At 28.8% G+C, this 55,398-nt stretch carries 55 protein-coding genes and 1 pseudogene; 49 read left to right on the top strand and 7 right to left on the bottom strand.

The genetic code is table 11. The annotated features are described in order from the left end of the window. Positions 1-298: 298 nt before the first annotated feature. The 4 genes from C7954_RS06895 (at position 299) to C7954_RS06880 (ending at position 2,779) form a co-directional block, all read left to right on the top strand. Positions 299-499 carry a HepT-like ribonuclease domain-containing protein gene (locus tag C7954_RS06895; protein ID WP_133506081.1) on the top strand — a complete coding sequence of 67 codons (201 nt, stop codon included), beginning with the start codon at positions 299-301 and terminating at the stop codon, positions 497-499. Positions 500-525: 26 nt separating this feature from the next. Next, positions 526-1,368: a type VII toxin-antitoxin system HepT family RNase toxin gene (hepT, locus tag C7954_RS06890; RefSeq protein ID WP_133506079.1), complete on the top strand. Its 843-nt coding sequence runs from the start codon at positions 526-528 to the stop codon at positions 1,366-1,368. 465 nt (positions 1,369-1,833) lie between these two features. Continuing rightward, entirely contained in the window at positions 1,834-2,133 is a 300-nt protein-coding gene (locus tag C7954_RS06885; RefSeq protein ID WP_073161058.1) for a nucleotidyltransferase family protein, read from the top strand. Between the two features lie 97 nt (positions 2,134-2,230). Then, positions 2,231-2,779: a winged helix-turn-helix transcriptional regulator gene (locus C7954_RS06880; RefSeq protein ID WP_234971284.1), complete on the top strand. Its 549-nt coding sequence runs from the start codon at positions 2,231-2,233 to the stop codon at positions 2,777-2,779. A gap of 68 nt (positions 2,780-2,847) precedes the next feature. Here C7954_RS06880 and C7954_RS06875 read toward each other — a convergent pair whose 3' ends face one another. Together C7954_RS06875 and C7954_RS06870 are read right to left on the bottom strand one after the other, a co-directional pair. Further along, the gene (locus C7954_RS06875; protein WP_089717760.1) at positions 2,848-3,894 is read right to left on the bottom strand and encodes a Fic family protein; all 1,047 of its coding nucleotides are present in this window, start codon (positions 3,892-3,894) and stop codon (positions 2,848-2,850) included. Positions 3,895-4,123: 229 nt separating this feature from the next. Continuing rightward, positions 4,124-4,855 (bottom strand): Fic family protein, encoded by a 732-nt coding sequence (locus C7954_RS06870; protein ID WP_134059251.1) that lies wholly within the window; start codon positions 4,853-4,855, stop codon positions 4,124-4,126. Between the two features lie 395 nt (positions 4,856-5,250). Here C7954_RS06870 and vapB point away from each other — a divergent pair, with 395 nt between their 5' ends. The 5 genes from vapB (at position 5,251) to C7954_RS06845 (ending at position 10,320) form a co-directional block, all read left to right on the top strand. Continuing rightward, positions 5,251-5,481 (top strand): type II toxin-antitoxin system antitoxin VapB, encoded by a 231-nt coding sequence (gene vapB, locus C7954_RS06865; protein ID WP_073161052.1) that lies wholly within the window; start codon positions 5,251-5,253, stop codon positions 5,479-5,481. Positions 5,482-5,483: 2 nt separating this feature from the next. Beyond that, complete coding sequence (vapC, locus tag C7954_RS06860; RefSeq protein WP_110301285.1) at positions 5,484-5,885, top strand: type II toxin-antitoxin system tRNA(fMet)-specific endonuclease VapC; 402 nt, start codon at positions 5,484-5,486, stop codon at positions 5,883-5,885. A gap of 563 nt (positions 5,886-6,448) precedes the next feature. After that, positions 6,449-7,072 carry a nucleotide exchange factor GrpE gene (locus tag C7954_RS06855; RefSeq protein ID WP_089720948.1) on the top strand — a complete coding sequence of 208 codons (624 nt, stop codon included), beginning with the start codon at positions 6,449-6,451 and terminating at the stop codon, positions 7,070-7,072. Further along, positions 7,069-8,937, top strand: a complete 1,869-nt coding sequence (locus C7954_RS06850; protein WP_089720946.1) for an Hsp70 family protein — start codon at positions 7,069-7,071, stop codon at positions 8,935-8,937. Before C7954_RS06855 ends, C7954_RS06850 begins: the two co-directional genes overlap by 4 nt. Before the next feature lie 6 nt (positions 8,938-8,943). After that, on the top strand, positions 8,944-10,320 hold the full coding sequence (locus C7954_RS06845; protein ID WP_089720945.1) for a J domain-containing protein: 1,377 nt from the start codon (positions 8,944-8,946) through the stop codon (positions 10,318-10,320). Positions 10,321-10,781: 461 nt separating this feature from the next. Here C7954_RS06845 and C7954_RS06840 read toward each other — a convergent pair whose 3' ends face one another. Both C7954_RS06840 and C7954_RS06835 read right to left on the bottom strand, forming a co-directional pair. Beyond that, the gene (locus C7954_RS06840; protein WP_223174509.1) at positions 10,782-11,030 is read right to left on the bottom strand and encodes a Fic family protein; all 249 of its coding nucleotides are present in this window, start codon (positions 11,028-11,030) and stop codon (positions 10,782-10,784) included. A gap of 139 nt (positions 11,031-11,169) precedes the next feature. Further along, positions 11,170-11,361: a hypothetical protein gene (locus tag C7954_RS06835; protein ID WP_073160339.1), complete on the bottom strand. Its 192-nt coding sequence runs from the start codon at positions 11,359-11,361 to the stop codon at positions 11,170-11,172. 279 nt (positions 11,362-11,640) lie between these two features. Between C7954_RS06835 and C7954_RS06830 the strand changes: the two genes are divergently transcribed. The 4 genes from C7954_RS06830 (at position 11,641) to C7954_RS06815 (ending at position 12,947) form a co-directional block, all read left to right on the top strand. Further along, the gene (locus tag C7954_RS06830) at positions 11,641-11,838 is read left to right on the top strand and encodes a hypothetical protein (protein WP_073160337.1); all 198 of its coding nucleotides are present in this window, start codon (positions 11,641-11,643) and stop codon (positions 11,836-11,838) included. A gap of 62 nt (positions 11,839-11,900) precedes the next feature. After that, positions 11,901-12,206 (top strand): DUF4258 domain-containing protein, encoded by a 306-nt coding sequence (locus tag C7954_RS06825; protein ID WP_073160335.1) that lies wholly within the window; start codon positions 11,901-11,903, stop codon positions 12,204-12,206. A 6-nt stretch (positions 12,207-12,212) separates the two neighbouring features. Continuing rightward, positions 12,213-12,446, top strand: coding sequence for a type II toxin-antitoxin system MqsA family antitoxin (locus C7954_RS06820; RefSeq protein WP_073160333.1), 234 nt, complete (start codon positions 12,213-12,215; stop codon positions 12,444-12,446). A 234-nt stretch (positions 12,447-12,680) separates the two neighbouring features. Continuing rightward, complete coding sequence (locus C7954_RS06815) at positions 12,681-12,947, top strand: hypothetical protein (RefSeq protein WP_073160331.1); 267 nt, start codon at positions 12,681-12,683, stop codon at positions 12,945-12,947. 47 nt (positions 12,948-12,994) lie between these two features. Here the strand turns inward: C7954_RS06815 and C7954_RS06810 are convergent, their stop codons facing one another. From C7954_RS06810 to C7954_RS06800, 3 genes are all read right to left on the bottom strand, one after another. Further along, positions 12,995-14,587, bottom strand: a complete 1,593-nt coding sequence (locus C7954_RS06810; protein WP_089723332.1) for an AAA family ATPase — start codon at positions 14,585-14,587, stop codon at positions 12,995-12,997. 157 nt (positions 14,588-14,744) lie between these two features. Beyond that, the gene (locus C7954_RS06805) at positions 14,745-16,331 is read right to left on the bottom strand and encodes an AAA family ATPase (protein WP_134059246.1); all 1,587 of its coding nucleotides are present in this window, start codon (positions 16,329-16,331) and stop codon (positions 14,745-14,747) included. A 154-nt stretch (positions 16,332-16,485) separates the two neighbouring features. Further along, positions 16,486-17,496 (bottom strand): Rpn family recombination-promoting nuclease/putative transposase, encoded by a 1,011-nt coding sequence (locus C7954_RS06800; protein ID WP_073160325.1) that lies wholly within the window; start codon positions 17,494-17,496, stop codon positions 16,486-16,488. Between the two features lie 585 nt (positions 17,497-18,081). Here C7954_RS06800 and C7954_RS06795 point away from each other — a divergent pair. From C7954_RS06795 to C7954_RS06630, 36 genes and pseudogenes are all read left to right on the top strand, one after another. Further along, positions 18,082-18,330 (top strand): AbrB/MazE/SpoVT family DNA-binding domain-containing protein, encoded by a 249-nt coding sequence (locus tag C7954_RS06795; protein WP_073160323.1) that lies wholly within the window; start codon positions 18,082-18,084, stop codon positions 18,328-18,330. Between the two features lie 589 nt (positions 18,331-18,919). Beyond that, positions 18,920-19,099 (top strand): hypothetical protein, encoded by a 180-nt coding sequence (locus C7954_RS06790; RefSeq protein WP_073160321.1) that lies wholly within the window; start codon positions 18,920-18,922, stop codon positions 19,097-19,099. A gap of 599 nt (positions 19,100-19,698) precedes the next feature. Continuing rightward, positions 19,699-21,072, top strand: coding sequence for an oligosaccharide flippase family protein (locus C7954_RS06785; protein ID WP_134059243.1), 1,374 nt, complete (start codon positions 19,699-19,701; stop codon positions 21,070-21,072). Between the two features lie 24 nt (positions 21,073-21,096). Next, positions 21,097-21,987, top strand: a complete 891-nt coding sequence (gene rfbA / locus C7954_RS06780; protein WP_134059240.1) for a glucose-1-phosphate thymidylyltransferase RfbA — start codon at positions 21,097-21,099, stop codon at positions 21,985-21,987. 13 nt (positions 21,988-22,000) lie between these two features. Next, positions 22,001-22,552: a dTDP-4-dehydrorhamnose 3,5-epimerase gene (gene rfbC / locus C7954_RS06775; RefSeq protein WP_134059238.1), complete on the top strand. Its 552-nt coding sequence runs from the start codon at positions 22,001-22,003 to the stop codon at positions 22,550-22,552. Positions 22,553-22,572: 20 nt separating this feature from the next. Further along, on the top strand, positions 22,573-23,604 hold the full coding sequence (rfbB, locus tag C7954_RS06770; RefSeq protein WP_134059235.1) for a dTDP-glucose 4,6-dehydratase: 1,032 nt from the start codon (positions 22,573-22,575) through the stop codon (positions 23,602-23,604). Continuing rightward, the gene (gene rfbD, locus C7954_RS06765) at positions 23,604-24,455 is read left to right on the top strand and encodes a dTDP-4-dehydrorhamnose reductase (protein WP_134059232.1); all 852 of its coding nucleotides are present in this window, start codon (positions 23,604-23,606) and stop codon (positions 24,453-24,455) included. The genes rfbB and rfbD overlap by 1 nt, the downstream gene beginning before the upstream one ends. 88 nt (positions 24,456-24,543) lie before the next feature. After that, positions 24,544-25,587 (top strand): glycosyltransferase family 2 protein, encoded by a 1,044-nt coding sequence (locus C7954_RS06760; protein ID WP_134059229.1) that lies wholly within the window; start codon positions 24,544-24,546, stop codon positions 25,585-25,587. Then, complete coding sequence (locus C7954_RS06755) at positions 25,584-26,783, top strand: O-antigen polymerase (RefSeq protein ID WP_134059226.1); 1,200 nt, start codon at positions 25,584-25,586, stop codon at positions 26,781-26,783. Before C7954_RS06760 ends, C7954_RS06755 begins: the two co-directional genes overlap by 4 nt. After that, positions 26,776-27,918, top strand: a complete 1,143-nt coding sequence (locus C7954_RS06750; RefSeq protein WP_134059223.1) for a glycosyltransferase family 4 protein — start codon at positions 26,776-26,778, stop codon at positions 27,916-27,918. The genes C7954_RS06755 and C7954_RS06750 overlap by 8 nt, the downstream gene beginning before the upstream one ends. Positions 27,919-27,948: 30 nt before the next feature. Beyond that, positions 27,949-29,025 (top strand): mannose-1-phosphate guanylyltransferase, encoded by a 1,077-nt coding sequence (locus C7954_RS06745; RefSeq protein ID WP_134059221.1) that lies wholly within the window; start codon positions 27,949-27,951, stop codon positions 29,023-29,025. A gap of 69 nt (positions 29,026-29,094) precedes the next feature. Beyond that, on the top strand, positions 29,095-30,666 hold the full coding sequence (locus tag C7954_RS06740) for a VPA1262 family N-terminal domain-containing protein (RefSeq protein ID WP_338068535.1): 1,572 nt from the start codon (positions 29,095-29,097) through the stop codon (positions 30,664-30,666). After that, positions 30,659-32,137: a hypothetical protein gene (locus tag C7954_RS06735; protein ID WP_134059215.1), complete on the top strand. Its 1,479-nt coding sequence runs from the start codon at positions 30,659-30,661 to the stop codon at positions 32,135-32,137. Before C7954_RS06740 ends, C7954_RS06735 begins: the two co-directional genes overlap by 8 nt. Positions 32,138-32,195: 58 nt before the next feature. After that, positions 32,196-32,900, top strand: coding sequence for a hypothetical protein (locus tag C7954_RS06730; RefSeq protein WP_134059212.1), 705 nt, complete (start codon positions 32,196-32,198; stop codon positions 32,898-32,900). A 68-nt stretch (positions 32,901-32,968) separates the two neighbouring features. Beyond that, positions 32,969-34,210: a glycosyltransferase family 4 protein gene (locus C7954_RS06725; protein WP_338068534.1), complete on the top strand. Its 1,242-nt coding sequence runs from the start codon at positions 32,969-32,971 to the stop codon at positions 34,208-34,210. A gap of 14 nt (positions 34,211-34,224) precedes the next feature. Beyond that, positions 34,225-35,541, top strand: a complete 1,317-nt coding sequence (locus tag C7954_RS06720) for a nucleotide sugar dehydrogenase (protein WP_134059206.1) — start codon at positions 34,225-34,227, stop codon at positions 35,539-35,541. A 28-nt stretch (positions 35,542-35,569) separates the two neighbouring features. Beyond that, entirely contained in the window at positions 35,570-36,682 is a 1,113-nt protein-coding gene (gene wecB, locus C7954_RS06715; RefSeq protein ID WP_134059203.1) for a non-hydrolyzing UDP-N-acetylglucosamine 2-epimerase, read from the top strand. A 140-nt stretch (positions 36,683-36,822) separates the two neighbouring features. Further along, complete coding sequence (locus C7954_RS06710) at positions 36,823-38,547, top strand: alginate lyase family protein (RefSeq protein WP_166667692.1); 1,725 nt, start codon at positions 36,823-36,825, stop codon at positions 38,545-38,547. A 16-nt stretch (positions 38,548-38,563) separates the two neighbouring features. Beyond that, the gene (locus C7954_RS06705) at positions 38,564-39,775 is read left to right on the top strand and encodes a glycosyltransferase family 4 protein (protein WP_166667691.1); all 1,212 of its coding nucleotides are present in this window, start codon (positions 38,564-38,566) and stop codon (positions 39,773-39,775) included. A 30-nt stretch (positions 39,776-39,805) separates the two neighbouring features. Then, on the top strand, positions 39,806-40,114 hold the full coding sequence (locus C7954_RS06700) for a TIGR04076 family protein (protein ID WP_208320676.1): 309 nt from the start codon (positions 39,806-39,808) through the stop codon (positions 40,112-40,114). A 591-nt stretch (positions 40,115-40,705) separates the two neighbouring features. Further along, a complete protein-coding gene (locus tag C7954_RS06695; protein ID WP_166667690.1) occupies positions 40,706-41,734 on the top strand; it encodes a nucleoid-associated protein in 1,029 nt (342 codons plus the stop codon). Positions 41,735-41,746: 12 nt separating this feature from the next. Further along, positions 41,747-43,288: a hypothetical protein gene (locus C7954_RS06690; protein WP_134059188.1), complete on the top strand. Its 1,542-nt coding sequence runs from the start codon at positions 41,747-41,749 to the stop codon at positions 43,286-43,288. Positions 43,289-43,360: 72 nt separating this feature from the next. Further along, positions 43,361-44,407, top strand: coding sequence for an N-acetyltransferase (locus C7954_RS06685; protein WP_134059185.1), 1,047 nt, complete (start codon positions 43,361-43,363; stop codon positions 44,405-44,407). Continuing rightward, positions 44,385-44,786: an ASCH domain-containing protein gene (locus tag C7954_RS06680; protein ID WP_134059182.1), complete on the top strand. Its 402-nt coding sequence runs from the start codon at positions 44,385-44,387 to the stop codon at positions 44,784-44,786. Before C7954_RS06685 ends, C7954_RS06680 begins: the two co-directional genes overlap by 23 nt. A gap of 94 nt (positions 44,787-44,880) precedes the next feature. Further along, on the top strand, positions 44,881-45,141 hold the full coding sequence (locus C7954_RS06675) for a DUF1883 domain-containing protein (RefSeq protein ID WP_134059179.1): 261 nt from the start codon (positions 44,881-44,883) through the stop codon (positions 45,139-45,141). 24 nt (positions 45,142-45,165) lie between these two features. After that, entirely contained in the window at positions 45,166-45,291 is a 126-nt protein-coding gene (locus C7954_RS14060) for a hypothetical protein (RefSeq protein ID WP_276330801.1), read from the top strand. A 210-nt stretch (positions 45,292-45,501) separates the two neighbouring features. After that, positions 45,502-45,660: a hypothetical protein gene (locus tag C7954_RS13645; protein WP_166667689.1), complete on the top strand. Its 159-nt coding sequence runs from the start codon at positions 45,502-45,504 to the stop codon at positions 45,658-45,660. 29 nt (positions 45,661-45,689) lie between these two features. Beyond that, positions 45,690-46,247, top strand: coding sequence for a GNAT family N-acetyltransferase (locus C7954_RS06670; RefSeq protein WP_134059176.1), 558 nt, complete (start codon positions 45,690-45,692; stop codon positions 46,245-46,247). A gap of 250 nt (positions 46,248-46,497) precedes the next feature. Beyond that, positions 46,498-47,454, top strand: coding sequence for an AAA family ATPase (locus C7954_RS06665; protein WP_134059173.1), 957 nt, complete (start codon positions 46,498-46,500; stop codon positions 47,452-47,454). 14 nt (positions 47,455-47,468) lie between these two features. Continuing rightward, positions 47,469-48,386 carry a hypothetical protein gene (locus C7954_RS06660; protein ID WP_134059170.1) on the top strand — a complete coding sequence of 306 codons (918 nt, stop codon included), beginning with the start codon at positions 47,469-47,471 and terminating at the stop codon, positions 48,384-48,386. Between the two features lie 18 nt (positions 48,387-48,404). Beyond that, positions 48,405-49,205, top strand: a pseudogene (locus tag C7954_RS06655) (S8 family serine peptidase); the annotation flags it as partial. A gap of 100 nt (positions 49,206-49,305) precedes the next feature. Then, positions 49,306-51,183 carry a hypothetical protein gene (locus tag C7954_RS06650; protein ID WP_208320675.1) on the top strand — a complete coding sequence of 626 codons (1,878 nt, stop codon included), beginning with the start codon at positions 49,306-49,308 and terminating at the stop codon, positions 51,181-51,183. A gap of 150 nt (positions 51,184-51,333) precedes the next feature. Next, positions 51,334-52,344: a radical SAM/SPASM domain-containing protein gene (locus tag C7954_RS06645; protein ID WP_166667688.1), complete on the top strand. Its 1,011-nt coding sequence runs from the start codon at positions 51,334-51,336 to the stop codon at positions 52,342-52,344. 151 nt (positions 52,345-52,495) lie between these two features. Then, on the top strand, positions 52,496-53,317 hold the full coding sequence (locus tag C7954_RS06640; protein WP_134059158.1) for a dCTP deaminase domain-containing protein: 822 nt from the start codon (positions 52,496-52,498) through the stop codon (positions 53,315-53,317). A gap of 30 nt (positions 53,318-53,347) precedes the next feature. Then, complete coding sequence (locus tag C7954_RS06635; protein WP_089719748.1) at positions 53,348-54,019, top strand: DUF2284 domain-containing protein; 672 nt, start codon at positions 53,348-53,350, stop codon at positions 54,017-54,019. Positions 54,020-54,044: 25 nt separating this feature from the next. Beyond that, complete coding sequence (locus C7954_RS06630) at positions 54,045-55,202, top strand: DUF6765 family protein (RefSeq protein ID WP_134059155.1); 1,158 nt, start codon at positions 54,045-54,047, stop codon at positions 55,200-55,202. Positions 55,203-55,398 lie beyond the last annotated feature (196 nt).

Raw genomic sequence — 55,398 nt, 5'->3', positions numbered from 1 at the left:
ACTGTTGGGCTAACAGGATTTTAAGCCTGTGGAGATGGTGGGTTACCACTTCTAAGAAGCAGGAATCCTCGAGGGCTTGCCCCGAGGAGGGTCAATTATTCTGAAAGGTTAGATAAATTTAAGAAATTTGATTTAAAATTAGAACTAATGGCTGAGCTGGAGAAATTAATTGATCTAAAAGTTGATATTGTTGATTTTGAAAATGTTGATTTAAAATTTAAACAGCAGATTCTGGGAAAGGGGTTTTAGCTGTGGTAGATGCAGAAGTAGTCAGAAATAAGCTTGAACACCTGGAAGAATATGTCAATTTATAGAGATCCTGGCTGAAAATAATATTATTAAAGAAAATGTTGAGAGTTATATAAAAATGGCTAAATTCAGGAATATAATTGTTCATGATTATGCAGAGATTGATCCAGAAATTTTACTGGTGATCATTAAAGAAAATTTAAGTGACTTAAAAGCCATTTTCAAGTGGTTTAAGGAATATATTGATTAAAGCCTTCAATCCAGGACGGTGAGATTATGGAAAAGTTAAAAAGAAAACTTGAGCCTGAGCTTAAAGAAAATGTAGCTGATTTTTTAAAAAAAGAAGAAAATGTTAAGCTGGCATATATTTTTGGCTCTTATGGCACGAAGTATCAAAAGACCGATAGTGATCTGGATTTAGCCGTGCTTTTTGATAACCCACCAGGGATGCTCGAGCAGATGGAGCTGGCAGCACGACTGGAATTGGAATTAGGAAAATATGATATTGATTTAATCAATTTAAATAATGTTAAACTGGCTTTTAAGTATGAAGTAGTTACAGGTGGAGAGTTAATTTACAGCAGAGATGAAATTGAGACTGCTGAGTTTAAAGAAGGGGTTTTAAGACTTGGTCCTGATGCTGAAGGATTTAAATATAAATTTCAGCAGGAGTATATTACAGGAATAAAGGAGAAAACAGCAGGAATAAATCATAAACGGATAGCAGAAAAGCTAAAATTCATCAGAGCTAATCTGAAAAAATTAAAAGAACTATCTGAACTTGAAAAACATAAATTTTTAAGCGATTATAGAAATTATGACACTGCTAAATATAATTTGCAGGCAGCAGTAGAAGCTATGCTGGATATAGCAGCCCATATTATTTCTCGAGAAGGATATACAAGTCCTGATACAAGTGCAGATTCTTTTAGAATACTTGCTGATGAAGGGATTATCACGGAAGATATGCTGTTAAAGTTTGTTAAAATGACTAAATTTAGAAATAGAATTGTTCATCTCTATGATCAAATTGATGAGGAATATATATATCAAATCATAAATAATAATCTGTCAGATATAGAAAGTTTTGTTGATTTAATTGTCAATCGATATTTCTAATTTGTTTCTAATATTTTTTTAAAGTATTTTTAATCCAGAGCTGCTATTATATAATTAAGCTAAAAGAAATACAGTTTATCCCCTTTTTAAAGCTGCTGCAGATAGCAGCTATAACATAAATTAAAGTACTAGATACTTTTCTCCTTGTTTTTACCGTCCTTTTCCCGGGGCGGTTTTTTATTTATATTTATAATTTTTGTATTAGGTGATTTTTGAAATCTGCTGCATTTTTCATAATTGAATTGATAGCTGTAAGAATCGATCAGACTTGCAAATACGGGCTTATCATATTCATCAATTAGAATCACAACTTTTTAGGGTATTAACAAGTAGCTTTAAATAAGTTAAGATGTCTATTAATGATCTTTGAAACTGGTTTAAATTCAATTTTTATATTTATAATTTTCACAGTAGGTGATATAATATAATTAGAGTTAAGTTTTCACTTTAGGAGGGAGATCAATTATGAATCTTTCACAGGAGCAGAGAAAAAAAATTAAAGACATATTAAATAAACACAATATTAAGAGAGCTGGAATATTTGGCTCCTATGCTCGCGGTGAAGCTGTTAATGGTAAAAGTGATCTTGATTTAATCGTAGAACTTTCTCAAAATGATTTATTTGAATTAACCGCTGTAAAATTAGATATTGAAGAAGCTCTGGGTTTATCAGTTGATATTGTTACTTATAGTGGATTGAAAAAATTTGCAAAAAAAGAAGATTTCAAAAAAGAAGTAATTCGAGATCAGGTGTCACTGATATGATAGTATTCTATTAGAAATAGTATGGGAAACATTTAAAAAGAAAATACCAGAACTTGAAATTGAAATAAAAAATATTTTAGATTAGTTTTGTTTTGTATTGAAAGCAATAATAATTGACCATCTTGAAGGAGTTAATATGGAGCAAAAAATAACAGATATTTTAAATATACTAAACAGTAAAGATAGTCCTTCCCAGCGGGAAATAGCAAAAGAGGCCGGTATTTCTTTAGGTCTGGTTAATACCCTGCTTAAAAAGTGTGCTAAAAAGGGTCTGATTAAAATCGAAAGGCTTAATTCCCGGAATATTAAATATATCTTAACCCCGGCTGGTATTAAGGAAAAAACTAAAAAGACTATTAGATATGTAAAAAAGTCTTATCAGGCAATTAAAGAAATCGAAGCCGAGGTACTTAAATTAGCAGCCCGGGCTGAAAAAGAGGATAAAGATCTTTATCTTTACAGTGATGAAGAGGAAGATGAGATCCTGGATCTGGTTTCTTTAGTCTTAAGGGAAAATAATTTGGAGTTTGAAATATTTACTGCAGAGGAAGAGCTGGCAAATATAAATAAAGAGGAGAGTCTGCTTCTGCACTGGGATCCAGATTTAAAAGTAGAGCACCTGGAGCCGGTTAATATCTTTATTTAAATTTTATATTTTTTTGGAATTCAAAGCTGCTCTTAGTTGGGCAGCTTTTTTGGTCTGGACTAAATATATTATTTTAATCTTTTCCATTTGGCATTTCTGCCTTTACCAAGAACTTCAATTACATTATCCTTTTTTAACTGTCTCAAGACTCTATCTATAGTTGAATCTGAAACATCAGGACAGGCATTTCTAATATCATCTTTGGAAAAAGTACCGATAATATTTTTTACAGCTTGTTCAACCCTATAGCTTTTATTACCTTTTTTTGATTTCACCATACCTACACGTTCTTCAAATTCTTTATAGGCTGCTAAAAGTGTTCCGAGAAAGTATTCTAACCAAAAAAATAAGTTGTGTTTTCCTTCATGCCAGCCTATGGAGGATTTATTTAATGTCTTATAATAACTCGATTTACTGTCTTCTATTATTTTTTCTAAACTTATATATCTTCCTACTTTATGATCATATTTATATAATAATAGCAATGTTAATAACCTTGATATTCTTCCGTTTCCATCATTAAAAGGGTGAATACAAAGAAAATCTAAGATAAAACTTCCAATTAGGATTAATGGTTCTATGTTCTCTTCCTGCATTTCGTTATTCAAAAAGTTACAAAGAGAATCCATAGCGGCAGCAGTATTTGACGCAGCAACCGGTTTAAACCTAACAAATTTTTCACCATTAGGTAGGATTTCACCAATAATATTATCCTGACTTTTCCAACTTCCACCTTTTTCAGATATATATTTATACATATCTCGATGTAACTGTAAAATTATATTTGAAGTTACGGGTATTGCATCATAAGAGCTATGAATAGTATTTAGAACATCTCTATAACCTGCTATTTCTCCTTCTGATCTTTCTCTAAGATTAGTATCATCTTTCATTATTTCTTTTAGTCTTTTATCAGTGATTACAATTCCTTCAATACTGTTTGAAGCTTTTGTACTCTTTATAACAGCAACTTCTTGAAGCTTTTCTAAAATTTGTGGAGATTGTTCTATATATAAATCCTGTTTCCCTTTATATTCGTTTATTTTTCCAATTAATTTAACAATATTCATTGGTATATCTAATTTTTTTAATCGATCATTTTTAAATGACATCATAATATACTCATCCTTTCTTAAAGATATTCATTAAACAACAAATGACCATGTTTATTATAACATAAACATGTTCATAAGTACATAAACATACTCAATTAATACTTAAATGAGTATGTTTATGGGATTGATGACTATATTAAATTTAAACTTCATGCTGCTTTTTAATTCAGCTAAATATTCTTCTACAATATTATAAGATTAACCACCTGGAGCCGGTAAATATCTTTATTTAACTAATTATATCTAAATAGATGTCTAAACTTTTATTTAAAGATGCAGATACTAAGTCAATAAAGTCACTATAGTCACCAGTAGTATGTGCTTTATCTAAGCTTTCATAATATTTAACTCTATCTTCATTTCTGATAATAATAATTGGATAACCAGCTTTTATTAACTCAAAATTCAATAATATCCTGGCTGTTCTACCGTTTCCATCAATAAATGGATGTATTTTAACAAAGTCAGTGTGTAATCTGGCAGCTCTTTCTATGGTAGGAAGAGTTGAGCCTTTATCATAATACCAATTAATTAGTTCTTCCATTTGATCGTGAATAAAAACTGGGGCAGGAGGAACATGCTCAGCGCCACTTATTACTACTTTCTCACTTCTATATTTACCTGCATTTTCATCATCTATTCCTTTGAGTATTAGATAGTGTATATTTTTAATTTGTCTTTCTGAAAGTTTCTCATCTTTATTAATGATATCCTCCATATAATTAATAGCTTCTTTATGATTTACAACTTCTAAATGTTCCTTTAATGTTTTTCCACCGATTGTTATACCATCTTCCAGCACTACTTTTGTTTCTGATAAACTTAATGTGTTACCTTCAATTGCATTTGAATTATATGTCCACTCCAAAAGGAGTTTTTTTCTTAAGCTTTTTAAAGTGTTTTTGGGTAGTGGTCTCTTTTCTTCAATTTTTTTCTTTTTTTGATCAATATTATCAAACATAATTAAGGTCCTCCTTAGATATCTGAAATTCCAGAATCTTATTTGCACTGCATAATTCAATTATTGAGCAGCCTGTTGATGTTATTTCTTTTGTTTAAAAAACCAGTAGAATATTAATATCACTTCTTCACGTATATAATTATATCACGGCATGTGGTGCTAAACAACGGCAGTATTTAATCTTTTTTACCTGGCTTTCGAATAATATAAGTACTATAATATAGTTGAGGTGATCGACTATGAAAACTGTAAAATTGAGAAAAGTAGAAGGTATGATCTATTATCATGTTATAAAATTTAGAAACTCTAAAGGGGGACTATAATTGTCTCCTTGACAAATAATTTCACAATGATATAGACTTAAATATATACCAAACTGGAAGGAGATGGTTATCATGGATGTTGCAAAAATATTTAAAAATGGTAGAAGCCAGGCGGTTCGACTTCCTAAAAAATATCGTTTTAATGATGAATCTGAAGTTTTTGTTAATAAAATTGGTGATTTTGTTATGTTGATTCCAAAAGACAGCAAATGGGAAACTCTTACTAAGAGTTTAGATAGTTTTTCTGATGATTTTTTAGAAAATAGAAATCAACCCGAACTACAAAATCGAGAGGAACTATAATTATGAAATATATGCTTGACACTAATATATGTATTTATATAATTAAAGAAAAACCCAAAAAAGTTCTTGATAAATTTCAAACTTGTAATATTGGTGATATTTGTATTTCTATGGTTACATTTGCTGAATTACAATATGGTGTTGAAAAAAGTCAATATAAAGACAAAAACCAAACAGCTTTAGCAAGTTTTCTTGGTCCAATTGAAATATTACCTTTTGAACAGAATGCAGCTATAAAATATGGAAGTATTAGAGCAGATCTAGAAAATCAAGGCAGGATTAGAGGAGCCTATGATTTAATGATAGCTGCTCATGCTATAGCAGAAAACTTGATTTTAGTTACAAATAATACAAAAGAATTTAAAAGAATTACAGATCTTTCTCTTGAAAATTGGGCTAAATAAATAGAATTACTATTTCCTATAATGGATCTGAAATTTACACTTATTCCTGTTTTCGAGTGATGGAATCATTGATATAGTCGAATTAAAGATATATAATTATTATATAAGGTAGTTTCCCGAGAGCAGCGGAAAACTTTAAAACAGAGAATACTACTCAATTGTATTCCTCCATTAAGGAGGATTTTTTTAGGAGCTCTACATTTGGAGCACCCTCTACATCTACAGTTAGAGGCTTACAACGATTAACAGCTTTAATCGGTTCACCGTTTTCTTTAGCTTCAAAGTCCACGTGAAAGAGTCTGGAGAAAAAAAGATAGATCAAAAGGACAAAATTTATAAGAGGTTTAAGCAGGAAATTAGGAAAATTTCGAGAATTCATAACTTAGGATCCCTTCCTTTCTGGGTGTAGTAGGTTGTGATCTCTCAATTAATATTTAAGAGCTCAGGGGAAGGGATTCCTGCATTTTATGGAGATTTCCAACCTGAAAATTATGATAACTGTTAATATTTTTGAAAAAACTATTAGATTTGACGTAACGAATAATTAAGTTGGAGGCTGAGATATGAATTGGAAATTCTGGCAGAATGATGACCAGCAAAAACTTTTAGAGAAAATAGAGAATTTAACTGAAAAAGTAAATTCCATGGAAGAAAAAATTAATGATTTAGATAAGTCAGAGAAAAAAATGAACCGCCTACAGTATAAACAGAATCAGGATCTTTTCAAAAAAATTGATGAGCTTTCACAATTGGTTAATCAACAGAGCCTTGATCAGGAATTAATCTCTAAATTAAAAAGCAGAGTTGATAGTTACAGCTTAAATGTCGAAAACAGCAGTAAAAAAATAATTGAGCTAATTGATGAGTTTGACCTGCTTAAAAGAGGACTGGACAGTGATGAAAACAGCTGGAGCAGTTTACTGGAAAATTGGAGTCAGAGACTGCTTAAACTCCTGGAGCAAAATGATATCTATCAGCTGAATTTAAAAGAAAAAGAATTTGATCCCCGCCGGGCGGAAGCCTTAACCACTGTAAATTCGGAAGCTCTAACAGAATATCCGCAGCAGCCGGTTTTAAATTATAATAACAATCAGATTGTTGAAGTTATCAAACGGGGTTATCAGGATCAGGAAGATAATATATTACGCAAATCACAGGTAGTTGTCTATAAGGAGGCCAAACAATGAGTAAAGATCGTTTTAGACCGGTTGTGGGGATTGATCTGGGTACCACAAATTCTTCCCTGGCAGCTGTTATTGAAGGTAAAGCAGAGGTTGTAACTCTCATGGAAGAAAACAGCCCCTTATTACCTTCAGTAGTTCACATTGATCAGAAGGGTGAGGTTATTGTCGGTAGTGATGCTAAATCAGCTCTGGTGGCGGTGCCTGAGAGAACAATAGCAGAGGTTAAAAGAAAAATGGGCGAAAATGAAATGCTTAAAATTGCTGATCAGAAGCTGCTGCCGGAGGAGATATCAGCCTTAATATTAAAAGAACTAAAAAAATATGTTGATCAGATTTATGGTGATGAAGTTGAAAAAGAAGCGGTGATTACAGTTCCCGCCTATTTTACCGATCAGCAGAGACAGGCTACTAAAAAAGCTGGTGAACTGGCAGGTTTTGTAGTTGAAAGAATAATCAATGAACCAACAGCAGCTGCTATGGCCTATGGTCTCGATAAACTTGATGATGACCACCAGTTTCTGGTCTATGATCTGGGGGGAGGTACCTTTGATGTCTCTGTTCTGGAATTAATGGGCGGAATCCTGGAAGTAAAAGCTTCGGCAGGTAATAAAGAACTGGGTGGATCCGATTTCGACAGGATACTTTTAGATTATTTTGCTGAAAAAATTATAGAAGAAAGTGGTCTGGATCCAAGAGAAGACTTAAGCGCCTGTGCCCGCCTAAAAGAAGAAGCAGAAAAAACAAAAATAAAATTATCAGATCAAAAACAGGTTCAGGTTTCTATACCGGCTCTGATGGTAAAAAATAACCAGCCGGTGGCCTTTGAGATGGAAATAAGCAGAAAAGAATTTATTGACTTAATTGATAATTTGCTGAAGGAGACTTTAAATAGTGTTAAGAATGTACTGGAAGATGCGGAACTGCTTCCAGACGAGATTGAGCAGGTGATTTTAGTTGGTGGTTCAACCAGAATCCCGAGGGTCAGAGAACTTCTGCGTGATTTTTTTGATCAGGAACCCCAGAATGAGATAGACCCCGATCAGGCGGTAGCAAAAGGAGCAGCTGTTCAGGCAGGTATAAAAGCAGGTCTGCTTTCCGATAGTGGGATGATAGTTACAGATGTTGCTCCCTATTCACTGGGGATAGAGGTGCTTAAAGACCAGGGAGTTTTGGGCTTTAAACCGGGCGGTTTTGAAAGTATTATTGACAGAAATACAACGATTCCAACCAGTAAAACAAAAGTATTTACTACAACTTTTGACAATCAGGAGCAGGTTAAAATTAAAATTTACCAGGGTGAAGGTGACTGGATAGAAGAAAATCATTATCTGGGAGAATTTATTCTGGACGGAATTCCAGCTAAAAGAGCCGGCGAAGAAAAAATTGCAGTTAGCTTAAATTATAATATTAACGGGATTCTTGATGTAACTGCCAGATCACTTTCTACAGATAAAGAAATGCAGCTTACTGTCCAGGATGCAGTTGACCGAAAATCAGAAGAATCATATCAGGAAAGCCTGGAGAGGCTGGAAAACTTTCACAAAGAGCTTGCAGGGATGGCAGAGAATGCCGAAAATAACCTGCAAAAAATTGAATATAACCCGGATCTATCTGAAGATATTGAGGAGTCAGAACTTGATGATTTTGCAGCAGAGTTTGCGGATTTTAAAGGACTGGCTTTAGAAGCAGAAAATTTAAAAGAGCGAGCCGGAGAATTATTTGTAGAAAATGAAAATATCAGCCGCTCAGAATTTAAGTCCATGGTTAAGAGACTTGATCAGGCTCTTGAGAGCGGGGATAAAGATAAATTGCGGCAGGCCCTGGAAGAAGTTTTCGAAGAAATTCTGGATCTGGAAATGGAGGAATAATCTTTTATGAAATTAAAAAATAGTGTTTTTAAGAGTTCAAATCTCTACCGTATTCTGGGTACAAATTCCAATGCGGGGGAGGAATTAATTAAGCAGAGATACCTGGAAAAGGTTCGAGAATTTCCACCGGAAGAAAACCCGGAAGAGTTTAAAGTAATTAGAGAGGCCTATGATACTCTAAAAGATCCTTTTAAAAGAAGTGGCTATGATTTAAAAACTAAATATCAGGGTCAGGCGTCAAAATTTTTGCAGGAAGCATTAGATTATATGGATTGGGGGAAGATTGAAGAGGCAGAATTTCTTTTAAACAAAGCAGCCGAACTTGCCGCTGATAATTTATATATTTTAAGGCTTAAGGCAGAAGTGGCTGTAATGAAAGGAGATATAAATCTTTTTAATGATATTTTTGAACAGCTGGAAGAACTTTTTCCTAAAAAGCAGGAGTATTTACTGCTGTTGAATAAAATTGTTCTGCTTCTGGAATCAGAACAATACACCAAATATGCTAATAGAGTTCTAAAAGAAATGGAAAAGAAATTTCCAGATAAAAAATCAGAAATGACAGATGTCTATATTGGTGTTTATGATCAGCAGGGAAAGTTTAATAAAATCTGGAATGTTTTATCAAATGAATTAAAAACTTTTTCGGAGCCTGATGAAGATAATATCCGACATTTTTTAATAGCAATTGCTCTGATAAATAAATACGAAAAATGGGAGAAAAAAGACAGCCTGATTGCTTTAACAGAATCTTTTATAGCAAAGATAAATGAAGATCAGGAATTAAGAGATTATATTATTTATGTTCTTGATGAAAATTACTTTGAAGCAGAAGAACATGGTGATATTAAGGCTCAATTATATATTACAGAACTGCTTATGTTATTTGAAGATGATCCCGATCTTGAGCTTGAATATAAAAAATTACAGCTGACAGAAAAGATTTTAAATGAAGTTGACAGAATGTCTGCAGATCCTAAGTTATCCCCCTATATTTTCTATACGGGCAGCAGATTATTTTTTAACTGGGCCTATGAAGAGCTGGATCCGGAAACTTTTGTAGATTTTCCAGACAAATATGCTATGCAGAACTTTAAAGAAGAATACTCAGCAAATTTACAGGCAGTAAAAAGGTTGAAAAAGAAGTATCCAAGAATGTATGATACTTTTAGAAATGAATGGGATAAAATTGCTGCTAACTGCCGGGAACAGCTTAATAATAGGCAGCTTTCTCTATTTGAAAAGCCGAGAAAAGTAGATCAGGATTCTGATTACAAAGAGCTGGCATCAGGGCAGATTGTTAGTAAAAATAAAGTAGGCCGCAATGATCCCTGTCCCTGCGGCAGTGGTAAAAAATATAAAAAATGCTGTCTTAATAAATAACATATGACATAGTCAAATTTAAGGTATATAATTAGTATATAAGTTAGTTTCCCGAGAGCAGCGGAAAACTTTAAAAGAGAGAATACTACTCAATTGTATTCCTCCATTAAGGAGGATTTTTTTTAGGAGTTGAATTATATGTTTCTGGCATCAGTTCCGGATATCAAAATGGATATAAACATAGATTTGCCACTAATATTGATGCCCTGACATTTTCTATTGCCTCTTTAATTTCTTTGCTGCTCATTCTTTTCATTTGAGATTATCCTTTCTTTATTAATTATATTTAGAATGATATAATATCAGTTTTTAATATTGATGATCTGGATGGACTGAAAAAAGATTTGGGAAACGCGTAGGAGAGGAACTTTTGCTGAAAATTAATTCAGCTATAGAACCTGGATTGTCAATTTTTTAAAACATAAAAAAAGAGCAGAATATACTGCTCAGAAGTTTAAAAATCAAGATTTAATTGCCCCTTTAATGCATTTTATTAAAGGGTCTAAGTTTAGTACAGATTCTACTGAGGCTTTAAAAAGTGTTTTTTGATTTATAGAATTCCACTTAATTTGATAACCATTTTTTAAAGCTAAAATTCTAATAAACTCTCTTATAGTTCTACCATTACCCTCTCGGAATGGGTGAATAATATTTAATTCTGCCATATAATAGGAGGCTTTTTCAGAAAATTGATTAAATGAGGTGCCTATTAAATAATTTTCCTCTTTTAGTTCTTCAAATAGCTTTATAGCACTTGTTTCTATATATTGATATTTTGCTTATTAATCAAAACATCTGAATTTGGATAGCAATATTTAGAATTTCCTGACCCATATTTAGTAGAAAAATTCATTGTCTCAGTTGTTTGTTTCTTATATATTCAGTAATACTATCAATTGCTTCTTTGCTTGAAATTTCACCATTTAAATATTTTTTTCCAGTAATGACACTAATATTATCAACTTTAATATTTTCTACTGCTAATGATGCTTTAACATTCTCTATAATCTCGTCGATTTCTTTGCTGCTCATTTTTTTCATTAATATCATTCCTCACATTTGATTTTTCAAAATGATTAAAGAATTATCTTACTAATTATATTATATTACTATTTATACCATTAGTCAAAACTTATGTTCAACATTAACAGATTTAATTTCAGATACAGATTACAGATTTTAACTAAATACACCAAAAAATAATTTTACTAATGCGCTAAAATATAATTATAGCGCAACAGTAAAAGAGGTGTAAATATGGATTATCAAAAATAATTTTACTCTATTGGAGTTATTGAAAAAGAAACAAATTTTGGTCGTGTGATTAAGGTTTATAATAAAGAAAGAACTATTTGTGATATTTTAAAAAATAGAAATAATATGGATCCTTCACTTTTAAATACTGCCATTAGAAATTATTTAACAAGCAAAGGCAAAAACATTCCTAAACTTCTCGATTATTCAAAAAAATTACGGATTAAAACAATTCTCAGAAGATATCTGGAGATTTCTTTATAAAATTTATTGTTAATGGTATAATATATATAAGAATTAAATTCCCAAATTGGAGTTTGATAGATATGGATTTGAACAGAATAATTCAATTATTAGAATCTGAAAAGATCAACTGGAGTCAGCATATTTTAAAGAAAATGCAGAAAAGAAGAATAAAAATTAATGATATTATGTTTTCAATAAAGAATGGAGAAATTATTGAAAATTATCCTGATGATTATCCCTATCCAAGTTGTCTTGTTTTAGGCTACAATAAAGAGAAAAAACCAATTCACATAGTGTGTGCTGTAGGAAATAATAAATTATGGATGATTACCACTTATTACCCTGATGAAGAAATTTGGGAAGATGATTTTAAGAATCGGAGGTGAAGCAATATGGAAAAATGTTTGATGTGCAAAGGTGATTTAGAAAAAGGAAATGTAAATCATATTGTTGATCTTGATAATTTTATTATTATTATTAAAAATGTTCCTGCTAATGTTTGTAAACAATGTGGCGAATATTATTTAGAGCATAAAGTTGCTTTAGAAATTGAAAAGATTATTGATAGTTATAGAGAAAATGCTGCGGAAGTAATAATTATTAATTATTTTGATTTAGTGGCTTAGTAATTTAATATGACATATGACTGAGAGCGGTTATTATAAGAAATATACTGCTCTCTTTTTGTTTTAATCTATAGAAATACCAAAAGATTATTGAGTATGAATATAAAATTATAGATTATAATGAATTTAATAATATTTCATCGTGATAGAGTGAAAGTCTGCTTGCAAACCTCGTGGGCTTGCCCCGAGAAGGGTCAAATCCAGGAAAAATTCAACAATATACTAGATGAGTAGGTGGATGAAATAATTATTTTAGATAAAACAATTAAGATTGAATTATTAACTGAAAAAGAAACAAGAGATTGGCTTGATATTGCTGCTCATAATCCAGAAAAAGGAATTCTATATCAAATAAAGAAACACAAAATTGGAGAGAGATGGCAGAAAAGAACAAAGCATGTTAAATTAAGTAATTTAAAAGCTCTAATAATTGATAATGATGAAATGGAGCTTTTACCAGAAGAAAAAATCAATAAGGATCTGTCTTTTTTGGCTGGGTAGATGTCGATGCGGAATAATTAAAAAAGAGCAGAAAAGTCTGCTCTAATTTAATCTATTTCTTCAATTTTAATATCTTTTATATTTCTTTTTTCAGTGTCAAAATTGGTGCCTATTAAAATTATTCCTTTGTCTTTAATTTTAAATCTCTCAGCATAATTTTTATCTTTTATTTGCTGTAAAGCTATCTCAGCATCTTGATTTGCCTTAAATTCTATAATATAAATATTAGTGTCAGTTTCAATTATGCTATCAATTCTTCCTTCAGATGTTAGGACTTCTGAGTAAACATTTAAATTGTTATCTGTTAATAAAGTAGTTATCAGATAAAAGAGGCTGTTGTAATAAGCTTCTTGTTCTTGAAGAGATTTTGGAATATTAATATTAACCAGGCCTGCAAATATTGATTTCATCTGTTCTATAAATTTTTCTAGATTTTTATTTATAAGTGATTTTTTAATATAGTAGATAAGGGGTAATTCAATTTTTTCATTAGTAAATTCATCTAAAATATTTTGAGTTAAACTTTTTTCAACTTCTAGATTAGGATAACCAAGTTTATAAATTTCTTTGTTTTTAATTTTTTTAATTGTTAAATATCCAGTTTGGAATAATAAGGGAATAAGTTTAAGTTTTTTAATATCAGTCGCATCTAACTTATTTTTATTAACTTCCAGATTGTTTAAATTAGTAATCTGAAAATTTTCTTTCTTAATTAATTCTATTAGGAAAGTAGGGGTCCCACTTTTAAACCAGTAATTATCAAATCTAGTATTTTTTAAAGCGGAGCCGACTGAAAAAGGATTATAAACTCTACTATCTTTTTCTGTAAATCGAAAACCATTATACATTTGCTTGAATTTTTTTCTGCATTCTGAGATAGTTAAACCATTTTTTTCTGCGAGTTTAGCAAAATGTGGTTTAAAATATTTATTTAATTCTGCTTCAGTATAACCCATTATTTCAGCAAATTTACTTTCTTGATCAATTTCAAATAAATTATTTAAAGTTGAAAATATAGATAACTTACTGAACTTAGATACACCTGTAATAAAAACCTTTTCTAAGTAGCCTTCAAGTGGTTTTAAATAGTCATAAAGCATTTTAAGATAATCCTGATTTTCGTCTATAACTTTAAAATTAGCGTTGTTTTCTTTTAAAGGAGACTTAAGATTAGAAATTATAGGTTTATCATATTCATCGATTAAAATGACAACATCCTGATCAAATTTATTATAAAGCTTTTCTATTAACTCTGGAAACATATAGTATGCTTCTTCAACTATTAGGTCGATATTATATCTGGCAGCAATTTTACTAAAAATCTTTTGTAAACTTTTATTTAAAACTTCTCTGTTTTCTGAAGGTATCATATTAAAATCCAGTCTAATAATCGGATGTTCTTCCCAATTCCAATCTTGATTAAAGATATAAAGCCCTTCAAAAAGTTCTTTTTTACCCTGATAGAATTTTTCTAGAGTATCTACAAAAAGAGTTTTGCCAAAGCGTCGCGGTCGAGAGAGAAAAAAATATGGTTCTCTACTACTTATAATTTTATATAAAAACTCGGTTTTATCTACATAAATAAAATCATCTTTTATTATTTCTTCAAAATTGGCTTTTGAAACAGTAATATCCTTCATCTTTGACACCTCCAGCTTAAATTAATTATACTTTAAAATTCAATGATTATCAATTAAACTGCAGAAGAAAAAATCAATAAGGATCTATCTTTTTTAGCAGAGGTAGATGTCGATGAAGAATAATAAAAAAAGAAAGAGCAGAAAAGTCTGCTCTAATTTAATCTATTTCTTCAATTTTAGTATCTTTTATATTTCTTTTTTCAGTGTCGAAATTGATACCAATTAAAACTAATTTTTTGTCTTTAATTTTAAATCTCTCAGCATAATTTTTATCTTTTATTTGCTTTAAAGCTATCTCAGCATCTTGATTTGCCTTAAATTCTATAATGTAAATATCAGTTTCAGTTTCAACTGTGCTATCTATTCTTCCTTCAGAGGTTAGTACTTCCGAATAAACATTTAAATTGTTATCTGTTAATAAAGTAGTTATCAGATAAAAGAGGCTGTTGTAATAAGCTTCTCTATCCTGAAGCGATTTTGGAATATTGATATTAACCAGACTGAAAAATATTGATTTAATCTGTTGGATGAATTTTTCTAATTCTTTGTTAATTAATAATTTTTTAAGCCGATGTACAACTGGAACTGTAATTTTGTTTTGAGAAAAAGATTTCGCCAGATTTAGATTGAAACTATTTTCTACCTCATAGTTAGGATAATCAAGTTTATATATTACCTGATCTTCAATTTCTTTGATTGTTAAATAACCTGTTTGAAAAAGAAGAGGTATTATTTGTATATTACCTATATCATAAGCTTTTATTTCATTTTTTCCAACTTCTATATTTTCTAAATTACTGAGATCAAAGTTTTTATTCTTAATTAATTCAACCAAAAAGGTAGGTGTTCCACTTTCAAACCAGTAGTTATCAAATCGAGAATTTTTTAATGCATTGCCTACAGAAAAAGGATTATAGACTCGACTGTCTTTTTCTGTAAAACGGAAGCCATTATACATTTGTTTAAATTTATTTCTGAATTCAGGGATAGTTAAATTATTTTTTTCTGCAAGTTTAGAAAAATAGGGACTAAAATATTCATCTAATTCTTTTTCTGTATAACCCATTATTTCAGCAAATTTTTCATTTTGATCAAGTTCAATTAGATTATTTAAGGTCGAAAATATCGATAACTTACTAAATTTTGTGACTCCTGTTATAAAAACCTTTTCCAGATAGGGCTCAAGTGGTTTTAAATTATCATAAACTAATTTCAAAAAATTTTGATTGGCACGGGCAGTTCTAATTTTATTTATAGAGCCTTCAATTACTCCAAAATGAGATAATATTGGTTTATCATATTCATCTACCAATAAGACAACTCCATGCTTAGTTTTTTTTGAGATTTTTTTTATTAATTCGTTAAATTTAGTAGGCACATAAGTTGAGGTCAGTTCAAGATTATATTGATTAGCATAATCAATTAATTTTTCGGTAAGTACGATTTTTAATTGCTCAGTAGTTTGAGATATTATTTCATTGAAGTCCAGTCTAATAACTGGATGCTTTTCCCAATCCAAATCCTGGTTTGAGATATAAAGCCCCTCAAAAAGGTCTTTTTTGCCCTGATAGAATTTTTCTAGAGTGTCAACAAAAAGGGTTTTACCAAAACGTCGAGGGCGTGATAGGAAATAATATTTGTTTTCAGATACTATTTTATATAAAAATTCAGTTTTATCTACATAAATAAGATTATTTTTTCTAATATATTCAAAATCAGCAAGATCAATTCCAATATTTTGCATAAATCCACCTCCAAGTTAAATTAATTATACTTTAAATTTTATTGATTATCAATTAAACTGCAGAAGAAAAAATCAATAAGGATTTGTCTTTTTTGGCTGGGGTAGATGTCGATGAAGAATAACTAAAAAAAGAAAGAGCAGAAAAGTCTGCTCTTTAGTTTAAGTATTCTTCTAAATCTTCAAGTGATTCAATGTTTATAATATCCTTTAATAAATCAGTGCGAATTTCTCTTAAAACAATTAAATCTAATTTATTAAGTTTACTCTCCAGATTGTCCGGAAGCTTATCTATTGGGAGTTTATCCTTTATTAAGATTGAAATAGTTTCAATTAATTCCTGTTTTCTACCCTCTTTCATTCCTTCTTTTCTACCTTCTTTAATCCCTTTTTTAATTCCATCTAATTTACCCTCTTCACGCAATTTATTAGCTGTAGACATGAAAGTCTCACTCCTTTCGGGGATGATTAAATTAACTTTATCATGCATAATATCAAAATCATAATCCTTAATTTCTAGAATATATTCCATTCCTGTTGTGAAATATTCTAAAATAGTCTTAGTATCATTCAATTTTTTGATCAACTTTAATATGTCAGTAAATATTTTATCATAATTATTATCAATAAAGCTAGTTTGAAGTATTTTTAAAACTATTTGTAACTGTATACTTCCTATAATCTCCAGATCACTATACTTAGAAAAGTCAAAAAGCAAATATTCAAAGTCTGGAATGAACTTTTCAGTATTCGGCTGAGTATTGATCATTGAGTTAAATCTCTTACCTATATTATACCTCTTTTCCCCATGGTAAATCAAGAGGGGGATTACTAACGGCAGCTGTTCTTCATCATAATGATCCTGGTGATGTTCCCAGATCCGAATCATATATTTGAGAAGTTGAAAGGAAACATCTTTGTCGGGATAACTCTTGTGTTCAAAAAGGCAGTATACATAGGCATTATGTTTATTTAATTGAACCCTATAAACAACATCTGAAAAATATTTTCTTAAATGTTTGCTAACAAATGATTTTTTTGAAATCTCCAACTTATCCATATCAATCAATTCTAACAATTCCTGAGGCAAATAATTTTTGATAAATTCTTCTGCGACAATCTTTTTGTCGAACATATCTTGAAAAAACCTGTCGTGAGGAGTTTGCATTTTTCTAACCTCTTTCTCTTAGAATTTTATCTTTAAAAAGATAAGGCCTGAGAACTAATCTTTAAGTATATTATACCACAAAACGAACTTGTGTTCAATTAAATTCAAGCTAATTCGACAAAAAAACAGAGAAATATTAATTGATTTTAAGGCAAGAGTGTATTATAATAAAAGTTGTTAAGAAATTGAACACGTTAGAAAAGGTTGAAAAAGTTTATTGAGTGTCTGCAGCATTAAATTTATAAATTAATCGAAATAAATAAAGAAAATCCACAAATGTGACAACCGATGTCAAAAATAGTGTTAACTGAAAAGTTTTACTTTGTCATTCGACAAAATTAGATACTCTAATTATTTGATGTATCTTAAATAATGTTATAAAATAAAGATTGCGAGAGGTAAAAGAGTTATCTGCAATATTATGCCTATTTTAATTTTAAATGAATATATGCTTTAATAGATTTTTAGATCATTATTTTTATTTTAGCCCCTATCCTTCATTAATATTTAGTATACATATTATTCTTTTTTTGATATAATATATGTAAGGAAAACAAAGAAAGTAAAGACAAAGGGGGTTAATAAATGGAACTTGCAAGAGTTTCATCTAAAGGTCAGATTACTATTCCAATAGAAATAAGGAAAAAGTTAAAGTTAAAAGAAGGAGATAAAGTTTTATTTGCGGAGGAGAATGGAAACATTTTTGTGCTAAATGCTTCATTAGTTGCCTTAAAAGAAATTCAGGAAAATATGAAAGATGAAGCTAAAAAACAATATTTAAATTCTGAAGAAGATGTAAATGAGTATGTAGAGAAAATTCGGGAAGAAAAATGACAGCCGATGTCACGAAATAGAATCTTAACTCAGGTACGTTGACAATTGAATATGTATGGGAATCTTTGGAACCGGGGTTTTCATATGGGAAGATGAACTGGGTTAGAGGTTTAAAAAACTATGATATAAGTTCAAGGATCAGGTTATTTTTTTAGCAATACACTTTGATCTCAACAAAGTGAATGCAGGGATTTATAAAATTTTAATAGAGTACTTGATTTTCAGTTTTGATAGGATTATACTTACTATATAAGATAATAAAGTCCTGTCAAATCGAAGTCTCAAGTTACACTTGGGATATTTACGTAGAGGAGATGGGGTTTTTTTAATTGTTTTTAGTTTTGCTTTTATCGAATTCGTGCTCATTTGCTTTGAAGTTCCAATGACGATAGGGGAATTCCCATCCAGTTTTATAATGCTTTTGGCCCGTAGAAATACCAATATTAAATTGAAAATTATCCTGAAGTCCAAAAAATTGATAATGGAGGATATGGTTTTCAGAATTTCAATGAAAAAGGAATTAACTCTTTTGAATCAGAATATGCTGACTTAATTGATGTGTATACGAATTATAAAGGAGTTTGTTTTTATGAATAAATTTTTCTGTAGAGAGCAGTTAAAAAAGAAAAATATTGGTCCTGAAAATAAAGAACAAAGAATTAAATTGCTTAGAGAAAATCTTTTCGCTCTCCAAGATGACTGTAAAATAAATTATGGAAAATGGAAAAAAACTTTAGAGGAATTGAGGGGGGAATCTTGTGGAAAATAAATCTCCTTTTTTTCAATAAGAAAGAACAATTTGGATAATATTACAATACCTGAATCAATATATTTAGATACCAGTTTCATCTACGAAATGTTGGCCAATGGGGAGAACTCTATAGCTGCTGTTGATGGGCATTTTACAAATGTGCCGCATATTAATTCTTATGGCCCTTCATGGGTATTTTAGGAAGACCAAAATTCAACTTTTAAAGAATATTTGATGATATATTTGATGAGTACGATAGTTTAAATTCATAAAATTATTATCTGAGATATAAAATCCAATGTCACAAAATAAAATCTTAACTCAGGTACGTTGACAATTGAATATGTATGAAAATCTTTGGAACCGAGGTTTTCATATGAGTAAGATGAATTGAGTAGAGGTTTAAAAAACTATGATATAAGTTCATGATCAGGTTATTTTTTTAGCAATACACTTTGATCTCAACAAAGTGGACACTGTGTTGAAGTGGGGCAGAGATTTAGAGTGAATATAAATAATATATATAAATTAGTTTTTTATATTTAAATCTCGAGAGAGGTTTTGATGTAAAAAACTATTTTTTTATGTTTAGAGGATGGAATTTGGAGGATATTTAATTGGATTTAAGAAAAGATTTATTTAAGGTTTTTGGCTCTAATGTAATAACTTTAGCTGTTGGAATAGTTTCAGGATTAGTTATACCATCTTTTTTATCTTTAGATCAATATGCCTATTTTAAAACGTTCACCTTATATTTGGGTTATGTAGGGATTTTGCATTTTGGATTAGCAGATGGATTGTTTATAAAATATGGTGGTTCTTATGAAGATGAAGTGGATAAGTCTTTATTAAAAGGAGAACACCATTTCTTCTTAGTTTTTCAATTTATTATTAGTATTGCTATTATTATCACTTCATTTTTTATAGATGATAAAATATTATTAGCATTTTCATTATCTATAATTCCATTTAATTTGCTCACTTTTTATAAGTTTTTCTATCAAGCAATCGGAAAATTTGATATTTACTCTAAAATCTTAATTTTTCCACCAATTGTAATGTTAATTGCTAATCTGGCAGTAATTTTTATTTTTAAAATTGAAAACTATTGGCTTTTTATTATAATAAGGTTGTTTGCCTATACATCTATCTTTCTTATTTTAGAATATAATTTTTATAAATTAACAAAATCAGTTGATACAACAGTAGATTTTGAGGAAATAAAAAGTATATTTAATATTGGTTTTTTTATTATGCTCGGCAATTTATCATCGATTGCATTTTATTCTATTGATAGATGGTTTGTGAAATTAGCATTAACAACTTCTGATTTTGCATTTTATTCTTTTGCTATGTCTATGATGGCAATGATTAATATATTTATTAACTCTATAACAAAAGTTTTTTATCCTTATTTATCTCGTAATAGTAATGATAAAATTTTACAGAAATTAAAGAGTTATTTTATTATTATTGCTTCTTTTGCTAGTAGTTCATATTTTCTTTTTTCATTCATAGTTAATAATTTCATACCAAAACATATACCGGCTTTAAATATTATTGCAATTATCTTTGCTGGGTTTCCAGCTCTGATTACTATTAAAGCATTATATGTTAATCTTTATAAAGTGAGAAAAAGTGATAAATTATATGTAAAAACAGTTTTTTCTATGCTTTTAATATCTGTTATTTTAAATTTTATTGCTCTCACAGTATTTGGTAATAATATTGCAATTGCTATAGCAACAACGATTTCTTTTTATATCTGGTTTTATTTTTCTTCTAGACATTTTGAAACATTATTTGTTAGCTTAAAGGAAGTTTTATATTTAGTTATTTTTGTTGTTTTATTCATATATTCTAGTAATTTAGTTAGTCTTTTAGTTGGAACTATAGTTTTTAGTGTTGGATTATTGATTTTAGTATTTGGTTTTTATAAATCAGAATTCATGGGTTTAATTAATGAATTCAAAAACAAAGGGGATTTATAATTAATTTATAGGAGGATCATTTGAATGTCTAAAAAAACAAAAGGAATAATACTTGCAGGTGGATCAGGAACAAGATTATATCCATTAACATTAGTAACAAGCAAACAATTATTACCGGTATATGATAAACCAATGATATATTATCCATTATCAATTCTAATGCTAGCTGGAATTCAAGAAATATTAATTATTTCTACTCCAGAAGACTTACCGCGTTTTGAAGAATTATTGGGAGACGGAAGTCAGTTTGGTATAGAATTAAGTTATGAAGTACAACCTTCACCTGATGGACTTGCTCAAGCTTTTATAATTGGGGAAGAATTTATTGGTGATGATGATGTTGCAATGATTTTAGGAGACAATATCTTCTATGGTAATCATTTAACTTCTTTACTTAAAGAAGCAGTTAATAATGAAGATAGAGCCACAGTTTTTGGTTATTATGTAGATGATCCAGAACGTTTTGGCATAGTTGATTTTGATGAAGAGGGACAGGTTACTTCTATAGAAGAGAAGCCTGATAATCCAAAATCAAATTATGCAGTTACTGGATTATATTTTTATGATAACAGAGTTGTTGATTATGCTAAGAATTTAGAGCCAAGTGATAGGGGAGAACTCGAGATAACTGATCTAAACAGGAAATATTTAGAAGAAGGAGATCTTGATGTTCAGCTATTAGGTAGGGGTTTTGCCTGGTTGGATACTGGTAAAATGGATACCCTTTTGGAAGCAGCAGAATTTGTAAGAACAATAGAACACCGTCAGGGAATTAAAATTTCTGCTTTAGAAGAAATAGCCTATAGAAATAACTGGATAGATAAAGAAACTTTATTAGAATCAGCTGAGAAATATGGTAATTCTCCTTATGGACAGTTTCTTAAAAAAGTAGCTGAAGATAAAATAAGATATTAATTAGAGGTGCAGTATGAAAGTAATAAAAACTGAAATTGAAGATTTGTACATAATAGAGACTAAAATTTATGAAGATAATCGAGGCTGGTTCACAGAAAGTTATTCAGCTATAAAATTTAAAAATAATGGTCTTGAGATAGAATTTATTCAGGATAATCACTCTTTATCAAAAGAAAAAGGAGTTTTAAGAGGACTTCATTTTCAACTATCTCCTAGAGCACAGACTAAATTAGTTAGATGTACCAGAGGTAGTATTTATGATGTTGCGGTTGATTTAAGAGAAGGTTCACCTACATATAAAAAATGGTTTGGAGTAGAATTAAGTGCTGAAAACAAAAAACAGTTCTTAATACCTAAAGGTTTTGCTCATGGATTTTTAACTTTAAGTGATAATTCTGAAGTACAGTATAAAGTTGATGAATCTTATGCTCCTGAATATGACAGGAGTATAAGATTTGATGATCCTGAAATAAATGTTGGCTGGGGAATAGATAATCCTATCTTATCAGAAAAAGATAAGAATGCACCTTTATTAGTCAATAGCGATTGCAATTTTAAATATTAAATTAAGCGAGGTTTAAATAGATGAATATTTTAGTAACTGGTGGAGCTGGTTTTATCGGCAGCAACTTCATATTTTATATGCTTGACAAACATCCTGATTACAGAATTGTCTGTCTAGATGCTTTAACCTATGCTGGTAACTTAAAAACTTTAGAACCAGTAATGAACAATGATAATTTTAGATTTGTTAAAGGTGATATTAGGGATAGAGATTTAATTTTTGATTTATTTGAAGAAGAGAATTTTGATATGGTAGTTAACTTTGCTGCTGAATCTCATGTTGATCGTTCAATTGAGGATCCAGGAATATTTTTAGAAACTAATATTATGGGGACTCAAGTTTTAATGGATGCCTGCAGAGAATATGGAATCGAAAGGTTCCATCAGGTATCAACAGATGAAGTATATGGTGATTTGCCGTTAGATAAACCAGAATTAATGTTTACTGAAGAAACCTCAATAACAACATCTTCACCATATTCGGCTTCTAAAGCTTCAGCTGACTTGTTAGTAGAAGCTTATCATAGAACATTTGGACTTCCAATAACTATTTCAAGATGTTCTAATAACTATGGTCCTTATCAGTTTCCAGAAAAGTTAATACCTTTGATGATTTCTAAGGCTTTATTAGAAGAAGAGTTACCTGTTTATGGTAAAGGGAAAAATATTAGAGATTGGTTATATGTTGAAGACCACTGCAGAGCTATTGATTTAATTTTACATGAAGGTAAAGAAGGTAAAGTTTATAATATAGGTGGTCATAATGAAAGAAGTAACCTAGAAGTAGTTAAAACTATTCTTGATGAACTTAATAAACCTGAATCTTTAATTACTTTTGTTAAAGATAGAGCCGGCCATGATTTAAGATACGCTATTGATCCAACTAAAATTAGCAATGAACTTGGCTGGGAACCAACTATTTTATTTGATGAAGGAATCAAAAAGACAATTCAATGGTATCTTGATAATAAAGAATGGTGGAAGAATATTCTTAGTGGTGATTATAAGAATTATTATCAAAGAATTTATAAAGATAAGCAGGTGACTAACTAATGAAAGTTTTAGTTACTGGTGCTGATGGACAGCTTGGTTATGATGTAGTTAAAAAATTAAAAGAATTAAATATAGAACATATAGGTGTAGATAAAGAAGATTTTGATTTAACAAATGAAAATGAAACTAAAGAATTTATATTAGATTATAAGCCAGATGTAATAGTTCATTGTGCTGCTTATACGGATGTTGATCAGGCTGAAGTAGAAAGAGAGTTGTGTTATAAGGTGAATGTAGAAGGAACTAAATATGCAGCTGAAGCAGCTAAAGAGTTAGGTGCAAAAATGCTTTATATAAGCACAGATTACGTATTTGATGGTCAAGGTGAAGAACCTTTTAAAGTGACTGATCAACCTAATCCAATTAATTATTATGGAGAAACAAAATATCAGGGAGAACAGGAAGTACAGAAATTATTAGATAAGTATTTCATTGTAAGAACTTCTTGGGTTTTCGGAGCACATGGTGATAATTTTGTTAAAACAATGCTTGAACTAGGAAAAGAAAGAGACGAAATATCAGTTGTTGCTGATCAATATGGTTCACCTACTTATACTGGTGATTTAGCAAAGCTTATTGTTGAGATGATCAAAACTGATAAATATGGGGCTTATCATGCAACTAATGAAGGTTTTTGTAGTTGGTATGAGTTTGCTAAGTTAATATTTGAGGCTTCAAATATGGATGTCAAAGTTAAGCCCATTAATAGTCAAATGTTTGAGACCGAGGCTAAAAGGCCCAAAAATTCTAGATTAAGTAAATTTAGTTTGAATAATAAATTTGAGCATTTAGTTAATTTCAAAAAAGCCATTTATAAATTTATTAAAACTAATAAGGAATTTATAATATGAAAGTTTAAATTGTATTAAAATATTAAATTTTAGTTAGTGATAAAAAACTATAAAACACTTTCTATAATTAAATTTGCAGGTGGATTAAATGAATTATCCTAAGGTCAATATAATTTTATTAAACTATAATGGCGTAAAAGATACAATTGAATGTTTAGAATCTTTACGTTGTATTACATATCCTAACTATAATATAGTGGTTGTAGATAATAATTCTACTGATGAATCCTTTTTAAATATAGATAATTGGTGCAAAAATCAGTTATCTGGTATTCGAAAAGTTACAAATTTTAGTTATAAAAAAGATAATTTGAAAGTTCATGAATATAATCAAAATGATAGTGAAAAGTCAAAAAAGAAAATAGGTGTAAATGATTTTTTTTCAAAAATCACTTTGATTAAATCTAATAAAAATTTAGGATTTGCTGGTGGAAACAATATTGGAATTGAGTATTCTCTAAAATTTAATTCAGATTACATATTATTATTAAATAATGATACATTAGTCGAAAATAATTTTTTAGATCATTTAGTTGAATGTCTAGAAGGAAATAATTCAGCAGCAAGTGCACCTGCGATTTATAAGTATCCTGAGAAAAAAAAGATATGGTTTTATAAAGGGAGACGAAACTGGTATAAAGGTTTGGGATTGAATATTGATTATACTGCTATGGCAAAGAGTTTAGAGAAACCTATTAAAACAGATTTTTTAACTGGATGTTGTATGCTTTTAAATACGAACTTATTGAAAGATCAAGATTTATTGAAATTAGATGAAGATTATTTTTTGTATTATGAAGATGATGATTTTTCAGCTAAGATTAGAAATCATAATTTAGACTTGCTGTTTTGTCCGAATTCAAAAATATATCATAAAGTTTCTGCTTCAGTTGGGAAAACAAATCCAATTTTATCTTATTATTTTACTAGAAATAGATTACTGTTCATGAAAAAAAATAGTCCTAACATTATCTATTCAGTTACTTTTAATATATTTTTTATAATAACTAGATTAGTTAGATTAACTCAATGGTTAATTTCAGGTGAATATGATAACATAAAAATGATGTTAAAAGGTTTTTATGACTATTATTTTAGTAATTTTGGAAAGTATGAGAGTGATAAAAAATGATATTTGCTTTAGGTCTATTAGTATTATTAGGGATTATTTTATTATTAGAGAAACCGGTTAGATATCATAGATACACTTTTGTCTTGTTTTTTTTATTTTCTTTATTTTTTTATTATTTAAATTGGAATACATTTTATAAAAATCATTCTCTATATAAAAGCAATATTTTTGTTTTGTTAATTATCTTTTCTTTTTTTGTTATTGTATATTTTTTCTTTAATACATCAATTTCTAAAGTGAACACTGTATATTTAAAACATCCAAAAATTTTATATAATTGCACAAAAATAACTGTTATTATAAACGTTATTCTTTTAATTTTTTCTTATTATATTTTATTAAATGACAAAAATTTAATTAACATTATTACCTTGTATACTAAATATCCTTATTATTTAGAAACTAATTTATATATAAATCCTTTTATTGGTAACTTCCGTACACTTAATTTTGTTTCTTTTATTAATTTAATATATTTTAAAATATATAATTATAAATTTAAATATTTAAATTTATATATTGTAACATCATTTATTATTTTAATTGCAGATAATAGAAAGGGGGGCATACTATTATTAATGATGGTTTGTTTCCATATGTTTTATGAAAGATTTAATAAAATTAATTACTTTAAGACTTTATTTGTTATTTTCTTGAGTGTGATTTTATTGTTTGTTTTTAGTTATTCATTTTATTATACTGCTGGTGTAGAAATAAATATAATTGAAAAAATATATTTATATTTGACTTCTTCTTTTGAAGGTTTCTCATATCATATGTCAGAAAATATTATCAATGTTAATAATATAAAAGAATCTTATTTATTATACCCATTTTTAGATTTTATGCAAATCTCAACTAAAGAAAATTTAAAATCTGTTAGATATAACTTTGGAGATGAAAGAAGTTCAAATGTAGGTACAATTTTTCTTAAACCCTATCTTGATTTAGGATATTTGGGTGTAATTGTGTTTATAATATTCATTAATTTAATGATTTTAATAACTGGTTATTATTCAAGGATTAATTATTTTATGTATTCACTTTATTTGATTTTTTTATCTTTTATTGATTTTTCTTTTTTTGGAAATTACTTTGCCAATAGGATGCTTATAACTTCATTTGTTGGTGTTGCTTTTTATTTTATAATTTATACTTTAAGTATAAATATTCGAAAGGTGAAATTTAATGAATAATATTATATTAATTGATCCTCAATCATATAGCAATTTAGAACTTTATGATAAAAATCTTTTAAAAAATGTCAATTTTAAAGAAAAAATATTATTAGGAAATAGTAAGTTTGAGGAAAAGACTATTTCAAATTTTAAGTTTAAATCAATATATAATTACAGTGATAAAAAGCATGTTTTTAAATTCTTTAGTTATTTAATTGCTCAGATAAAATTATTATTTATATTAAAAAATAATAAACCAGATATTATTCATTTTCAGTGGTTTAGATTACCTATTTTAGACTATATCTTGCTAAAGACAATTAAAATGTTATTACCGAAAAGCAGAATTGTTTTTACCGCTCATAATGTATTACCTCATGATACTGGCAATAAATATAAAAAAATATATAATAAGATTTATAACTTAGTTGATGGTATTATAGTCCATACTAATAGATCAAAAGAAGAAATCATAGATCGATTTAATATATATAATGATAAAATTAAAGTTATACCTCATGGATTATTAGAATTAAATTATGATGAAAATAATACTAATAAAATTAAAAATGAATTTTATAAAAATAATAATTTAAATGACAAGATTGTTTTGGGGTTTATTGGATCTATTAGAAAAAATAAGGGTATAGATTTATTATTAGATTTATGGGAAGAAAATGAATTTTTAAATAGTAATGAAGATATTATTTTATTAATTACTGGTTCTTGTAAAAATGATCAACTAAAAAATAGAATAGAAGAGATAAGTAATTATAATAATGTAATTACTGATATTAGATTTCTACCTTTAGATAATTTTGCTGCATATATGAAAGTTGCAGACGTGATCTTACTTCCATATTTGAACATCTCTCAAAGTGGTGTGTTATTATCTGTATTAGCTGAAGAAAAACCAGTTCTAGTTTCCGACCGAGGTGGATTAACTGACCCTTTCGAGGTTGGAAAAATTGGCTGGGTTATTGAACCAACTAAATCTGAGTTAAAGAACTGTTTGAGAGAAATTATTAACAACGGAAATGAAATTAGAAAAATAAAAAATAATGAGGAATTATGGACTAAAATTAAACAGTATTATTCCTGGAAAGATATTGGCAAAAAAACAACAGCTTTTTATGAATCATTATTACACTAGGTAATATATAAATATTTGGAGTGGTTTCAAATGATAACAGCATTAATTATGGCTGGTGGAGAAGGAACAAGATTCTGGCCCTTAAGCAGAAAAGATAATCCTAAGCAGTTTTTAAAATTAAATGATGAAAAAAAAACAATGCTGCAGGAAACTGTAGAAAGAATAAGTGGACTTGTTCCCTTAGAACAGGTATTTATTGCAACTAATGAAGCCTACCAAAAAGCAATCAAGAAACAGCTGGATGGTATACCAAAAGAAAACATAATAGTAGAACCAATGAAAAGGAATACTGCTGCTTGTATAGGCCTATCATCAGTGGTGATCGAAAACAAATATCCGGGCTCAACAATGATTGTTTTACCTGCAGATCATTTAATAAAAGATGAAAAGAAATTTGTGGATATTTTATCTAAAGCAGTAATGACTGCTGCAACTGGCAAAAATCTTGTTACTTTAGGTATTAAGCCAACTCATCCAGAAACAGGCTATGGATATATTCATTATGGTGATCACTTGCATACAATAGATGGAGATCAGGTATTTGAAGTTCAAAACTTTACTGAAAAACCTGATTTAGATACTGCTAAAGAATTTCTCAATGATGGTAATTATCTCTGGAACAGTGGAATGTTTATCTGGCGACTGGATAGTATTTTATATAATATAGAGAAATATTTACCTGAAATGTATAAGTCTTTAGCAAATATAAAAAATGCTTTGGGAACAGATTTAGAACAGAAAGTTATAAAAAATGAATTTAAGCAGATGGAAAGTGTATCTATAGATTATGGAATCATGGAAAAAGCAGATGACATTTTTGTTATCCCTAGTTCTTTTGGTTGGGATGATCTTGGCAGTTGGCCTGCGCTGGAGAGAATCAAAAAAATAGATGATAACGGTAATGTAGTCGTCGGTAAACATTATGGTATAGATACTACTAATTCTATTATTCACAGTCCAAATAAAGTAGTAACTACCATTGGACTTGATGATGTAGTGATAGTAGATACAGAAGATGCAATTTTAATTTGTGACAAAAATAGAGCCCAAGAAGTAAAAGAGATCAGAAAAATACTAGCAGATGAAGGTCTGGGCGACTGTTTATAGTTTACAAAAGTAATTAAGGTTGTGAATTAGAATGAATAAAAAGTTTCCTTAAAAGAATACAACCTTCTAATTGGAAAAGGGAATCTAGGTTTTTATCAACGAGCTGAAGTCACAATCATCTTTGCTTTTAATAAAAAACACAAAACGCCAAGAAACTTATATACAATAATTGTTTTAGAAGAAAATAAACCTGAGCTTAATCAAGATGGTTTTTTAACAGATGGACTCATTGAGATAAATAATGAATATTCTCTAGGAATAAGTCAGGAATATAAAAGTCTTCCTGAAATAGAAAACAAATATCAAAAACTAATTGAAGAAGACAAATGGTCAGATGATAAAGATCAGTTAAATATAGCTGATTTAATTTCTGTACCTAAACAGTTTGTTCGCTCAGATGGTTCAAAATTAATTCCTGTCAACTCTGTATTGAAAAACAACTTTTACAATGGATCTTATATCTTAGAATTCTTTGATCAGGATAAAAATATATTTGACTCAGTTTTTAATAGTCCAGAAGAATTCAAAAAAACTGCTGAAAAAATAAGGGATATTATTCCTATTGATTTAACTTTCATAAAAGATAGAGTTGGTAATATCATCTTTCAGTTTCCAGTTACTCTCTTAACTTATAAAAACAGCAGCAAAGAAAATTGGAATGGGAGTAATTTAAAGCTTATCTGGCATCCTGAAGTTAAAAACAAAGAAGAATTTAGTTTAATAGCTAAAAATGAATTTGATGGTAATCTAATGGGCTTTTATAATCCTAAAAACACTTTAAAAAATAAAAATTCTATCACTACTGGCAATTCTAAAAATTTGAATGAATTTATTATCTATAATCAGGAGAATAATTTAATAGCTGCTCATATTGTAAATTCTTATCTGGGAGAAAACTTTGAATTATTAATTGAAGCTGAAAGTGTCATTAGAACCATTAAATGCGAAGAGAAAAAAGTTGAAATTAAACTTAAGTCACTTTCAAAAAGAACTTCCAAAAAATATTCAGATTATTTTAGTCATATTAAAAAGCGCAAATATGAGAATGAAAAGAAAAGACTTGCTCAAAACTTATCTATAATCCAGTATGGGAAAAATGGTATTGATGATAGGAAGAAAGCTTTAGAAGATATAAGAAAATTAATAGAAAAACATGGTAGAAAAGGAGCCTATCTTTGGGATCCTTATTTAAATCATAAGGATTTAATGCAGACTCTTTATCATTGTCTATACAGGAATGTTCCTCTGAAAGCGATAACAGCTTACAATAAAAGCTCAAAGAAAATTCATAATAATAGATTGGGAATAAAAAATGCCAATTTGAAAAGATGGATTCGAAGAGAAAAAGCTTACTTTAAAGTTGCAAGTGATAATTTTGCTTTAAATTTAGAATTCAGAGTAAGAAATAATAATTATGGCTGGAATTTTCATGACCGCTTTTTATTATTCCCCTATTCTGATAGACTACATAAACCTGCAGTCTGGTCTCTGGGAACTTCAGTTAATGGATTGGGTAAAAATCATCATATCTTACAGAAGCTTAATAATCCTCAAATTATTTTAGATGAGTTTAATGATCTCTGGGATGAACTCACTGCTGCTGGCGATGATACTTTAGTGTGGTGTTCAAAAGATGACTAAAGACCAATTAGTAAAAAAGGGACTTTCTAAACTGCCAGGAGTTGGAAATAAATCTTATTTTGATTTTTTAGAGGTTGAGTTTTCTGATAAGAGTACTGAAGAAATTTTAACTGAATCCTTTCCCGAAAATTTGAGAAATAAAGTAGTTAAAATAGTGAATTTTACTAATCGCTATGCTAATTATGCAGATGCCGAGTTAAGAGAAAAAGATCTTATTCGATTAGCTGAGATAATCAAAGAAATTAGAAAATATTTTGCAGAAGCTGTTGAAAAAGACGATTTAAAAAAGTTGATTCTTGCAGTATATCTTCGTGATATATTAAGATTAGAATGTAATGGCATCATTAACTTAAATGACTATTCGTCAGTTGAAATTAAATGGGTTAAAGAACAGCTTCAGTTTATGCTTAAATATAACAAATTTAGTTTAGATGACTTAAAAAAATATAATCAACTTGAAACTAGAAATATAGATGAATTTTATTGTGCAATTGAAGACTTAAATTTTAGTTATGCATATAATTTTATAAGAGGCCTTGAAGATGGAATTAATATCTTTGCTTTTCCGGTATTGTTTAGATCTATTATAAGCTTTGCTGCTCAGCTTGAGATATCTATTCTACTGGATTCTTTGAGTACCAAAACTGATCCAATTGAAATTTTAGCTTATTTTAATTTATTTACTGAACAGCAGATTAGAGATTCAATTAATTATATTCAGGATAATAAATGGCTGCTTTTAGAACTGCTGCGGCAGTTATTTAAATCTGATGATCTGAAGTTGACTGATGCTGAGACTGAGATTCTGACTGGAAAGTTAAAAGAATTGGCTTTGACTGATAAGATTTTTTTTAGAGAGATGATTAACTTATTTAAGTCTGAGAAATCATTCTCAAAATTACTGGCATTGGTCTTAGCCCAATTAAATCAAGGTTATTTTGATTTATATTTAGATACCATTAATTTGAATCAGTATCACAGTGAAAATAATTTAGAAGCCAATCAATTATTTCTGAAGATTTTTATTGAAAATACAACTTCTGTAGAGCAATTTTATTTATGCAGCTGGATTAAGAAAGAGTGGGATTCTTATTTAGCTGAACTGGTTGCAGAGGAAGAATATATAGACAAATTAGTTTACACTAATTATTATAGCTTTGTTTACCACTATTATTTTTTGACTTTAGAAAATGCTGCTGATGCTGAAAGTGAATTAAAAAGTGTGCTAAAAGAATACGAAACTGCAGCTTATAGCTGGCATGAAAGTTTTAAAGGAGCCAGGGCTGCTTATTTTGTTTTTCTGACTAAAGTTTATATTTTAGCAACTATTGTTCAGGAAAAAGAGATTGTTATCTCAATTTTGCTACAAGAAAGGTTTGCTGATGTTTTCAGCGACCAGAGGCTATGGTTGAGATTTCATGATAGTTTTGAGGAGCCGGAGATAGTTCGAAAAATTAATTCTTTATTATAATAATATTTATTTGGGGCGAGAAATTGTGATGTTGATATTAATTCTTTTAATTTTTTTAATGTTTGTTTTTCCATTTTCACTCCCATTTATTATTAATAATCTTATTCTTGATTTTCCTTATTTAACTAGTTTTGAAGCAGAAAATTGGATGAGTTTTTTCGGGAGTTATTCTGGAGGTATTATAACTGGATTTATTACTTTATATGTTCTTTACATGACATTAAAGAAAAATACAGAGCTACAAGATGAAAAAAATCGTTTGTCAATAATACCATATTTAGTTTTTGAATCAATTTTATTTAGTGAAATTGAAGAAGAGAAACATAAAATTGATTTTAATAAGAACTTTGTTTTAGGAAATCAAGATTTGAAAAGAATGCTAACTAAAAATAAAATTCTTATCAAAGTTAAAAATATTGGTTTAGGAAATATTGTTGATTTGAAAATTAAAAGGAATTTTGCAAAATTTAATGGTCACAAATTGAAGCTGGATTCTAATTCTGAGTTGTATTCTACTAATGAAAAAACCATTCAAACCTCAGTTAATGTATTAAAACAGGAAGAAGAAAAAATCTATAAAATTATTATTAGTAATTATGCTGAAACAAAAGAACATGGTGACTCTTTTTCTTTAATTTTTGAATTTGAGGACTTTATTGGTAATGTTTATAATCAAAAAGTAGAATTTAAGGTTTTGAAACCTGATGAAGCTACTATAGCTTCTATAGAAAATATTGAAGCCCCAAAACATATTAGAAAATAGTTAACAAGTTATTATTTAAATACATAGTACTCAGATATTTTGAGATTTGTGGGAAGTAAAGGGAGTGGATCAAAATTAACATATTATTACTTAATCATCACGCCAGTGCACCTGATGTTGGTGGTGGAGGAAGGCATTTTGAGTTAGCAGAACAGCTTTCAGAAGAGGGACATCATATTAGTGTAATGGCCTCATCATATGACACAAGAAATAAAAATTATTACTTTCAAGATGAAGTAAATAAAAAGAAATTTAATGATAAATTTGAATTTATAAGATTTAAAACAAAACCTGCCTATAAAGGTACACTGGGGAGATTTTTAAATTATCAGGATTATAAAAGAAAAACTGCTAATTATAGAGATTTTCAGGAAGAACCAGATGTAGTAATTGCTTCTTCAGTTCATCCCTTCGCCTGGATGAGTGGTTATAAACTAAGTCAAAAATATAATGCTAAATTTATTGTTGAAGTTAGAGATCTTTGGCCTTTGAGTATGTACGAAGACTTCAGTGGATTATTGAGGAAAATGATATTTACATATTTTGAATCAATAGAAAAAAAGTATTATTCTCTAGCCGATGCAATTATAACTACTGCCCCTTTTGCTGATGAGTACATGGCAGAAAAATATAATACTAATCGGGATAAGGTGTTCCATATCCCCCATGGTTTGGACTTAGAAAGATTTGATAAAAACAAGAAAATGAGTGATGAAATACTATCTGACCGTTTAAATAATATATTGAATAATAATTTTTGTGTTACTTATACTGGAGCACTATCAAAAAGTGAAGGATTGCCTACCTTTGTTAAAGCTGCTAAATATTTAAGAGACATAGATAACTTTAAGTTTGTGATAGTTGGCGGCGGGGGAGAAAAAGAAAAGTTAGAAAATATTATTGAAGTTGAAGAACTTGATAATGTAGTTATGATTGATAAACAACCTCGTGATTATATTCCTTTAATTTTAAAAAAATCAGATATTTTATTTTGTGGCCTAATGGACCGCAAAGCCTTTGAATATGGTATTAGTAAAAATAAATTTTATGATTATATGGCAGCTAAAAAGCCCATTGTTTTTGCATCTAATGTGAGAGGAAGCTTAATCACTAAGGCTAAAGCAGGTATTACTCTTGAACCACATAAACCTAGGAAACTTGCTGAGACTATTAGAAATTTGTATCAGAATATTGATAAAGAGGGTCGACAATATGCTGAAAATGGCAGAGAGTATGTAGAAAAATATCATACAACAGAGAAAATTGCTGCTGACTTTCTGGAAGCAATCAATTATACATTATCTAAATAATTGGAGTGGATAAAATGACAAAAGAAAAAATATGCTGTGTTGGGCTGGGTTATATTGGATTACCAACTGCAACTATGTTTGCTGTAAATGGTCATCAGGTAGTCGGAGTAGATGTGCAGGACCATGTGATAGATACAATTAATGATGGAGATATTCATATAGAAGAACCGGGTTTAAAAGAAATGGTTAAAGGTGCAGTAATGGAAGGTAATTTAAGTGCTTCTTTGGAACCGGTAGAAGCAGATGTATTTATTATTGCAGTACCTACACCGTTAACCGAAAATAAAACTGCCAACTTAGAATATGTAAAAGATGCAACTGAAAGTATTCTACCTTATCTTAAAAAAGATAATCTGGTTATAATTGAATCAACTATAGCTCCCAGAACTACAGAAGATGTGGTTTTACCTATTTTAGAAAAATCTAATTTAGAATTAGGAGAAGAACTGTTTGTGGCTCACTGTCCGGAAAGAGTATTACCAGGTCAAATTATTCAGGAGTTGGTAAATAACAACCGAATTATTGGTGGAATCAATGAAAAATCAGCTTTAAAAGCAAGAAAAATTTATAAAAGCTTTGTTCAGGCTAATATGTACATAACAGATGCTACAACAGCTGAAATGGTAAAATTAATGGAAAATACATATCGTGATGTTAATATAGCTCTGGCAAATGAACTTGCAAAAATAGCAGAAGAAAATAAAATAGATATCTGGGAAGCAATAGCTTTAGCAAATAAACACCCAAGAGTAAATGTTCATCTACCAGGACCTGGTGTTGGTGGCCACTGCTTGGCAGTTGATCCCTGGTTTATTGTAGAAAGTGCACCAGAGAAAGCAAAGATGATAGAATTATCGAGAAATATTAATGACAGTATGCCGGAATTTGTAGTTAGAAATGTTAAAGAAATATTATTTGGTATCGGTGATCCTAAAATATCTATCTTTGGCATAACTTATAAAGGTAATGTGGATGATTTAAGAGAAAGTCCGATATTAGAGATAATAGAAATACTTGAATCGGAAAACATTGACTTAGGTATTTATGATCCTCATATTTCAGAACCTCAAAAAAGCGAATATGGTCTAAATGAATTAGAAAAATCAGTTTCCGGATCAGATATTATAATCATTGGAGCTGACCATAATGAATTTGAAGATCTTGATCCAGCCAATCTTGCTCCTAAAATGAGAAATACTAAAGTTTATGATACTAAAAATATCTTAGATAAAGAAAAATGGGAAAAAGCAGGTTTTAAAGTTATCAAAATCGGAGATTATTCTGACTATGCCTGGCATAAAGAATATGGAGTAGCTGAACTCGATAAATAAATATTCGCTATTGTAATGGAGGTTAATAATGATTAAAGTAATGACTGTTTTTGGTACCAGACCAGAAGCAATAAAAATGGCACCAGTAGTTAAAGCCTTAAAAAAAGAAGAGGATATAGAAACAATTGTAACAGTGACAGCACAGCATAGAGAAATGCTGGATCAGGTATTAGAATTATTTGAGATCACACCTGATTATGATTTAAATATTATGAAAGATAAACAGACTCTAAGTGGAGTAACTGCCAGAGTATTAATGGGGATTAAAGAAGTTTACGAAAAAGAAAAACCAGATCTAGTATTAGTTCACGGAGATACTTCTACGACCTTTGTTTCCTCTTTGGGAGCCTTATATCAGCAGATAAAGGTGGGCCATGTTGAAGCAGGTCTTAGAACCCATAACAAATACTCTCCCTTTCCTGAGGAAATGAACAGGCATCTCACTGGAGTTATTGCAGATCTGCACTTTGCTCCAACTGAGTTAGCAAAAGAAAATCTCTTAAAAGAAAATGTTGATCCAGAAAAGATAACTGTGACAGGAAATACAGTTATTGATGCTTTATTAGATGTAGTAGATGATAATTATCAGTTTGCAGATGAATTATTAAAAAGCATTGATTTTGCCAACAAAAAGATTATCTTATTAACAGCTCACCGTAGAGAAAATCTGGGTAAGCCAATGGAGAATATTTTTGATGCAATCAATGATGTCTTAAAAGAAAATGATGAAGCAGAAGTTGTTTTTCCAGTTCACCTAAATCCAGTAATCAGGGAACTGGCTGCTGAAAAGTTTGAAGATGCAGCTCGAGTACATTTAATTGAACCACTTGATTACGAGCCTTTCATTAATTTAATGAATAAATCATATTTGATCTTAACAGATTCAGGTGGAATCCAGGAAGAAGCACCTTCATTAGGTAAACCTGTATTAGTTCTAAGAGATACTACTGAAAGACCAGAAGCTGTTAATGCTGGTACTGTAAAAAAAGTAGGTACAGATAAAGCAGCTATCTACAATACAGCCAATGAACTATTAAATGATGAGCAGGCTTATCTTAAAATGTCACAGGCTTCTAATCCTTATGGTGATGGTCAGGCAAGTTATAGAATAGCAAAACGAATATTAAAGGATTTTAATTAAATATTTTTTTTGAAATAGGGAAGGCAAATATGAAATTAATTGATTATTTTTATATAATAAAACGAATATCGCCAAAACAATTGTTTTATAGGCTGTTAAAAATAATAAAAAACAACTTTATTTATAAAAGTGAATTATTATTGAAGTCATTTTATTCTGTAGAAGATGAAATTATTGTCAATAGTAGTTTTTCACCTTTATTCAATAACTTTTTTGATTCTGATCAGATTAAAGCTGATAAAATATTGAATAATGAATTTCAATTTTTAAATAAAAAGCATAATTTTAATGAAATTATCTGGAATAGGATAGCTGATGAATATTCTACTTTATGGTTATATGAATTAAATTATTTTAATTATGCATCCCTTTTAATTGGAGAATATAATAAAAATCAAAACCAAAAATACATTGATAAATTATTATCTTTAATGAATAATTGGGTGTGCAATACAAAGTTTGGTCAAAATATTTCCTGGGATCCTTACCCTATTTCTCGAAGAATTGTTAATTGGATTAATGCAATTAGTTATTTAGAAAAGGAAAATCTTATTTCTAAAGAAATATATAAGAAAATAAAAAAATCTATTTTTGAACAGGCTACTTTTTTGAGTTCAAATTTAGAGTATGATCTAAATAATAATCATTTAACAAGTGATGCTAAAGCCTTGATTTTTGCCGGTGTCTTTTTTAAAGTAAAAGAAGCAGATGAATGGTTTCAAAAAGGTTTGAAGATATTAAGCAGGCGAAAAAATATTGAAGTATTAAATGATGGCCTGCAGGATGAGAGAAGCAGCAGTTATCACCTGGTGACGCTCAAAGATTATCTGGAAATTCACTTATTATTAAAGAGAAATAATATAAGTTATGACTTTGATTTATACAAAACTATTGCAGAAATGTTTGATGCACTTTTAAATTTAATCAGACCTGATTTGCAGCTGCCTTTATTAAATGATTCAGTTAAAGACTATCCAATTAATCCAAAAGAATTAATGGCTGTTGCAGCATATTTATTTAATAGAAGTGACTTTAAATACTGTGCCCAGGGTGCTGAATTAAATTATTTTAAAAGTATATTTTCTAAAAAAGAATATGAAGAATATATAAATATGGATTCTAGTAAACCAGCAGTTAAAGAAAAACTATTTAAAGATGCTGGTTATTTTATTTATAGAGATGGCTGGAATAAAGAAGATAGATATCTAGTTTTTGATTTTGATTCCATAAACCCCAAACACTGTCCCGGACACAGCCATTCTGACGAATTAAGCTTTGAATTATATGCAGGTAGGGAAGCTCTTTTAATTGATCCAGGAGTATATAGTTATCATGATCCAGAATTTAGAGAATACTTTAAAAGCACTAGAAGTCATAATACTATTAGTATTAATGAAAATAATAAAAGTAGGCTTGTGGATAATTTTAGAGTTTCTAAAACTAGCAAATCAAAATTATTGCATTATAAACAGGATGATGATTTAACTTCAGTTAAGGCTTCAAATATTGATTATAAAGGCAATACTCATAAAAGACAGCTTGATATTAATAATGGAATAATATTATATGATGAGATAAATTTCAAAAATGAAAGTGAAAATAAATTAGAGTCATTTTTTCAATTAGCTCCAACCTTTACTGATATAAAATTAATAACAAATAATAAGGTTAAATGCTATTTTGAAAATGTAATAATGACTATTGAGATTAATGATAATAAAAATTTAGGTAAAATAAGAGTTGCAGAAAGTTTTGTTTCTTATAATTGGAATCAGCTGCTTAAGAGCAAGAAAATTATATATGAATTAAAAAGTAATGACAAAGAATTAGAAATAATAAGTAAAATTAAAATAAATAAGAATTGAGTAGGATGTGAATAATGTGAAGATACTATTTCATACGCATTATTATTTGCCAGAAACAGGTCCGGCAACTAAAAGAATTTCCGGCTTAGCTGAAAATTTAAAAGAAGATGGGCATCAGGTAGAAATTCTAACTGGATTTCCTAGTTATCCATCTGGTATTAAGCCTGATGGATATAAAAGAAAGATTTATATGGATGAAGAAATAAACGGGATCAAAATTTATCGTTATTATACTTATGCTTCTCCAAAAGTTAATCTTTTTAATAGACTGCTAAATTACTTGAGCTTTATGATTTCATCTTTATTTTTTCTTTTCAAAAAAGAGAAGTATGACGTAATTATAACTTCATCACCACCACTTTTTATTAGCATAAGTGCCTGGCCTATTTCAGCACTTAAAAAAACTCCACTGGTTTTTGATGTAAGAGATATCTGGCCTGATGTCGCTGAAGAAATCGGGCAAATTAGCAGAGGTGGCTTTCAGTATAAAATATTAGATAAAATGGCTAATTTTTTATATAAAAAGTCTGATCTAATAACTACAGTTACTAATATGAAAAAAGAAAAACTGAAATCTAAAGGAATTAGCAATGAAAAAATTAAATATATCAGTAATGGATTTGATAAAATTTTTTTAGAGAATGATATAGATAATAAAATTGTGGACGAATTTAATTTAAAAGAGAAATTCACTTTAGTTTATGCTGGGAATGTTGGATTAGCTCAGGGCCTCGATATTATTATTGATGCTGCTGAAAATCTAAAAGATTATAATGATATTCAATTTCTTATAATTGGTGATGGTTTAGAAAAAGATGAATTAGAACAGCGAGCAAAAAAAGCCGAATTAAATAACTTGAAATTTTTAGGTCTATATCCTCATAAAAAGATATATACTTTTTTAAGATATTCTGACGCGAGTATTATTCCCTTAAAAAATGAAAACCTAAAAGATAGTGTGCCCAGCAAACTATTCGAATCATTAGGAGCAGGATGTCCTGTAATTCTGAGTGCTGCCGGTGAATCTGCTAAAATAGTAAATGATTCTAATGGTGGATTAACTGTTGAACCTGGTGATAGTGCTGCTTTAAAAGATGCTATTTTACAATTATATAATAATGAAGATTTAAAGAGAGATTTCAGTAAAAATGGACAGGCGTATGTACTGGAGAATTTTACTAGAGAAAAAATAGCTAAGAAATTGAGTGTTGTACTAGAAAATTTATAAGGTCTCAATTTAAATAATGGTGATTTTATGGTGAAAGATTTAAAGGTAAAAGTTGTAAAAATAAAAGGTGATTGCCCAGTTTATAATATTGGCGATACATTTAGTATTAAAAATGGGTATAAATTAAATTCTGAAAAAGAGCTTTGTATGCACTCATTAGCAAGTATTTTGCCATATTATAATGCTTTATCCCGTGGAATTACAGCAGACCAGTTAGGACTTTCTAAAAATAATGATAAAGAAAAATCTTATCTCCAGTGTCTGGACCCCTGTGATTATACAGGTGGAGGAACTGTTATTATGGAGGTAAGTATAACTAATGAATCATTGAAAACCTAGAGCCTCTAGTTATCATACAATATATACATAAATTTGTTTAGATGCAGCTAATATTAGACTGTTACTCTCACTGGAAGGTGGGAGTTTTTTCTTTATATGTAGTAAGTTGAATACTTTCATAAATTATAATTGTTGATACTGCGGCGAGTATCCGGCAGAGAAGTAAAATATTTTTATAGCTGGATCCATAAAAAGTGCCAGCAGATAATGCTACTGCTTTCTGCTAAACTAAAAATGTACCACCTGCTAATTGAAATGTGTACCAGGTTATTTGCTAAATATTTTTTTACACTTTTCGCTAAATAAGATTTTACAGTTTTTAGATTTTGTAAGGAAAATTTTTCTGCAATAATAGAGAATTTTAGTTTGCAATTTTTAGGGTTGCTATTTTGCTATGAATATTAAATAACGGCAGGAAAACTTATGAATATAGAGAAATATAGTAATAGCTTAAAACCAGTCTAAATGTAAAGATTATTATAAAAAGCAAATATGAACCTTAAATTGATCATAGGATATAAAAAAATAAAAATTGATAATAACAAACAAATGTATTATAATGAATTTGACAGGGGAGGCATAAACAAAACGATGAGAAATATTAAAGAGCCGGTAATAAAAAATGCTATATTACATATCTTAAACAATAGAGAAGAATTCAAGAAAATGAGTGATTACACTCTGGAATTAGATGATAAAATAAAAGAATTTATAAAAAAGCATATTTTGAAATCTGTTAATGATGACAAAACTAGGGCAGCTAAATTTGAAGGAGAAAATAATTCTGTTAAAATAAGTTGTAATAATATTTTTGAAAATCCAGATACATTTGTGAAAAGTAGTAAAGAAATCGCAAATCAGTTATTTATATCTATGTCAAATAAAACAATATCTCCGGCTGATTTAATTGTAGTTAGTTTTGAATCTAATAGTAAGAATTATTTAGCATTATTAAAAATGGATTATAACGAAATCTATAGACATGATGTTGAAGAAACTGAAGATGGAAAAACAAAAACAAAATTAGTTGTTGATGAAAGAAGTAGTCTCCCTAACTTAAATCAGAAATTACAAAAATCAGCATTTATTCAACCTGAAAATAATGATAATAATTTTGATATTGTTATATTAGATAAACAGACCAATTCTAAGTCTGCTGATCAAGATATTGCTCAGTTTTTTCTAAGAAATTTTTTAAATGCAAAATTAGAAAAAGATGATAAACATAAAACCAGAGTATTTAAAAATTCTACAATTGATTTTGTAAATGAAAAGTATGAAGATAGTAAAGAACGCGAAGAAATTATTAGTTATATGTATAATACCCTGGAAAGAAAATCGCAAATAAATATTAGAGAGTTTTCTGATGTGATATCTGAGGAAAATCAAGAAGAATATGTTGAGTTTTTAATATCAGAGGACATAGGAGATTATGAGTTTAAACCTGATAAAGAAATTATAAATAATAAAAAAGTAGTAATAAAAACCAGAGAAGATATTCAAATAAGACTAGATAAAGTTTTATATGATGAAAAAAGATATATCAAAGTTAAAACTCTGGATGATGGCGGTTATGAGATTTCTATTAAAACTGATAATTATGATTATAATATTAAATAGGTGGTGTTTAGTATGAGAGATTTAATGAAAATTATAAAAGATATCTTAAATGAATTACCTGATACTGCCTATAATGAAGATGATGAATATTTAGAAGTAACAAGTCAATTAACCGGGGATGAAATTAATGAAATATTAAATGTTAATTATGATGAGCTTTTTGCAATATTAAAAAATGCTGTTACTATTTATATATATTCAGATGAAGTTAGTGGTAGAAATAAAAGCTTTAATACTGTTACTTATAATAAAGAGGAACTGGATACTTACACCGAAAGATTTGAAAGATATAAAGATAAAAATTTTGAGTTTAAAATTAGTATTGATAAAAATAAGTTCTTAAAGAAAAGAAATCATAATATTTCTAATGGAAAAAGTTATTTATTTTTCTTTGAAGATAAACTAAAAAGTTGGCTCAATGACATTAGTTACAGTGAATTAAGCAGATACTTTTCTAAAGACAACTGGATTTTATTACTGGAGAATGAAATTGATTTATCAAATAATTATTTTAAAATTTTAGGCGGAAATAATTTAGATAAGTTAGAAATTAAAACTAATGGAGATACAAAAAATTTATGTTATAAAATAGAAAAGCAAAAAGAAAATTGCTACTATAGTTCATTATCCAATTTACCACCAGACATTTTCTATTTTTCTGATAAAAGTCTAAATAATGACCTTGAAAAGTGGTTAATTAATTATTTCAATAAAATTGTTTTAAAAACAATATTTATCTTTATTGCAAATAGACTGGAGGAAAGGGAAGGAAAAAAGTTTATTGTTATTGAAGGATACAAAATAATTAAAACCAATATAGATGAAATTGATAAATTAGATATTGCTGCAGATGATATAAAAATAGCAATGGATTTATATGATTGGATCTATGATGTTAAAATTCCCGATAGAATAGAAATTGTAAGAAATGTTATAACTCGAAACTCCAGCTTGTCAAAAACTGAGAATATTTTCGAAAAGTTTTTAAATAATATTGAGAATATTTATAACTCATCTAGGAGCATTTTTAAAACTTATATTCAAGATAAAATGAGAGTCTATTTTGAAGAAAGAAATAATATTGAATTGCAAATTTATGATAGGATTAAAGATTTGGATAGTGAAATAAAACAATTAATGAAAGTGCTTACTAGCAATATATTGGGAGTAGTTGGTGCGATTATTACTGTATTATTATCATATATTACTAGGGAAATACCTGTTAGATTTATAAGATTAATAATGGTTGGATCTGGAATTTTTATAGTTTTTAATACTTTATATCATTCGATTTATATCTGGGGAAATAGACAACATATTATTTATACTTATAAAAATTTTAAAAATCATTGCAAATCAATTTTATATGAAGATGAAATCAAAAAAATTACAGGTGAGAATAATGATGACAGAAGTATAATGGATAAAAAGAATGCGATGTTTAATGCTTATTTTTGGACAAATATTTTCTTGTCTATTGTTTTTTCAATTTCATTAATACATTATGGGGTTAATTTGGATATGTTGTTGGAATTATTGAATTTTTCATTATAATAAGAAGGAAAAATTATACTAATCTAGAAATATAATTTAACAGATCATAAAAATATTTCTGGGAGGTATAAAATGAGCAACTATCTTAAAGTGAAAAAGTTTAGTGAAATTGACATTAATGATCCTTTTTTTGATTCTTTAAAATCTGATTATGCTGGTTTTGAAGATTGGTTTTCTAGAAAGGCAGAGAAAAAAGCTTATATTCTGGAAGATAACGGAGTGCAGGGTTTTTTATATTTAAAAAAAGAAAATGGTGTTGTTGATGATGTAAATCCCAGAATAATAGCGGATGATATTTTAAAGATAGGTACAATGAAGGTTAACCCACACGGAACCAGACTAGGAGAAAGGTTTATTAAAAAAGCCTTTGATCATGCAGTGAAATTCAATTCTGATATTGTATATGTTACAGTTTTTGAAAAACATCAGGCACTTGTTGATTTGTTTTTAAAATATGGATTTAAAAAACATGGGGAAAAAGAGACAGTAAATGGGACTGAATTAGTATTAACTAAAGAATTTGAAGATCAGGGAGATATTTTATTAAATTATCCGCTTGTCAAGAGTAGTAATAACAATAAATTTATATTATCAATTTATCCTAAATATCACAGTAGAATGTTTCCTGATTCTCTTCTGGAAAATGAAAAATTCGATTTACTAGAAGATAAAACCCATACAAATAGCATTCATAAGGTTTATATTTGCAAAATGAGTGATGTTAGAAATATAAGATCAGGTGATATTATAGTTATCTATAGAACTACGGATAGGAAGTTTCAGGCTAAATGGCGTTCAGTAGTAACTTCTATAGCGGTAGTTGAGGAAGTAAAAACTGGAAGTGACTTTGTTGATTTAAATGATTATCTTGATTATACAAGTGATTACAGTATTTTTAATGAAAGCGAATTAAGAAGTTATTATAGAGATTTTGATCCGCTATATGTAATAAAAATGACCTATAATATTGCTCTGGAGAAAAGATTAATAAGAAAAAAATTAATTGAAGAACTTGGTATGAATGGAGACGATTACTGGGGAGTCTTAAGACTAACTGATCAACAATTTAAAGATATAGTAAAGGAAGGTCAAGCCGATGAAAGCCTTATTATCGATTAAGCCAGAATTTGTAGATAAAATTATTTCTGGAGAAAAGAAATATGAGTATAGAAAAAGAATTTTTAAACAGAAAATAGAGTCAGTTGTCATTTATTGTACTATGCCGGTAGGTAAGATTATTGGTGAATTTACCATTGACAAAATAATTAATGATACTCCACTAAATATCTGGTCGGAGACAAAGCATGAATCTGGTATTGAGTTTGATTATTTTAGTGATTATTTTAAAGATAAAGATCAGGGTTATGCGATGAAAATTGATAAATTAAGTCTTTATAATAAAGCAATTTCTAAAGATAGTTTAAGTAATTTCACTGCACCACAATCTTTTAAGTATGTGGATGATGATTTTATGGAGGAGAAATTGAGTAGTAATTAGAAAAAGATAATGGTTGGAGAGGTTTGTTGGTAAATATAAGGGTTTAGGATGTAAATATTTTATCTCCCAAAATTTAATTAAAAGGAGCAAAATAATGCAGTATCAATTTTATGATTTAAAGAATGTTTCAGCTGGAAAAATAGTTGAAGTTCAGTTAGAATATGCTGCAAATGTTAGAGTAATGGACAGGACAAATTATCTGAAGTTTAAAGCAGGAAAGAGATATAAATTTATAGGTGGATATGTTAAACAATCTCCTTTTAAAGCAGAAATCCCGAGAACTGGACACTGGTATGTAGTTGTTGATTTAGGGGGTTATTCTGGGAAAGTAAAATCAGCAGTATGGGTTTTATAAAATACATAATTATCAATTTAACTCTTGCAAATCACAATTTTTACAGTTTTCTTAGCAAAAGATAGTCAGGATATCTTTTTAGATGTTTTAAAAATTGGTTTAGGTTTTCTGGGTGGTTGGGGAGCCGGCATATATAGAAAGAATAAATAAATTAATAATTTAGACTGTTACTCTCACTGGAGTTATAAAATTCTGGTGGGAGTTTTTTTATTTCAATTCAACAAAGACTACAACAGCTGAAGTTATAAATAGCCTCGGAATATAATATGGAATTTTTTTGAAATAAAGATTGCAAACTTAATAAAATTCATATATAATTTAAATAGAAAGTAATAGCTAGAACTAAAGGAGATGATATTTATGGCTACTTCTTCTATTTTTGATAAATTTGTTATCGATTCTGATGAAAAATTAGAAATTTTGTTAAAACCAGCAAATGAAAAAGAAAAATATAATGTCCCTAAAATTGATGTGGAAAAAGAGATGGATAGGGGTGAAAAGATATTAGAAGAAATGTAGTATTGATTTCATTAAATAAATTGTTGGAAATGGCTAAAACTGATCCTGGAAAACAAGGGATTTTAGATAAAGCTATTTCCTTTTTTTATTGTGAAAGGAATAAAGATATAGAAAATTTTATAAAAAATGGAAGCAGAGGCTATGATAGCACTGCAGTCATGCTAGAAGAAAAAGGAATCACCAGGACTTATTTTCTAATTGATGAAGATAATTTTCAGGAAACAAATGAAATACTGGCTTACTTTTCAATTACATTAAAAGAATTAGAATTTACTGCTGATATATCAAGAAGTCGAGTGAAAAAGATTGATGGAATCAGTGGAAATCGTGATTCAATTATTGTATATTTAATTGCTCAGTTAGCTAAAAATGATTTATATCGTAGTGAAATAAACGGAGAAGAAATAATAAATAGAGCTATTAATATTATTGAAAGAAGCCAAAAACTTGTTGGAGGCAGAATTATTATGGTTGAGTGTGAAAACAACGATTCTTTAATTAAATTTTATGAGAAGCATGGTTTTAAAAGTCTACAGGTTAATAGTAGTAATGGCTTGCTTCAGTTAATACGAAATTATTATAAGTAAATTTATAGTAACAGATCCAGATATGATAAGAAAAATAAATAGTAATGAATATTTATTCCCATCAGACTTCTATAATCCTGGTGGGAATTTTTTTATTGCAACAGTGCTCCCTGTGTTGAATTGAGTTTTTGAGTAATAATAGGGAATTTTAGTTAAATTGAATTATTTTATTGATATGATTAATATTATAGAATATAATAATTATATAGATACATTTGTATTACGGAATAAAGGAAGTTGGTGATAAATTATGGCAACAGGAGAACAACTCAAAAGCATAATAAAAACACATTTTAATGGGGACAAAGAACAGTTTTCTACAGTTGCTTTGCGAATAGCTGCTCATGAAGCTAAAAATGGGCATCAGATAATTGCTAGAGATATTCGTTCTTTAGTTGATGAATATAAAAATCGACCTCAAAAGGTAGTAAGATTAAAGAGAGAATATAAAGGCCTTGTTGAAGAAGTTAATGAAAAACATTATTTATCAGAGTTAATAGTTAATGATGATATTAATAATAAAATAAAGAGAATTGTAAAAGAATATAAAAAAAGAGATAAGTTATTAAAACATGGTTTAGAAAACAGAAGAAAAATATTATTAAAAGGTCCCCCTGGAACCGGGAAAACATATACTTCCAGTGTTATAGCAAAAGAATTAAATTTATCGTTATTTACTGTTCAATTGGATAAATTAGTGACAAAATATATGGGAGAAACTAGTGCAAAGCTTAGGGTTATTTTTGAGATGATTAAAGATATTGAAGCAGTATTTTTATTTGATGAATTTGATGCAATAGGTTACAAAAGATCTTTAGATAATGATGTGGGAGAAATGAGACGTGTTATTAACTCTTTTTTGCAGTTTTTAGAAAATGACAACTCTAAAAGTATTGTTTTAGCTGCAACTAATCATCCTAAATTATTAGATGAAGCACTTTTTAGAAGATTTGATGATATAATTTCTTATAAATTGCCAACTGAAAAGGAAATCTATCGTTTAATTAAAAATAGAATAGCTTCCTTTTCTAAAAATGATTTTTTAATAGATGATATGGTAAAAATAGCTAAAGGTTTAAGTCATTCAGAGATAACAAAAGCTTGTGATGATGCTATTAAAGAAACTATATTAAATGATGAGGATATGGTTAATAAAGGATTATTAGAACGAATGATAGAAGAGAAAAAAATTTCATACGAAAATTGAGGTGCTAAATAAAAATGGAGAATAAAAGAAATATATTTATTAATTTGTCTCCAGATATAATTGATTTTACACCAAAAAGCACACCAGTAAATAATGAATTTCCTACAAAGCAAGTTTCAAAGCATGGTAATAAACTAGTTGACAAATTAAAAAACATCTGGAAAGAGGCTGAAAAGAAGAAAACTAAAAAAGAAAATAAATATTTCAGGTCTCAACAGGGAACATATATAGAATTCATAATTGATGATTCGCTTAAATATAAAGTCAAAAGTTTAGAAGATAGAAGAAAGAAAATTAGAATACTTAATATTAAGTATTTAAAAGAAGCTAATAAGATGAAAGTTTTAGTTTTTATTCCCGACGGTAAAGAGGGACATTTTCTAGGTAAAATAAAAAAATATTTAGATCCTGATCAGGTAACTAGTAAAGGTAGAAGAAGCAATCAAGATTTAATTGATTGTATTGAGGATATTAAGTTGGCAATTTTAGAATCGTTCTGGCAGGGTGAGATAGAGTGGATCCCCGATGAAGATAAATTGTGGTGTGAGATTTGGATTTATGATAATGATGAGGATATAGAAAATGATTTTATAAAGCTAGCTGAATCTTTAGATATTCAGGTTGGTAAAGGTGTTATTAATTTTCCTGAAAGAAAAGTATTTTCTGTTTATCTTAATAACAAACAAATTTTAGATTTAATAGAAGAGGGACCAGTAATTGCTGAAATAAGAAGGAAATCATTAACTACTGATTTTTTTACAGGTTTAGAAAACAGGGAACAGATTGAGTGGGTAGATGATTTATTATCACGATTAAATATGAATAAGAATTGCAAAACTAGTGTTTGTGTACTTGATACCGGTTTGAATTCAGGACATCCACTTATAGATCCAGTTTGTAATAATAACTGTCAGAGTTATAATTTAGAGTGAGGGAGCCATGATCATTCTGGTCATGGTACAATGATGGCTGGATTAGCAATTTATAATGACTTACAACAAATAATAAACACGGGTAAAAAATTAGATATTGATCATTTTATTGAATCAGTCAAAATTCTTCCTTCAACTGGAGAAAATGATGAAGAGTTATACGGATATATATTAGAAGAAGCTATTTATAAAGCAGAAATAGAAAACCCTGAATTAAATCGAGTTTTCTGCATGGCAGTAACAGCAGATAATTATATTTTAAATACTGGAGCACCTTCATCCTGGTCTGCTTCGCAATTAATGTCTGAGTATCCAGAAGTCTGGCCGGAAACAATAAGAGCCCTAATTATTCATTCAGCAGAATGGACAGATAAAATGAAAGAACAGTTTCTAGATGGAGAACTTAAATCTGATTATTTAAAGTTATTAAGAACTTGTGGTTATGGAGTTCCAAATCTAGAAAGAGCTAAATGGAGTTATGAGAATGCTGTTAACTTAATAATTGAAGATGAAATCCAACCTTTTGAAAAAGGGTCGAGCAATTATCGTTCAAAAGAAATGAATTTATATAAAATCCCCTGGCCAAAAGATGTTTTACTATCATTAGCTGAAATAGAAGTGAAAATGAAACTAACATTATCTTATTTTATTGAACCAGGGCCGGGAGAGATAGGATGGAAAGATAGATATAGATATCCTTCTGCTCTATTGAGATTTGATTTAAAAAGACCTGACGAAGATGAACAGACTTTTTTATCAAGAATAAATAGAAAAGAAAAAGAAAAAAATGATAATTATAATAATACTACTACAACTTAATTGATATTGCTGAAGAAATTGAGATTAAAGTTTAATATAGGTATTGAATTTAAACTTAAAAATTAAAAAAAGACAATTAACCAGGCACTTGATCACAAAAATGGAGCTGATAGGAGCAGGTGTGAAAACAATGGCTGAACTAGCAAGTTTGCTAATTTCTTTTGCAGAACTAATCAATAACAAATTTGTGTTAGTAAATTTAGTTATTCTCGTTTTTAATGTTTTGTTACTCCATAATTATATTAAACTACGTCATCCAAGATATATTTACAGATACTTAACTTTTATGGCTATTTTATTAGTGATAATTAATTATTTTTTACTTGGTATTATTAATTTCTATGATGTATTAATTAATATTATTCTGGCTTTATTATTAATCACGTATATTTTTGTTTCCTATTTTTCTGCAAAAATGCCTCTTTTTTTGAGTAAGATTAAGCTAAATAAATTAAAAAAGACTTTAAATCAGGGAAGAACTATAGAAAATGAAGATTTGTTTACTCAAAAGCCGATATATATGGTTGATTTTGTTGAAAAATATAATTATAATTTGCTTAAAGCAGATTACTACCAACAGATTAATAAATTATCAGAAGCCTATCAGGTTTACAATGAAATAGATGATAATAAATTATTTTCTAAAGAAAAGAAAAAAGTAAGATTAAATAAGGCGAATTTGTTGATAAAATTTGGTAATCTAAGTAAAGCCGAAAGATTACTAAATATTATTGATGATCAAAATGATCCTTTTTATCTAATGCTTCGGTCTATTTTAATAGAGAGGAAAACTTTAAATCTAGAGACTGTCAATAATTTATTACAAAAAGCAGTAGACATTATTTCTGATAATGATGATTTTGATAACGTTAAAAAAGCTATGATTTATAATAACTATGGGCGAGTTAGATGTTTAGAGGGAAATAAAACAGATGCCATTAATTATTATACTTCCAGTGTAGAATTAGCTCAAAAAGCTAATAAAAAACATCTTATTCATGTTTCCTATCAAAACCTTGTGCATACACTTATTTTGAATAGAGAGCTCGAAAAAAGTCAAGAATATATGTCTGAGTATCAGAAACTTATAGATTCAGATATTATTTTGGATTCATTTGAGCTATTTAACTTAAAAATTGAGTTAGCTAGACAGAAGATGGATAAAAATCAGCTGATAACACATCTAATTGATAGTCATTTTGATTTACGGCCAAAACTTTCTCAAGATAAAAAACTCGCTTTAGATATAAATAGTTTAAGATTAATGTTTAATAGTAGTATGAATGTAGCAGTAATTTTACGTGAGATAAATAAAAATATTAATGAATATCTGACAATGAAAATGCCGGGAAGATATAATGCCTTAAAGGAAATTTCTATTGTATTAAAACAGTTAAGAATTAGAGGTAACTCAGCCTTACAGAGGAAGGTAATCGCTTATATGAAAAAAGATGCTATTTCTGATCTGGAAGACTATATTCTTAAACTGGAGCAATATGAAATAAAAGAGAAAAGTTATTATTTAAAAGAAAAAATTGGATTAATAAGAGATTATACTGAGCCTTATAATTTTGAGAAAACATATGAACTATTAGACGATATAAAGAATATTTATCAGAATAATAATATGTTAGCCGAAAGATTAGGGGTAGAATTAGATATTGCTGATGAAGCACTTTTTAATATAACTGAGGATAGTATAAAGGAAAAAGACAAGTTTTTTGAGGTTATGAAAAAATATGTTGAATTGGCTGATAATGAATTGGTGAAATTAAATTCATTGTCTATATTAGCATTAGATACCTATTATGTAAGGATTGCTTTTTATTATTTGGTAATTGGGAATGATAAGAAAGCTAAGTTTTATCTAGATAAGTTTGAATCATTGGAGAAATCGATTCTTAATTATGCCTTGTGGATTCAAAAATATTACATTGAGTTGAAAAAACATTTTGAGAAAAAAATAAAGCGTTTTTAATATAAAATAATTTTATCTTGCAGGAATTATTAAATATATCACAAAATATATAAATAGATGATTAATATTTCCGAAATTTAATTGATTATTACAATTTCATGTAATATAATTATTATAGAGGGAAAGAGAAGGGACTATGGAGGTGATATTGTGTTTGAAAAAATTAAATCTATTTCTATTGAGTTAACTGATAGATGCAATTTGTTGTGCAAACACTGTTCAACAGAGGCAGCTCCAGATAAAGATACTTTTATCTCTCTGGATGCATTTGAAAAATTATTATATTCTGCTAAAGAACTGGGAGCGGAATTTCTTTCTTTATCAGGTGGAGAACCTTTATTACATCCTGAAATTGAAAAAATGGTTAAAAAAGCTTATGATTTGAATTATAACATTAATATCTATACCTCCGGAGTAATGAAAAACAATAATGTTATATCCAAGAAAAGATTATTATTTTTAAAAGAGCATGTAGATACTCTAATTTTTAGTATTTTCTCTGATGAAAATAATTTGCATGATTATATAACTGGAGTTACAGGGAGTTTTAATACTACTATAAATTCTATTGAAGCTGCTTTAGAACATAATATTAATACTGAAATACACACAGTTCCTATGTCAGTTAATTATAAAAAAATACCGCAAATCATTGAACTGGCAAATGAGTTGGGGATAAACCAGGTTTCGTTATTAAGACTGGTACCACAGGGAAGATGTACTGAAAACAAAAATTTGATTATGGATAGTCTGGAAGTTGAAGAATTAAAATCAATGGTTAAAAGATTAGAAAATAATAAGAAAGATATCATTATCCGTAAAGGTGCGCCGTATAAATGCCTGTTTATTGATGAGGCCGATAATTGTTCGGCTGCAGAAGATAAAATTTTAATCAGTCCCAATGGTGATGTTCACCCCTGTGAAGCCTTTAAATCTGATAAGGCAGTTAGTAATATTAATCAACATGACTTATATTACATCTGGCAGAATGATAAAAGATTAAACCAGCTTAGGGAGTTAAATAAATATAAGATAAGCAACTGTAATAATTGCAGTCAACTTGAAGATTGTAAAGGCGGCTGTCCTGGGCAGAGATGGTTGGAACATAAAGATGTGTTAATCGGTCCAGATCCAGGCTGTATAGAATATGAAATCAAATAAGAACTGAAAAGTTCTTATTTTTTTAAATATAATGTAAAAATATGTATTAAATTAAAAAAATATCTTATACTTAGTATTTGTTATAATTGGAATTTTACTAACTATGTTTGCTGCCAGTACCTGGTTTTAAGATTTGTTGAGGAGGAAAATAATGCATAAAAAAATGGGGATTATTTCTGGAAAAGATCTAATTGAACAGATAGAGAATAAAGATAATGACGAAAAAAATAAGTCATTAATCACTTGCGAAAGATGGGAAAAATGCCAGGAGAAAACGGATAATGGAGATATAAGGGGAAGAGAATGTAAAGAGTGTTCTTCTGGTTTGGACTGGAACAATTTTAACGGCTGGCAGGTTGATTTAAATCTTGGTAAAGAAGCATATATAACTGGTAATAAAAGTCCTACTATTCTAGATGAAAACAATCAGTATCTGACTATAGAACCTGGAGATTTTGCTCTTTTAGAAACCGAAGAAGATATTAATGTCCCTTCTAATTTAATGGGGTTTATTTCGGTAAGATTTAAGTATAAGAAGATGGGGCTGGTCAATATCTCAGGGTTTCATGTTGATCCCGGGTATAAGGGGAAGCTAATTTTTTCTGTTTATAATGCCGGACCTGATGATATAATTATGAAAAAGGGAACTCCTGTTTTTATGATTTTCTTTTTAACATTAACTCAAGATTTAAGTGAACTTGAAAATGATTTAAAAAATGATGATGAGGAAGATTATATTCCAGAATCTTTAAAAGAAGTTATAAATGGGAAAAATAATTATTTTACGGATAAAGATGGATTCAAATCTATTCCGCTGGAGTTAATTTCTATGATTCAGGGTTCCAGTGTTTCTTTAGCAAAAAATAATAATAGAATTGAGAAGTTAGAATCCAGTATAAAAATATATGGTTCTATAGCTGGTGGGATAATAATTGCTCTAATTGGAACCTTATTTGCGATTGGTATAAGGTAAGAATTGATTTTCAGGGGAGGATATTTTATTTTGGAATATTTATATACAACAGGAAATGGGAAAACTTATCCAATAGAAATGGGCTATAAATTCATTGAATCAAAAAATTATGTGTATGATTATGATTATATAACCTCTTTATGTGAGGGCTGTGGTAACTACCAACAGGGCGGAGGCTGCCCCCCATTAGCTCCAAAATTTGGAGATATCATTAAAACCAAAAAATATTCAATTATGATCTATGCTAAATTGCTCTCAGAATATAAAAGTGAAGGTGTTAAAAACAGTAATAATTATTATATTCATTATAGATTTCAGGATATAATCCTTTCAAATTTACTTACCAATCTTGGTTATACAATCAGAGATGATTATAATAATCTAATATTTTTGAATAATGGATTTTGCATGGGCTGCAGTAAAAAATGTAGTTTTAAAATAGGTGAAAATATATGTCGAAAACCCAAAAAAAGAACTTTTTCACTGGAAGCAACAGGGGTTAATGTTGAAAAGACTTTAAAAAATGAATTTGGAATAGAACTGCAGTGGTATAATAAAGAAAATTATAGAGATATTGATTTTATGGTTAAGTCAATTGGACTTTTTTATGCAGATAAGGAAATTAGTCAAAAGATAGAAAATAGGTTCATTGAATATTTAAATTCTCTTAAGTCGACTAAAAACAAGATAGAGAGTAAGTGAGAATAAATAATTAGGGTGATTTTAGATGAAAAAAGATGCTCACTTCTATGCTCTGCTGGCAATGGCCCGTTCTGTTGGAATAGAAAAGGAAACTGCTCACAAAATAGCTTATGCTTCCCAGTTTGTTGATGATGCTAAAATAAATAAAATAACTCTTGCTGATGATAACCCTGGAGCAATACTTTCAGGACTCAAAAAAGATTTTGGCGATTCTGAAAAGATTATTAATGCTGCAACCTGTCATGATTATTTTATAGTTAATACTTTCAATTATGGTGCTATGATTAATAATACCACAGCTTTTCACTTTGTTCCCGGTTGTGACGGAGAAAGTTTTGTGAAGAAGATGCGATGTAAAAAAGAATCACCAATTATTATGGATATACTTAAGGCAGCGTTAAAGGAGGGGGATCCCATAAAATTAGGAATTACTCTTCATGCTTATGCAGATACTTTTTCTCATCAGGGTTTCTCGGGAATTTTAAGTAAGGTCAATGATGTAGAAGAACTTGCTACTTCCAATAAAATTGAAGAAGATTTTGATCCCTGGGGATTTGCAAATAAATTATTTGATCAGCTTAAATACAATACCAAAGATAAATACCTGCCAGCTTATGGTCACGGACAGGTATTTACTTACCCTGATATGCCATATTTGGACTGGAAATATTGTTTTGATAGTTCCAATGACTTTTCTGAGGAATATAAAACAACGAGGATCAGTAATAAAGAAAGATTTACTGGTGCATTTAAAGAGATTAAAAAACATCTGCAGATTTTTTTAAACACAAACCCACAATATAGAGATGATTCTGCTGCTGAAGTTAATGAAAATAAATTTTTTAGAACTTTAGTATTAAAAGAAAAAGAAAATGATCGGATTAAAAGCTGGAAAGAATTTATGATAGATGAAGAGCTTTTTGAAGAAAATGATAAGTTTTTAAATTATGATGAAAATCTCTGGCTAGAGGAAGCTTTTCAGTATTTTATTTTAGAAGATTTTAATGGCAGAATTGTAAAAGAAGTTTATTTAGAAGAGGATTTTCTGGATTCTAATTGGTATAAATATTACCAGGGTTCTCAGTGGTATAAAAAGCTATTTTTTGAATTTGCTTTAGATAATGATCTTGTTATTCCTAATGAGTATGTTGATATTACTGAGATTATTAGAGAAGAGAGATAATAAGATTTATAAGAAAATATTTACAGTTTAATGATTTGACTTTTTTGGAGTAAGGGCAGTTGACAGTACTATATAGTGAAGGAAGGTCAAGCCGATGAAAGCCTTATTATCGATTAAGCCAGAATTTGTAGATAAAATTATTTCTGGAGAAAAGAAATATGAGTATAGAAAAAGAATTTTTAAACAGAAAATAGAA

Source organism: Halanaerobium congolense (assembly GCF_004366375.1).
In the GTDB taxonomy this organism is placed as follows: domain Bacteria; phylum Bacillota; class Halanaerobiia; order Halanaerobiales; family Halanaerobiaceae; genus Halanaerobium; species Halanaerobium congolense.
This window is presented reverse-complemented; position numbering and strand designations above follow the sequence as displayed.

Excerpts from the sequence above, each read along its gene's own strand:
- hepT (WP_133506079.1), top strand. The coding sequence starts at position 526 with ATGGAAAAGTTAAAAAGAAAACTTGAGCCTGAGCTTAAAGAAAATGTA.
- C7954_RS06885 (WP_073161058.1), top strand. The coding sequence starts at position 1,834 with ATGAATCTTTCACAGGAGCAGAGAAAAAAAATTAAAGACATATTAAAT.
- C7954_RS06875 (WP_089717760.1), bottom strand. The coding sequence starts at position 3,894 with ATGATGTCATTTAAAAATGATCGATTAAAAAAATTAGATATACCAATG.
- C7954_RS06870 (WP_134059251.1), bottom strand. The coding sequence starts at position 4,855 with ATGTTTGATAATATTGATCAAAAAAAGAAAAAAATTGAAGAAAAGAGA.
- vapB (WP_073161052.1), top strand. The coding sequence starts at position 5,251 with ATGGATGTTGCAAAAATATTTAAAAATGGTAGAAGCCAGGCGGTTCGA.
- vapC (WP_110301285.1), top strand. The coding sequence starts at position 5,484 with ATGAAATATATGCTTGACACTAATATATGTATTTATATAATTAAAGAA.
- C7954_RS06855 (WP_089720948.1), top strand. The coding sequence starts at position 6,449 with ATGAATTGGAAATTCTGGCAGAATGATGACCAGCAAAAACTTTTAGAG.
- C7954_RS06850 (WP_089720946.1), top strand. The coding sequence starts at position 7,069 with ATGAGTAAAGATCGTTTTAGACCGGTTGTGGGGATTGATCTGGGTACC.
- C7954_RS06845 (WP_089720945.1), top strand. The coding sequence starts at position 8,944 with ATGAAATTAAAAAATAGTGTTTTTAAGAGTTCAAATCTCTACCGTATT.
- C7954_RS06835 (WP_073160339.1), bottom strand. The coding sequence starts at position 11,361 with ATGAAAAAAATGAGCAGCAAAGAAATCGACGAGATTATAGAGAATGTT.
- C7954_RS06825 (WP_073160335.1), top strand. The coding sequence starts at position 11,901 with ATGGATTTGAACAGAATAATTCAATTATTAGAATCTGAAAAGATCAAC.
- C7954_RS06820 (WP_073160333.1), top strand. The coding sequence starts at position 12,213 with ATGGAAAAATGTTTGATGTGCAAAGGTGATTTAGAAAAAGGAAATGTA.
- C7954_RS06810 (WP_089723332.1), bottom strand. The coding sequence starts at position 14,587 with ATGAAGGATATTACTGTTTCAAAAGCCAATTTTGAAGAAATAATAAAA.
- C7954_RS06805 (WP_134059246.1), bottom strand. The coding sequence starts at position 16,331 with ATGCAAAATATTGGAATTGATCTTGCTGATTTTGAATATATTAGAAAA.
- C7954_RS06800 (WP_073160325.1), bottom strand. The coding sequence starts at position 17,496 with ATGCAAACTCCTCACGACAGGTTTTTTCAAGATATGTTCGACAAAAAG.
- C7954_RS06795 (WP_073160323.1), top strand. The coding sequence starts at position 18,082 with ATGGAACTTGCAAGAGTTTCATCTAAAGGTCAGATTACTATTCCAATA.
- C7954_RS06790 (WP_073160321.1), top strand. The coding sequence starts at position 18,920 with ATGAATAAATTTTTCTGTAGAGAGCAGTTAAAAAAGAAAAATATTGGT.
- rfbA (WP_134059240.1), top strand. The coding sequence starts at position 21,097 with ATGTCTAAAAAAACAAAAGGAATAATACTTGCAGGTGGATCAGGAACA.
- rfbC (WP_134059238.1), top strand. The coding sequence starts at position 22,001 with ATGAAAGTAATAAAAACTGAAATTGAAGATTTGTACATAATAGAGACT.
- rfbB (WP_134059235.1), top strand. The coding sequence starts at position 22,573 with ATGAATATTTTAGTAACTGGTGGAGCTGGTTTTATCGGCAGCAACTTC.
- rfbD (WP_134059232.1), top strand. The coding sequence starts at position 23,604 with ATGAAAGTTTTAGTTACTGGTGCTGATGGACAGCTTGGTTATGATGTA.
- C7954_RS06760 (WP_134059229.1), top strand. The coding sequence starts at position 24,544 with ATGAATTATCCTAAGGTCAATATAATTTTATTAAACTATAATGGCGTA.
- C7954_RS06755 (WP_134059226.1), top strand. The coding sequence starts at position 25,584 with ATGATATTTGCTTTAGGTCTATTAGTATTATTAGGGATTATTTTATTA.
- C7954_RS06750 (WP_134059223.1), top strand. The coding sequence starts at position 26,776 with ATGAATAATATTATATTAATTGATCCTCAATCATATAGCAATTTAGAA.
- C7954_RS06745 (WP_134059221.1), top strand. The coding sequence starts at position 27,949 with ATGATAACAGCATTAATTATGGCTGGTGGAGAAGGAACAAGATTCTGG.
- C7954_RS06735 (WP_134059215.1), top strand. The coding sequence starts at position 30,659 with ATGACTAAAGACCAATTAGTAAAAAAGGGACTTTCTAAACTGCCAGGA.
- C7954_RS06730 (WP_134059212.1), top strand. The coding sequence starts at position 32,196 with ATGTTTGTTTTTCCATTTTCACTCCCATTTATTATTAATAATCTTATT.
- C7954_RS06720 (WP_134059206.1), top strand. The coding sequence starts at position 34,225 with ATGACAAAAGAAAAAATATGCTGTGTTGGGCTGGGTTATATTGGATTA.
- wecB (WP_134059203.1), top strand. The coding sequence starts at position 35,570 with ATGATTAAAGTAATGACTGTTTTTGGTACCAGACCAGAAGCAATAAAA.
- C7954_RS06695 (WP_166667690.1), top strand. The coding sequence starts at position 40,706 with ATGAGAAATATTAAAGAGCCGGTAATAAAAAATGCTATATTACATATC.
- C7954_RS06690 (WP_134059188.1), top strand. The coding sequence starts at position 41,747 with ATGAGAGATTTAATGAAAATTATAAAAGATATCTTAAATGAATTACCT.
- C7954_RS06685 (WP_134059185.1), top strand. The coding sequence starts at position 43,361 with ATGAGCAACTATCTTAAAGTGAAAAAGTTTAGTGAAATTGACATTAAT.
- C7954_RS06680 (WP_134059182.1), top strand. The coding sequence starts at position 44,385 with ATGAAAGCCTTATTATCGATTAAGCCAGAATTTGTAGATAAAATTATT.
- C7954_RS06675 (WP_134059179.1), top strand. The coding sequence starts at position 44,881 with ATGCAGTATCAATTTTATGATTTAAAGAATGTTTCAGCTGGAAAAATA.
- C7954_RS13645 (WP_166667689.1), top strand. The coding sequence starts at position 45,502 with ATGGCTACTTCTTCTATTTTTGATAAATTTGTTATCGATTCTGATGAA.
- C7954_RS06670 (WP_134059176.1), top strand. The coding sequence starts at position 45,690 with ATGGCTAAAACTGATCCTGGAAAACAAGGGATTTTAGATAAAGCTATT.
- C7954_RS06665 (WP_134059173.1), top strand. The coding sequence starts at position 46,498 with ATGGCAACAGGAGAACAACTCAAAAGCATAATAAAAACACATTTTAAT.
- C7954_RS06660 (WP_134059170.1), top strand. The coding sequence starts at position 47,469 with ATGGAGAATAAAAGAAATATATTTATTAATTTGTCTCCAGATATAATT.
- C7954_RS06650 (WP_208320675.1), top strand. The coding sequence starts at position 49,306 with ATGGAGCTGATAGGAGCAGGTGTGAAAACAATGGCTGAACTAGCAAGT.
- C7954_RS06640 (WP_134059158.1), top strand. The coding sequence starts at position 52,496 with ATGCATAAAAAAATGGGGATTATTTCTGGAAAAGATCTAATTGAACAG.
- C7954_RS06630 (WP_134059155.1), top strand. The coding sequence starts at position 54,045 with ATGAAAAAAGATGCTCACTTCTATGCTCTGCTGGCAATGGCCCGTTCT.